Origin of the sequence: Bradyrhizobium sp. TM102 (assembly GCF_009176685.1) — a bacterium.
In the GTDB taxonomy this organism is placed as follows: Bacteria; Pseudomonadota; Alphaproteobacteria; order Rhizobiales; family Xanthobacteraceae; genus Bradyrhizobium; species Bradyrhizobium ottawaense.
Map to the genome: position 1 here is coordinate 2,618,505 of NZ_AP021855.1, position 54,678 is coordinate 2,673,182.

At 64.5% G+C, this 54,678-nt stretch carries 58 protein-coding genes (2 of these 58 running past the window's edge); 24 read left to right on the top strand and 34 right to left on the bottom strand.

Annotated features, from left to right (window positions below; all coding sequences use genetic code 11):
* The 6 genes in view from GDN70_RS12245 to GDN70_RS12270 are tightly spaced (at most 23 nt apart) and all read left to right on the top strand, a layout consistent with a single transcriptional unit that may run on beyond the window.
* Window positions 1–1,026: the 3' portion of a xanthine dehydrogenase family protein molybdopterin-binding subunit gene (locus tag GDN70_RS12245; RefSeq protein WP_152102567.1), read on the top strand. It extends 1,350 nt beyond the left edge of the window; only the last 1,026 of its 2,376 coding nucleotides appear in the window; its start codon lies beyond the left edge, outside the window; its stop codon occupies window positions 1,024–1,026.
* Window positions 1,027–1,049: 23 nt separating this feature from the next.
* Entirely contained in the window at window positions 1,050–2,291 is a 1,242-nt protein-coding gene (locus tag GDN70_RS12250) for an ABC transporter substrate-binding protein (RefSeq protein WP_152102568.1), read from the top strand.
* An 11-nt stretch (window positions 2,292–2,302) separates the two neighbouring features.
* The gene (locus GDN70_RS12255) at window positions 2,303–3,178 is read left to right on the top strand and encodes a branched-chain amino acid ABC transporter permease (RefSeq protein ID WP_028142726.1); all 876 of its coding nucleotides are present in this window, start codon (window positions 2,303–2,305) and stop codon (window positions 3,176–3,178) included.
* Window positions 3,175–4,173, top strand: a complete 999-nt coding sequence (locus GDN70_RS12260; RefSeq protein ID WP_038949238.1) for a branched-chain amino acid ABC transporter permease — start codon at window positions 3,175–3,177, stop codon at window positions 4,171–4,173. Before GDN70_RS12255 ends, GDN70_RS12260 begins: the two co-directional genes overlap by 4 nt.
* Entirely contained in the window at window positions 4,170–4,925 is a 756-nt protein-coding gene (locus tag GDN70_RS12265; RefSeq protein WP_152102569.1) for an ABC transporter ATP-binding protein, read from the top strand. The genes GDN70_RS12260 and GDN70_RS12265 overlap by 4 nt, the downstream gene beginning before the upstream one ends.
* Window positions 4,918–5,637: an ABC transporter ATP-binding protein gene (locus GDN70_RS12270; protein WP_049801795.1), complete on the top strand. Its 720-nt coding sequence runs from the start codon at window positions 4,918–4,920 to the stop codon at window positions 5,635–5,637. Before GDN70_RS12265 ends, GDN70_RS12270 begins: the two co-directional genes overlap by 8 nt.
* Window positions 5,638–5,648: 11 nt before the next feature.
* Here GDN70_RS12270 and GDN70_RS12275 read toward each other — a convergent pair whose 3' ends face one another.
* The 3 genes from GDN70_RS12275 to GDN70_RS12290 form a co-directional block, all read right to left on the bottom strand.
* Window positions 5,649–7,652: a bifunctional diguanylate cyclase/phosphodiesterase gene (locus GDN70_RS12275; RefSeq protein ID WP_152102570.1), complete on the bottom strand. Its 2,004-nt coding sequence runs from the start codon at window positions 7,650–7,652 to the stop codon at window positions 5,649–5,651.
* A 721-nt stretch (window positions 7,653–8,373) separates the two neighbouring features.
* The gene (locus GDN70_RS12285) at window positions 8,374–8,646 is read right to left on the bottom strand and encodes a TonB-dependent receptor plug domain-containing protein (RefSeq protein ID WP_038949233.1); all 273 of its coding nucleotides are present in this window, start codon (window positions 8,644–8,646) and stop codon (window positions 8,374–8,376) included.
* A 64-nt stretch (window positions 8,647–8,710) separates the two neighbouring features.
* Window positions 8,711–9,943, bottom strand: coding sequence for a hypothetical protein (locus tag GDN70_RS12290; protein WP_152103686.1), 1,233 nt, complete (start codon window positions 9,941–9,943; stop codon window positions 8,711–8,713).
* 168 nt (window positions 9,944–10,111) lie between these two features.
* On the opposite strand from GDN70_RS12290, the gene GDN70_RS12295 reads away from it, so the two are divergent.
* Window positions 10,112–10,576 carry a hypothetical protein gene (locus tag GDN70_RS12295; protein WP_152102571.1) on the top strand — a complete coding sequence of 155 codons (465 nt, stop codon included), beginning with the start codon at window positions 10,112–10,114 and terminating at the stop codon, window positions 10,574–10,576.
* 62 nt (window positions 10,577–10,638) lie between these two features.
* On the opposite strand, the gene GDN70_RS12300 is transcribed toward GDN70_RS12295, so the two are convergent.
* Entirely contained in the window at window positions 10,639–10,926 is a 288-nt protein-coding gene (locus GDN70_RS12300; protein WP_038949230.1) for a hypothetical protein, read from the bottom strand.
* A 162-nt stretch (window positions 10,927–11,088) separates the two neighbouring features.
* Here GDN70_RS12300 and GDN70_RS12305 point away from each other — a divergent pair, with 162 nt between their 5' ends.
* Window positions 11,089–11,898 carry a substrate-binding domain-containing protein gene (locus tag GDN70_RS12305; protein WP_038949228.1) on the top strand — a complete coding sequence of 270 codons (810 nt, stop codon included), beginning with the start codon at window positions 11,089–11,091 and terminating at the stop codon, window positions 11,896–11,898.
* On the opposite strand, the gene GDN70_RS12310 is transcribed toward GDN70_RS12305, so the two are convergent.
* The 3 genes from GDN70_RS12310 to pstS all read right to left on the bottom strand — a co-directional run bounded on the left by GDN70_RS12310 (window position 11,872) and on the right by pstS (window position 14,230).
* Entirely contained in the window at window positions 11,872–12,570 is a 699-nt protein-coding gene (locus GDN70_RS12310) for an ABC transporter permease (RefSeq protein ID WP_028142716.1), read from the bottom strand. The genes GDN70_RS12305 and GDN70_RS12310 overlap by 27 nt on opposite strands.
* The gene (arsC, locus tag GDN70_RS12315) at window positions 12,567–12,938 is read right to left on the bottom strand and encodes an arsenate reductase (glutaredoxin) (RefSeq protein WP_049801793.1); all 372 of its coding nucleotides are present in this window, start codon (window positions 12,936–12,938) and stop codon (window positions 12,567–12,569) included. The genes GDN70_RS12310 and arsC overlap by 4 nt, the downstream gene beginning before the upstream one ends.
* Window positions 12,939–13,174: 236 nt before the next feature.
* The gene (gene pstS, locus GDN70_RS12320; protein ID WP_038973414.1) at window positions 13,175–14,230 is read right to left on the bottom strand and encodes a phosphate ABC transporter substrate-binding protein PstS; all 1,056 of its coding nucleotides are present in this window, start codon (window positions 14,228–14,230) and stop codon (window positions 13,175–13,177) included.
* A 356-nt stretch (window positions 14,231–14,586) separates the two neighbouring features.
* Between pstS and GDN70_RS12325 the strand changes: the two genes are divergently transcribed.
* The 4 genes from GDN70_RS12325 to GDN70_RS12340 all read left to right on the top strand — a co-directional run bounded on the left by GDN70_RS12325 (window position 14,587) and on the right by GDN70_RS12340 (window position 18,904).
* A complete protein-coding gene (locus GDN70_RS12325; protein WP_028142715.1) occupies window positions 14,587–15,438 on the top strand; it encodes a 3-hydroxybutyryl-CoA dehydrogenase in 852 nt (283 codons plus the stop codon).
* Window positions 15,439–15,675: 237 nt separating this feature from the next.
* A complete protein-coding gene (locus GDN70_RS12330) occupies window positions 15,676–16,140 on the top strand; it encodes a group III truncated hemoglobin (RefSeq protein WP_038973413.1) in 465 nt (154 codons plus the stop codon).
* A gap of 265 nt (window positions 16,141–16,405) precedes the next feature.
* The gene (locus GDN70_RS12335) at window positions 16,406–17,059 is read left to right on the top strand and encodes a ubiquinol-cytochrome c reductase iron-sulfur subunit (RefSeq protein WP_152102572.1); all 654 of its coding nucleotides are present in this window, start codon (window positions 16,406–16,408) and stop codon (window positions 17,057–17,059) included.
* 117 nt (window positions 17,060–17,176) lie between these two features.
* Window positions 17,177–18,904 carry a methanol/ethanol family PQQ-dependent dehydrogenase gene (locus GDN70_RS12340; protein ID WP_028142712.1) on the top strand — a complete coding sequence of 576 codons (1,728 nt, stop codon included), beginning with the start codon at window positions 17,177–17,179 and terminating at the stop codon, window positions 18,902–18,904.
* 232 nt (window positions 18,905–19,136) lie between these two features.
* On the opposite strand, the gene GDN70_RS12345 is transcribed toward GDN70_RS12340, so the two are convergent.
* From GDN70_RS12345 to xoxF5, 7 genes are all read right to left on the bottom strand, one after another.
* Window positions 19,137–19,397, bottom strand: a complete 261-nt coding sequence (locus tag GDN70_RS12345) for a hypothetical protein (RefSeq protein ID WP_028142711.1) — start codon at window positions 19,395–19,397, stop codon at window positions 19,137–19,139.
* Between the two features lie 72 nt (window positions 19,398–19,469).
* Window positions 19,470–21,782 (bottom strand): molybdopterin cofactor-binding domain-containing protein, encoded by a 2,313-nt coding sequence (locus GDN70_RS12350; protein WP_038973407.1) that lies wholly within the window; start codon window positions 21,780–21,782, stop codon window positions 19,470–19,472.
* Window position 21,783: 1 nt separating this feature from the next.
* On the bottom strand, window positions 21,784–22,236 hold the full coding sequence (locus tag GDN70_RS12355; protein WP_028142709.1) for a (2Fe-2S)-binding protein: 453 nt from the start codon (window positions 22,234–22,236) through the stop codon (window positions 21,784–21,786).
* 658 nt (window positions 22,237–22,894) lie between these two features.
* Entirely contained in the window at window positions 22,895–23,458 is a 564-nt protein-coding gene (gfa, locus tag GDN70_RS12365; protein WP_018320737.1) for an S-(hydroxymethyl)glutathione synthase, read from the bottom strand.
* Between the two features lie 32 nt (window positions 23,459–23,490).
* On the bottom strand, window positions 23,491–24,600 hold the full coding sequence (locus tag GDN70_RS12370; RefSeq protein WP_018320736.1) for an S-(hydroxymethyl)glutathione dehydrogenase/class III alcohol dehydrogenase: 1,110 nt from the start codon (window positions 24,598–24,600) through the stop codon (window positions 23,491–23,493).
* A 60-nt stretch (window positions 24,601–24,660) separates the two neighbouring features.
* Window positions 24,661–25,149, bottom strand: coding sequence for a c-type cytochrome, methanol metabolism-related (locus GDN70_RS12375; protein ID WP_028142708.1), 489 nt, complete (start codon window positions 25,147–25,149; stop codon window positions 24,661–24,663).
* Between the two features lie 111 nt (window positions 25,150–25,260).
* Entirely contained in the window at window positions 25,261–27,063 is a 1,803-nt protein-coding gene (xoxF5, locus tag GDN70_RS12380) for a lanthanide-dependent methanol dehydrogenase XoxF5 (protein WP_028142707.1), read from the bottom strand.
* A 511-nt stretch (window positions 27,064–27,574) separates the two neighbouring features.
* Between xoxF5 and GDN70_RS12385 the strand changes: the two genes are divergently transcribed.
* The gene (locus tag GDN70_RS12385; RefSeq protein ID WP_152102573.1) at window positions 27,575–28,543 is read left to right on the top strand and encodes a helix-turn-helix domain-containing protein; all 969 of its coding nucleotides are present in this window, start codon (window positions 27,575–27,577) and stop codon (window positions 28,541–28,543) included.
* 88 nt (window positions 28,544–28,631) lie between these two features.
* On the opposite strand, the gene GDN70_RS12390 is transcribed toward GDN70_RS12385, so the two are convergent.
* The 5 genes from GDN70_RS12390 to GDN70_RS12415 all read right to left on the bottom strand — a co-directional run bounded on the left by GDN70_RS12390 (window position 28,632) and on the right by GDN70_RS12415 (window position 33,392).
* Window positions 28,632–29,057 carry a hypothetical protein gene (locus GDN70_RS12390; protein WP_028142706.1) on the bottom strand — a complete coding sequence of 142 codons (426 nt, stop codon included), beginning with the start codon at window positions 29,055–29,057 and terminating at the stop codon, window positions 28,632–28,634.
* A gap of 120 nt (window positions 29,058–29,177) precedes the next feature.
* Window positions 29,178–30,167 carry a tripartite tricarboxylate transporter substrate binding protein gene (locus GDN70_RS12395; protein ID WP_038973405.1) on the bottom strand — a complete coding sequence of 330 codons (990 nt, stop codon included), beginning with the start codon at window positions 30,165–30,167 and terminating at the stop codon, window positions 29,178–29,180.
* Window positions 30,168–30,433: 266 nt separating this feature from the next.
* The gene (locus GDN70_RS12405) at window positions 30,434–31,363 is read right to left on the bottom strand and encodes an ABC transporter substrate-binding protein (RefSeq protein WP_038973404.1); all 930 of its coding nucleotides are present in this window, start codon (window positions 31,361–31,363) and stop codon (window positions 30,434–30,436) included.
* Window positions 31,360–31,716, bottom strand: a complete 357-nt coding sequence (locus tag GDN70_RS12410; protein WP_028142703.1) for a cytochrome c — start codon at window positions 31,714–31,716, stop codon at window positions 31,360–31,362. Before GDN70_RS12410 ends, GDN70_RS12405 begins: the two co-directional genes overlap by 4 nt.
* A gap of 11 nt (window positions 31,717–31,727) precedes the next feature.
* Window positions 31,728–33,392 (bottom strand): methanol/ethanol family PQQ-dependent dehydrogenase, encoded by a 1,665-nt coding sequence (locus GDN70_RS12415; RefSeq protein WP_018320727.1) that lies wholly within the window; start codon window positions 33,390–33,392, stop codon window positions 31,728–31,730.
* Window positions 33,393–33,732: 340 nt separating this feature from the next.
* On the opposite strand from GDN70_RS12415, the gene GDN70_RS12420 reads away from it, so the two are divergent.
* From GDN70_RS12420 to GDN70_RS12440, 5 genes are all read left to right on the top strand, one after another.
* Entirely contained in the window at window positions 33,733–34,125 is a 393-nt protein-coding gene (locus GDN70_RS12420) for an EF-hand domain-containing protein (RefSeq protein WP_028142702.1), read from the top strand.
* A gap of 138 nt (window positions 34,126–34,263) precedes the next feature.
* On the top strand, window positions 34,264–34,599 hold the full coding sequence (locus GDN70_RS12425; protein WP_028142701.1) for a hypothetical protein: 336 nt from the start codon (window positions 34,264–34,266) through the stop codon (window positions 34,597–34,599).
* Between the two features lie 228 nt (window positions 34,600–34,827).
* Window positions 34,828–34,908, top strand: coding sequence for a pyrroloquinoline quinone precursor peptide PqqA (gene pqqA, locus GDN70_RS12430; protein ID WP_012029362.1), 81 nt, complete (start codon window positions 34,828–34,830; stop codon window positions 34,906–34,908).
* A 271-nt stretch (window positions 34,909–35,179) separates the two neighbouring features.
* Entirely contained in the window at window positions 35,180–36,022 is an 843-nt protein-coding gene (locus tag GDN70_RS12435; protein ID WP_244429146.1) for a hypothetical protein, read from the top strand.
* 153 nt (window positions 36,023–36,175) lie between these two features.
* Window positions 36,176–36,385, top strand: a complete 210-nt coding sequence (locus GDN70_RS12440; protein WP_018320724.1) for a hypothetical protein — start codon at window positions 36,176–36,178, stop codon at window positions 36,383–36,385.
* A 9-nt stretch (window positions 36,386–36,394) separates the two neighbouring features.
* Here GDN70_RS12440 and GDN70_RS12445 read toward each other — a convergent pair whose 3' ends face one another.
* The 5 genes from GDN70_RS12445 to GDN70_RS12465 are packed head-to-tail and all read right to left on the bottom strand — an operon-like array spanning window position 36,395 to window position 40,061.
* The gene (locus GDN70_RS12445; protein WP_028142699.1) at window positions 36,395–36,742 is read right to left on the bottom strand and encodes a hypothetical protein; all 348 of its coding nucleotides are present in this window, start codon (window positions 36,740–36,742) and stop codon (window positions 36,395–36,397) included.
* 26 nt (window positions 36,743–36,768) lie between these two features.
* Window positions 36,769–37,572 carry a pentapeptide repeat-containing protein gene (locus tag GDN70_RS12450; RefSeq protein ID WP_173015788.1) on the bottom strand — a complete coding sequence of 268 codons (804 nt, stop codon included), beginning with the start codon at window positions 37,570–37,572 and terminating at the stop codon, window positions 36,769–36,771.
* A 48-nt stretch (window positions 37,573–37,620) separates the two neighbouring features.
* On the bottom strand, window positions 37,621–38,349 hold the full coding sequence (locus tag GDN70_RS12455) for an ABC transporter ATP-binding protein (protein WP_152102575.1): 729 nt from the start codon (window positions 38,347–38,349) through the stop codon (window positions 37,621–37,623).
* Window positions 38,339–39,076 (bottom strand): ABC transporter permease, encoded by a 738-nt coding sequence (locus GDN70_RS12460; protein WP_028142696.1) that lies wholly within the window; start codon window positions 39,074–39,076, stop codon window positions 38,339–38,341. The genes GDN70_RS12455 and GDN70_RS12460 overlap by 11 nt, the downstream gene beginning before the upstream one ends.
* 1 nt (window position 39,077) lies before the next feature.
* Window positions 39,078–40,061: an ABC transporter substrate-binding protein gene (locus tag GDN70_RS12465; RefSeq protein ID WP_152102576.1), complete on the bottom strand. Its 984-nt coding sequence runs from the start codon at window positions 40,059–40,061 to the stop codon at window positions 39,078–39,080.
* 120 nt (window positions 40,062–40,181) lie between these two features.
* Here GDN70_RS12465 and GDN70_RS12470 point away from each other — a divergent pair, with 120 nt between their 5' ends.
* Entirely contained in the window at window positions 40,182–40,541 is a 360-nt protein-coding gene (locus GDN70_RS12470; protein WP_152102577.1) for a hypothetical protein, read from the top strand.
* Between the two features lie 183 nt (window positions 40,542–40,724).
* Here the strand turns inward: GDN70_RS12470 and GDN70_RS12475 are convergent, their stop codons facing one another.
* Complete coding sequence (locus tag GDN70_RS12475; protein WP_173015789.1) at window positions 40,725–41,543, bottom strand: quinoprotein dehydrogenase-associated SoxYZ-like carrier; 819 nt, start codon at window positions 41,541–41,543, stop codon at window positions 40,725–40,727.
* Between the two features lie 83 nt (window positions 41,544–41,626).
* Window positions 41,627–42,553, bottom strand: a complete 927-nt coding sequence (locus GDN70_RS12480) for a quinoprotein relay system zinc metallohydrolase 2 (protein ID WP_152102579.1) — start codon at window positions 42,551–42,553, stop codon at window positions 41,627–41,629.
* Between the two features lie 126 nt (window positions 42,554–42,679).
* Here GDN70_RS12480 and GDN70_RS12485 point away from each other — a divergent pair, with 126 nt between their 5' ends.
* Together GDN70_RS12485 and GDN70_RS12490 are read left to right on the top strand one after the other, a co-directional pair.
* The gene (locus tag GDN70_RS12485; protein ID WP_173015790.1) at window positions 42,680–43,561 is read left to right on the top strand and encodes a substrate-binding domain-containing protein; all 882 of its coding nucleotides are present in this window, start codon (window positions 42,680–42,682) and stop codon (window positions 43,559–43,561) included.
* Window positions 43,558–44,115 (top strand): PQQ-dependent catabolism-associated CXXCW motif protein, encoded by a 558-nt coding sequence (locus tag GDN70_RS12490; RefSeq protein ID WP_152102581.1) that lies wholly within the window; start codon window positions 43,558–43,560, stop codon window positions 44,113–44,115. Before GDN70_RS12485 ends, GDN70_RS12490 begins: the two co-directional genes overlap by 4 nt.
* A 122-nt stretch (window positions 44,116–44,237) precedes the next feature.
* On the opposite strand, the gene GDN70_RS12495 is transcribed toward GDN70_RS12490, so the two are convergent.
* The 6 genes from GDN70_RS12495 to GDN70_RS12520 form a co-directional block, all read right to left on the bottom strand.
* On the bottom strand, window positions 44,238–44,537 hold the full coding sequence (locus tag GDN70_RS12495) for a copper-binding protein (protein ID WP_028142690.1): 300 nt from the start codon (window positions 44,535–44,537) through the stop codon (window positions 44,238–44,240).
* A 130-nt stretch (window positions 44,538–44,667) separates the two neighbouring features.
* On the bottom strand, window positions 44,668–45,276 hold the full coding sequence (locus GDN70_RS12500; protein ID WP_028142689.1) for a hypothetical protein: 609 nt from the start codon (window positions 45,274–45,276) through the stop codon (window positions 44,668–44,670).
* On the bottom strand, window positions 45,273–46,121 hold the full coding sequence (locus GDN70_RS12505; RefSeq protein WP_028142688.1) for an ABC transporter permease: 849 nt from the start codon (window positions 46,119–46,121) through the stop codon (window positions 45,273–45,275). The genes GDN70_RS12500 and GDN70_RS12505 overlap by 4 nt, the downstream gene beginning before the upstream one ends.
* Window positions 46,118–46,924: an ABC transporter ATP-binding protein gene (locus GDN70_RS12510; protein WP_152102582.1), complete on the bottom strand. Its 807-nt coding sequence runs from the start codon at window positions 46,922–46,924 to the stop codon at window positions 46,118–46,120. Before GDN70_RS12510 ends, GDN70_RS12505 begins: the two co-directional genes overlap by 4 nt.
* Window positions 46,921–47,889: a YVTN family beta-propeller repeat protein gene (locus GDN70_RS12515; RefSeq protein WP_161966386.1), complete on the bottom strand. Its 969-nt coding sequence runs from the start codon at window positions 47,887–47,889 to the stop codon at window positions 46,921–46,923. The genes GDN70_RS12510 and GDN70_RS12515 overlap by 4 nt, the downstream gene beginning before the upstream one ends.
* Window positions 47,890–47,897: 8 nt before the next feature.
* On the bottom strand, window positions 47,898–49,079 hold the full coding sequence (locus GDN70_RS12520) for an ABC transporter substrate-binding protein (RefSeq protein WP_095427026.1): 1,182 nt from the start codon (window positions 49,077–49,079) through the stop codon (window positions 47,898–47,900).
* 60 nt (window positions 49,080–49,139) lie between these two features.
* On the opposite strand from GDN70_RS12520, the gene GDN70_RS12525 reads away from it, so the two are divergent.
* Window positions 49,140–49,712 (top strand): DUF3280 domain-containing protein, encoded by a 573-nt coding sequence (locus GDN70_RS12525; protein ID WP_028142684.1) that lies wholly within the window; start codon window positions 49,140–49,142, stop codon window positions 49,710–49,712.
* Between the two features lie 171 nt (window positions 49,713–49,883).
* Here the strand turns inward: GDN70_RS12525 and fghA are convergent, their stop codons facing one another.
* On the bottom strand, window positions 49,884–50,729 hold the full coding sequence (gene fghA, locus GDN70_RS12535; RefSeq protein WP_028142683.1) for an S-formylglutathione hydrolase: 846 nt from the start codon (window positions 50,727–50,729) through the stop codon (window positions 49,884–49,886).
* A 74-nt stretch (window positions 50,730–50,803) separates the two neighbouring features.
* Window positions 50,804–51,424 (bottom strand): response regulator transcription factor, encoded by a 621-nt coding sequence (locus GDN70_RS12540; RefSeq protein ID WP_018320706.1) that lies wholly within the window; start codon window positions 51,422–51,424, stop codon window positions 50,804–50,806.
* 142 nt (window positions 51,425–51,566) lie between these two features.
* On the opposite strand from GDN70_RS12540, the gene GDN70_RS12545 reads away from it, so the two are divergent.
* On the top strand, window positions 51,567–52,925 hold the full coding sequence (locus GDN70_RS12545; RefSeq protein ID WP_173015791.1) for a histidine kinase: 1,359 nt from the start codon (window positions 51,567–51,569) through the stop codon (window positions 52,923–52,925).
* A gap of 166 nt (window positions 52,926–53,091) precedes the next feature.
* Window positions 53,092–54,678: the 5' portion of a TonB-dependent receptor gene (locus tag GDN70_RS12550; RefSeq protein WP_173015792.1), read on the top strand. It continues 885 nt past the right edge of the window; the window shows 1,587 of its 2,472 coding nt (coding positions 1–1,587); the start codon lies at window positions 53,092–53,094; its stop codon lies off the right edge, out of view.

Consider the following 54,678-nt stretch of genomic DNA (forward strand, 5'->3'; position numbering starts at 1 on the left):
GATTTGCGCAAGCGCGGCGTCTATCGCGGCATCGGCATCGCCGCCTTCGTCGAGATCACGAACCCCAGCCCTGCGTTCTATGGCGTCGGCGGCGCGCGCATCTCCTCGCAGGACGGCGCCACTCTCAGCCTGACGCCGTCGGGCGAGGTCCGCTGCCTGATCTCGGTCACCGAGCAGGGGCAGGGCACCGAGGCGATCATCAGCCAGATCGTGGCCGACCAGCTCGGCCTTGCCCAGGAGCACGTCAAGGTCATCACCGGGGATACCGAGGTGACGCCGCATGGCGGGGCGACCTGGGCCTGCCGCGGCGCCGGCATCGGCGGCGAGACCGCGCTGCAGGCGACGCGCGCGCTCAAGCGCAACATCCTGGAGATCGCCGCGCTGATCCTCCAGGAGCAACCGTCGGCGCTCGACATCGTCGATGGCGAAATCGTCGACGCAGGCACGCGGAACCCGCGGATTCCGATCTCCGAGATCGCACGCATTGCCTATTTCCGCTCCGACACACTGCCGCCGGGCACGCAGGCGCAGCTCACCGTGAGCCATCATTTCGCGCCGCAGGGCTATCCCTTTGCCTTCACCAACGGCATCCAGGGCTGCTCGCTGGAGGTCGATGTCGAGACCGGTTTCATCAAGCTCCTGAAGCATTTTATCGTCGAGGATTGCGGACGCGTCATCAATCCGATGCTGGTCGACGAACAGCTCCGCGGCGGCATCGTGCAGGGGCTGGGTGCTGCGCTGTTCGAGGAATGCCGCTACAGCGACACCGGTCAGCTCATGAACGGCTCGCTCGCCGATTACCTCGTGCCGATGTCGATGGAGATGCCCGATATCGTCATCGCCCATGTCGAGACGCCGACCGCCGATACCGAGCTCGGCGCCAAGGGGGTCGGCGAGGCCGGCACGGCGGCGGCGTCGGCTTGCGTGCTCAATGCGGTCAACGATGCGCTCGCGCCGTTTGGTGCCACGATCAATTCGATCCCGATCACGCCTGCCAAAGTCCTGAAAGCCCTGAAGCGTTTCTAGAAAAAAGACAATTGGAGGAAATCATGCCCAAATCCGGTTCGACGTCGAAGATAACTCGCCGTACGGCACTCGCCGGCCTCTCGGCCGGCGCGGCGCTGCTTGCCATGCCCCGGCTCGGCCGCGCCGCGGACGAGACGATCCGCATCGGCTTTCCGACGCCGCTGACCGGCCCGTTCGCGGCGGAAGCGCGCGATCAAGTCAAATGCGCCGAGCTGGCGGTGAAGCTCGTCAATGACAAGGGCGGCATCGGCGGCCGCAAGGTCGAGCTGCTGGTGCGCGACGACAAGCTCAACGCCGGTGAGGCCGCGACGCGTACGCTCGAACTGATCGAGAAGGACAAGGTTCATGCCGTAGTCGGCGCGCTCTCCAGCGCCGTGCAGCTCGCGGTCAACGAGGTTACCCGCGCCCGCGGCGTGATCTACGTCTCGATCAGCCAGTCGGACACCATCAACGAAGCCAAGGATTTCAGCAAATACACCTTCCATGAAGCGCTGAACCCGCACATGACGACAGCCGCGGTGGCGCGGCAGACGCTGAAGAAGGGTATGAAAGTCGCCCATCTCGTCGCCGATTATGCGTATGGCCATGAGATGCTGCGCGGCTTCAAGCGCGCGCAGGCGGCGATCGGTGCGGACAATGTCGGCGAGATCCTGCATCCGTTCGGTGCTGCCGACTATTCGACCTTCATGCCGCGCCTGATGTCGATGCGGCCGGACGTGCTCTGCATCTCCAATTTCGGCCGCGACCAGGCCAATGCGATCAAGCAGGCCGTGGATTTCGGCGTCAAGCAGCAGATGAAGATCGTCGTCCCCGTCATCCTGCACAACCAGCGGCTCGCGGTCGGTCCTGACGTGTTCGAGGGTGTGGTCGGCGGCGCCAATTATTATTGGGGCCTGGAGGCGCAGAGCAAGTCGGCCGCCAGCTTCAACGCGGCGTTCAAGGCCGCCAATGGCGGCGCGATCCCGACCGATTACGGTGCTTACGGCTATTCCGGCGTCGGATCGCTGCTGGCAGCGATGCAGGCCGCCGGCGGCACCGACACCGATAAGGTGGTCGATGCGCTCGAGAAGCTGCAATATGATCTGACCAAGGGGCCGCAGCATTACCGCAAATGCGACCATCAGTCGGTTCAGTCGGTGCTGGTGCTGGAGTCCAAGAAGAAGTCCGCCATGGCGGGCGACAACGATCTGTTCGCCATTCTCGCCAACGACACCGGCTCGGACGACATGCTGCGCAGCTGCAGCGAGCTCGGCCACGCCACCTGAAGCCTGTGACGATGGACCTGTCGCTGATCATCATGCAGCTTCTCTCCGGGATCGCCCTTGGGGCGGTCCTGGTGATCACTGCGCTTGGACTGACGATCGTGTTCGGCATGCTCGGGGTGGTCAATTTCGCCCATGGCGCGCTGTTCATGATCGGGGCCTATGCCGGGCTGTATCTGGCCTCGCTCACCGGAAGCTTCTGGTGGGGGCTGCTGCTCGCGCCCATCCTGATCGGCGCTTTCGGCATGCTGATCGAGTTCGTGCTGATCCGCAGGCTGTATGGACGCTCGATCGACGATCCGCTGCTGCTCACCTTCGGCCTCAGCTACGTCCTGGTCGAGGGCGTGCGCATCGTGTTCGGCAGCGACGGCATTCCGTTTCCGACCCCGCCGCAGCTGATCGGCGTGCTCGATCTCGGCATCGGCTTCTTCCCCCGCTACCGCCTGTTCGTCATCGCGCTGGTGGCGGTGGTGCTGCTGGCGCTCTGGCTGACGCTGGAGAAGACCCGTGTCGGCCTGATCGTGCGCGCAGGTGCGCGCGATCCCACCATCATGCAGGTGCTCGGTGTCGACATCGGCCGGGTGTGGCTTGCGATCTTCGGGCTCGGCGTCGGTCTCGCCGCGCTGGGTGGCGTGCTCGCCGGGCCCATGCGCAGCGTCAATCCGGAGATGGGCTCGCTGGTACTGGCCGAAGCCTTTGTCGTCACGGTGATTGGCGGTCTCGGCTCGATCGTCGGCGCGGTCGTGGCCGGCCTCATGGTCGGCATTTCCATCAGCCTGGTGGCGCTGTTCGCGCCTGAAATGGCGACCATCGTCATGTTCGCGCTGATGGCGGTGGTGCTGCTGATCCGCCCGCAAGGCCTGTTCGGCGTGAGAGGGAGGACGGCGTGACGCACCCTTCGAGCGGCGAGGCTCTCGCCAAGCCTGCGCCGAGCGGGCTCGGCCGGCTTCTCGACCACCGCGTGCTGCTCTCCATCGCCGTGCTGGCGATATTGCCTTGGCTGCTGCCGTCCAAGGCGCTGGCCGTCAACGTCCTGATCTACGGTGTCGTGGTGATGGGCTACAATCTGCTGTTCGGCTACACCGGGCTGTTGTCGTTCGGGCAGGCCGCGTTCTTCGGGGCGGGTGCATACTTTACCGGCATTGCGATCGGCCGCTATGGCGTGCCGTGGTTTGCCGCGGTCGCGCTCGCCGTGGGTCTCAGCACCTGCCTGGCGGCCCTGATCGGCATTGTCTCGACGCGCACCCGCGGCATCTATTTCTCCATGGTGACGCTCGCTTTGGCGCAGCTCGTCTACTACGTCGCGCTCCAGGCGTCCTCCTTCACCGGCGGCGAGAACGGCCTGCGCGGCTTCACCGTCGACCGCATCAGCCTGTTCGGCCTCCAGGTCAATTTCCTCGACCCCATCAACAAATATTACGTGCTGATGGCCTTCGCGGCGCTGGCGATGTGGTTCCAGTCGCGCATCCTGAACTCGCCGTTCGGGGCCGTCATCGAGGCGATCCGCGAGAACGAGCAGCGCGCGCGGGCCTGCGGCTACGACGTAGAGCGCAGCAAGCTGGTCGTGTTCATGCTGTCGGGCGCGATCTCCTCGCTCGGCGGTTGCATGCTGGCGCTGCATCTGTCGATCGTGCCGCTCGACATCCTGCACTACCAGACCTCGGGCATGATCGTGATGATGGTGCTGCTCGGCGGCGCCCGCAGCTTTTTCGGACCCTTCGTCGGCGCGGCGAGCTTCCTGATCCTGGAGGATGTCATCTCGCTCTGGACGCCGCATTGGCAGATCTTCGTCGGCGCGATCTTCGTGCTGTTCGTGCTGTTCCTGCCCAAGGGCATCTGGGGCACGCTGCTGGATGCCCTTCGCATCGGAAAGGCGCGGCGATGAGCGGCGAACTGCTTCGCGCCGAGGGAATCGGCAAGCGCTTCGGCGGCTTTGTCGCGCTCGAGGATATTACCTTGTCCTTTGCGGCGGGGCAGCTCACCTCGATCATCGGGCCGAACGGTGCCGGCAAGAGCACGTTCTTCAACATCCTCTCAGGTGCACTGACGCCGACCTCCGGCAAGCTGCATTTCCGGGGGCGTGAGCTGAACGGCCTGCCGCAGCACCGCTTCGTGCACCAGGGCATTTCACGGTCCTACCAGATCACCAACATCTTTCCGGACCTGTCGGTGCACGAGAACGTCCGCGTCGCGGCCCAGGCGCTGGCCGTGAGCTATGACATCTGGCGGAATCGCGCGCGGCTGACCGAATTGCATGCGCGTGCCGATGCGGCACTCGACGCGGTGGGGCTTCTCGGCAGGCGAAGCGAATTTGCAAAGTTCCTCTCGCACGGCCAGCAGCGCGCGCTGGAGATCGCGATCGCGCTGGTCTCCGAGCCCGAGTTGCTGCTGCTCGACGAGCCGACCGCCGGCATGGGTCCCGAAGAGACCAAGGACATGGTCGCGCTGCTGGAACGGCTCGCCGACAAGCGCACGGTACTGCTGGTGGAGCACAAGATGAAGATGGTGCTGGGCCTGTCCAAGCGCGTCGTGGTGCTGCACCACGGCCGCCTGCTCGCGGACGGCGCGCCGGACGAGATCAGGAGCAATCCGGAAGTCCGCCGGGTCTATCTCGGACAGAGTGAAGGTTATGGCTGAGACAGCGCTGCTCGAAATCGAAGATCTCCACGCCTGGTATGGCGCGAGCCACATCCTCCACGGCATTTCGCTGCACGTGAAGGAGGGCGAGGTGGTTGCCCTCGTCGGTCGCAACGGCGCCGGCAAGACCACGACCTTGCGAACCATGATGGGCCTGATGCCGAAGGCGACCGGCCGCGTGCGCTTTGCTGGCATGGAGCTCCTGCCGTTGCGCGCCCATCAGCGCTTCCACCTTGGCCTCGCTTACGTGCCCGAGGAGCGGCGCATCGTTCCCGGGCTGTCGGTGCGCGAGAACCTCCGGCTCGGTCTCGTCGCGGCCGGCAGCGGCATCGAGGAGCGGGCCGCGATCGACGAAATCGCCGCGACCTTTCCGCGCCTGAAGGAGCGCCTCGAGCAGGAGGGCGTGACGCTCTCCGGTGGAGAGCAGCAGATGCTGGCGATCGCGCGCGCACTGATCGGCAAGCCCAAGATGATCCTGCTCGATGAACCCTCGGAGGGCATCATGCCCGTCCTCGTCGAGGAGATGGGCGTGCTGTTCCGCCGCCTGCGTGACGAGGGCAAGACGCTGCTGTTGGTCGAGCAGAACGTCGAATGGGCGCTGCGGCTGGCCGACCGCGCCGTGATCATCGACCAGGGCGAGGTCGTGCACGAGAGCAGCGCTGCGGCGCTGCTCGCGGACAAGGACATCCAGGAACGCTACTGCGCGGTCTGACGTTTAGCCCGCTAGGCCACGACCTTGGCGCCGTCGAGGCGCTGGCGTTCGTTCGCGAGATAGTCGCCGATCGCATCGGCTGACATGGGTCTTGCGAAATAATAGCCCTGGATGAAGTCGCAGCCGAGCCGGCGCAGGGTGTCGAGCTGGGCGCGGGTCTCGACGCCCTCGACGACGCAGGCGATCTCCATGTCGTCGCAGAGGCCCGTCAAAGACTTGATGATCTTGTGACTGATCGGGTTCTCGTTGATGTCGGCGACGAAGCTGCGGTCGACCTTGATCTTGTCGAGCGGCAGCCGGTGCACGTGGCTCAACGAGGAATAGCCGGTGCCGAAATCGTCCAGCGAGATGCCGCAGCCCATCGCCTTCAGCGTCGAGATGGACTGCTGCGCGCGCACGAAATCGAAGGTGACGGCGGTCTCGGTGATCTCGAAGTCGATCCGACGCGGCGACAGGCCGCTCTTCTCGATGATGGAGATCAGCGGCAGGATGCCTTCGGCGGCACAGACGTCGTGAGCGGACAGGTTGAACGACAGGCGGATGTCGTCGGGCCAGGTCTTGGCCGTCGCGAGCGCCCGCGCCAGCAGCGTCTGCGTCAGTGGGCGGATCAGGCCGATGCGCTCGGCCGCCGGAATGAAGTCGGCGGGGGAAACCCACCCGAGACGGGGGCTGTGCCAGCGCGCCAGCGTCTCGAAACCCGCAGCGTGCTCGCTCATGGCATCGACGATCGGCTGGAACACCAGCTCCATCTCGGCGCCAAAATCGGAGGTGCGCAGCAAATTCTCGATCACGCCGCGGCTGCGGATCTCGGCCTCGAGCTCGCCCGAGAAGATCACGGTGCGTCCGCGCAGTTGGCGCTTGGCATGATAGAGCGAATAGTCGGCGCATTCATAGAGAGCTTCCGACGTCGTCGCGGAGTCCGGAAACAGCGCAAAACCGATCGAGCAGGACAGGCCGGTGTGGGCGGTGTCGAGCTGGTATGGCAGCTTGACCTGCCCGCCGATACGTTCGCCGAGCCGTGCCAGATCGGCATCGTCGGGATCGCCACAGACGACGAGGCCAAACTCGTCGCCGCCGAGTCGGGCGAATTCCACGCGTTGCGGGCCGAAGCCCTCGCAGACCTCGCGGATGCGGCGACCCGCCTCGATCAGGACGCGGTCGCCGACGCTGTGGCCGTAATTGTCGTTGATCGGCTTGAAGCCGTCGAGGTCGATGATGCCGACCGCGACGCGAACGTTTCTGCGCTCGGCGTCGGCAAAGGCGCTCGTCAGTTCGGCGAAGAAGCGGCGGCGGTTCGGCAGCTCGGTGAGGGAATCGAGATTGGCGAGGCGGAAGTTCTCGTCCGAGAGTGCCTGGGTCGCCGCCTGCTGTGCCAGCAGCGACTTGCGGCTGGCGACGAGATCGGCGAAGTCCCGGTAGTAGATGGTCAGCACCGTCACCATCGCGCCGGTGACCAGCAAATTGTTGACGGCCATCGCCTCCAGCGTCGGCTCGCCCGTGGCGAAGTAGAACACGACGTAGGGCACGTCGACGACGAGAGTCACGATCAGCGCGGCCGAACGCAGATGCATCAGCGAGAAGATGCAGCCGATCACGGTCACCGCCATGTAGAAGGCCACCTGGCTCTTGGCAAAGGGATCGCCATAGGGATAGAGGGCGAACGACCAGACGGTGAAGCCCGCCGCGATCGGTGCCGCGATCCAGTTGGTGAGACGCAGATTGCCCAGGATGTCGGCGTCGCTGCGGACGACGTGGCGCTGCCGCAGCCACCAGAAGGTCCGATAGCCCGCCACCGCGATCAATACGCCGGGCACGATCATGCTGAGTGAGGCCGGCGCCAGCGGCACATAGGTATATGCGACCGCGATCGTGTTGGTGATCAGGATGAAGTAGAGCAGCGGGATCTGCTTGGAGAAGGCGTCGAACTGCGCGCGCGTCAGCTCGGGATTGTCGGCCGGCACGCGAAACAGCCGCATTGCGGCGGCGAAGTAAGACTTCAAATCGGCAACAGGCATTGAAATACGAGCCCCGGATCCTGAAAACGCCGGCGATCTTGCATAGCGTGGGTAAAGGGCCCGTTAGATCGGGTCCTGCGCGATAGACCAGCGCAGGTTGCGCGCTACCGCTGCATTTCCGGACGCGTGCAATGGTGAGGCTGTGTTAACGATACGGGGCTGCGGCAGCAGGCGTATCGCGGTGAAGTCCTGCAAAAGCCGCCGTTACGCTCTGCTAACCATGCGCTTCGGCGCAACGTCTTGCCGCACCTCTCCCCGGTGCGGCAGGGCAATCTCGTATGGCATTTTCCGCAGCTGAGCGCGCGCCTCGTCCTTCGAGACGACCGCTTCGCGGTCTCCTCACGATGAGGCTAAGCAGCATCGGTGCTCGTTGAAAACTGCTGCCGCGCACTCCGCCGTCGTCCTGAGAGCCCGCCAACGGCGGGCGTCTCGAAGGATGGACACGGAGAGACCCTCCCAAATGCGATTGCGCTGCCCAGCGGGGGAGCCAAGGTCCTGGCGGAGAAGGGCTACCACTATCAGTACCTGTTCGTGCGCAACGCCAAGCACGTCGATCGGTCGACGATCGCACAGACGCTGCCGTCGGCGCTCGAGTGGATCTGGAAGGGCTATCCATCCCCTGAGCGAGGAGCAGCCCAAAGCGCGATGAGATTAGGTCTTTGGTTTATTGTTTGAGCATGATCTTTTTGGAAAACCGCTGCGCACTTTTCCGGATCATGCTCTAGCGTCCGATCGTGACCCCTGCGGTCGAGCGCATCGCATCCCGGAGGCTCCGCGCGTTCATGTCGTCGAGGACTTCTCGCGTCAGCACGGTGGTCTGCCCGGGCGTGTTGAGGATGGTCTCGCCACGCGATGAGGAGAGCCGGTCGGCCTTGTAGGGCGCGGCTGGATCGGTGGCGGGCGTGTGGTGAGGCCGTTTGCCCGACGCCGCAAAGGCTCCTTGCGAGACGCAGAGGGCGGCGATCACGATCAGTCGCAACAGCTTCGCAGGCATGTGATCTCCCATGTCCGGGAAACCTCAGCCTAGCACGGCGTGACGACGCTTGCAGCGGAAAGGATCAGGCCAGAGCGGCCTGGCGTTCCCGCACCGGTTCGCGAACCCGGTCGAGCTTCCCTGGCTCGGCGAGCCGGGTGAAGCTGCGATGGCTCGCCTGCGCGGGGGCCTCGACGATGACGCCTTCGCAGACGATCTGTCCGCCGAGCATCTTGAATTCCAGCTTGTCGTAGCGCGGCATCGTCTCGCCGGGCGCTGGCGGCAGCAGCCCAACGCTGCCCTGGATGTTCAGCGTGGCTTCGCCGGTGCCGTGAAGGCGGGGATTCCACATCCTGATTCCGGTTTCCGCCCAGCGCTGCCGGATCAGCGCGGTGCGATCGGCAGGTTCCGTGGCCTTCGCGCGAAGTTTCGGCGCACTGCGAATCTCTTCACGTGGAGCCGCGAGCGCCGGAGCCGGCCCATCATGCGTGACCACGAGGGCGTCGGCGGAAGAGTCCTCCGCGGCGACAGGGGCAGGATCGCTTGCAGCGACCGGCTCGGTTGCCACCGCAGTGCCGGAGGCGGAATCGCTGTCGATCTTGTCTTCAGCGACAGGCTCCGCCGGGACGTCGCGATCGGCAAGCGTGACATGGGTATCGTCTAGAACAGGCTCGACATCCACGACGGCAACGGTGGAGGGATCGTCGGCAACGACGAGCGCGGGGGCGTCAACCGAAGCGACATCAACCGAAACGACCTGGAGATTGGACGAGGTCTCCTCGGCGACATCAGGCTCAACGTCGGCCGCGAGCTCGGGAGGTGGATCGCTGCTGATGACGGGCTCGGCCGCTTTGGCCGGCTCGTCCTGGACGTCGATGGCCCCGATCGCTTCAATGGCGTCGGACGCGGGCTTCGTCGAAAGCTCCACAGGCGGATTATTGGCGATGACGGGTTCAGGAACATCGACTGGTTTGGGACCGTCGACCGTCTCGCCGGCTGCCTCGTTCGAGACCAAAACCTCTGAGACCAAGACCGGCTCGAATTCTGTCGGCGCCTGCTGCAGGGAATCGTCGCTGCCGGCGACATCGGCTGCTGCTTCCGCGATGACAGGGTGGGCGCTGCCGTTCTCGGCGACCGCGGCGTCGCTGCGCAGCGGATCAGTGCCGATGCCGGTATCGAGAGCCGGAAGAGCTTCAGCGTTGTCGGCAACGATGACAGGCTGTTCGGCGACCACCGCCGCACCGTCGATGCTGCCGCCATGCGGCAAGGGCCGAAGCCGGGTGAACGCCCATTTCACCGCGGGGATGCGGCGCAACAACGATATCAGTCTCGAAAGCACTGGGAGTTGTCCAAGAGGTACTCGGCGTGAGGCAATCGCTGATTCGCCAGCAATGTGAAAAACTGCCCCGGCCGTCACACCCCTGTCAATGTAGACAGGACCAATTGCAGAACATCCACGCATCCCGCGCGCGGGCGGCTGCATGATGTGTCAGGCATCATCGAGAAAGTGCGGTTGTCATCACGCCGCCGTGCACCGGCTGCCAATGTGATCGCTCCCACAGAGCTGCGGCGCCGATCACGGATACGCTTCCTTCGAAAGCGAAGGAGAGAAGACGTGATCCGCAAGATATATCCGGCTGCGGTCCTCGCCGCATTGATCTGCGCACCTGCCTTGGCAAATGATCTCACGCCAAAGATCGCCGCTCATTTGATCCCGCCGAATGCGGAAATCCACATTTCCTGGACCAGCCCCGCATCCGACCCGCAGGGCCGCTCGATCGAGGTGGCCTGCGGCGAGGTGTCGGTCCGCAATCCCAGAGGCTTCGACACCATGACGTTCGCCTATGTCATCGGCGACGACAAGCTTTGGCTGGCCAGGGAAATCGGATGGATGAAGGAACCGGAGGCACAGGGGATCCGCAGCGTGATGAGATATTGCCCCGGCCGTTGATCGACGCCGGTCGGCCTGCGGGAGGGGACGATGATCCCCTCCGGGATTTTTCGATCTTTCGGCTACTTGCCGCCGCCCGCGCTGCCGCCGCCCGCGCTGCCTCCGGCCTGGCTGCCCATGTTATTCGTGTTGGTGCCGCCGGCCGATGGTTGCTGCGCGCCCTTGCTGTCGCTGGCCTCGTTCTGCATGTTCGACGACTTGCCGGTCGTCATTCCCTTGGTCGCGGGACCACGCGAGGAGGGGCCGACGTCGCCCTGACCGGAGGCGCCTGGAGCGGGTTGTGTCTGCGCGAAGGCGCCACCGGACGCGAGCGCCATGATGCATGCCGATGCCAAGATGATCTTTTTCACGGGATTCTCCTTGACGTTACATCCCCATACAATCCGCCCGCGCCAACGGCGTTCCTGCGGATTTGAAGCCACCGCTTCAACTCTCTGCGGCCGAATGTCGGGGTTCCCGTCGCCATCGCCAGAGGTTATTCAGGATCGTCATTGTTTGTTGGGGGACGACGCATGAGGAAGATTGTCACCATCGGAGCGGCCCTGCTCTGGTCCACCATCGCGTTCGCGCAGGAGCGCACCATCACCGTGGCCTCGACCACCTCGACGGAACAGTCGGGCCTGTTCGGCCATCTGCTGCCGCTGTTCGAGAAGGCCGAGGGCATCAGCGTGAAGGTCGTTGCCGTCGGCACCGGCCAGGCGCTGGATATCGGGCGGCGCGGCGATGCCGACGTGGTGTTCGTCCACGACCGGGCTGCCGAGGACAAGTTCATGTCCGAAGGGCAGGGCGTGAAACGCTTCGACGTCATGTACAACGACTTCGTCGTCGTCGGGCCCAAGAGCGATCCCGCAAAGATCGCCGGAGGCAAGGATGTCACCGATGCGCTGCGCAAGATCGCGGCAGCGAAGGCACCGTTCATCTCGCGCGGCGACAAGTCCGGCACGCACGCGGCCGAGCTCCGGCTGTGGAAGGAGGCGGGCGTCGACATCAGTGCCGGCAAGGACAGCTGGTATCGTGAGATCGGCCAGGGCATGGGCCCGGCGCTGAACATGGCGTCGTCGTCGAACGCTTATGTTCTGTCGGACCGCGGCACCTGGCTGTCCTTCAAGAATCGCGGCGAGCTCGCCATCCTGACCGAGGGCGACAAGCGGCTGTTCAACCAGTACGGCGTCATGCTGGTCGATCCGGCAAGGCATGCGAACGTGAAGGCGAAGGATGGGCAAGCCTTCATCGACTGGCTGGTCTCGCCGAAGGGGCAGGAGGCGATCGCCGGCTACAAGGTGGGCGGCGAGCAGCTATTTTTCCCCAACGCGTCCCACTAGCAGGAAGGCGACGGTCGACACCGCGACGCTGAGCGCGAGCAGGATCAGTCCGAGTCCGAGTGCCAGCGGCAGGTCGCCCTTGCTGGTCTCCAGCGCGATCGCGGTCGTCATCGTGCGCGTGAAGCCGCGGATGTTGCCGCCGACGATGATGATGGCGCCGACCTCGGCGATGGCGCGCCCGAAGGCGGCGAGAAAGGCCGTCAGCAGCGAGGTCCGGCCGAGCGCGAACAGCAGCGCCATGCAGCGGAAGACCGACAGCCCGTCGATCCGTGCGAGGTCGCCATATTCCGCCCACAGCAGGCTCGCAGGCCGGTGCACCAGCGCCACCACGATCGGGGTGGCGAGCAGCGTCTGCGCGATCACCATGGCGGCCGGCGTGAACAACAGTCCGGCCACCCCGAGCGGGCCGGACCGCGAGAGCAGAAGATAGAGCGCGAGCCCGACCACGACCGGCGGAAGGCCGAGCAGCGCATTGGTCAGCACGATGATCACCTGCCGCCCGCGGAAACGCGTGATCGCGAGCAAGGCCCCGATCGGCGCGCCGATCAGCAGGGCAAGGATGCTCGCGGTCAGGCTGACGCGCACCGACAATGCGACGATGCCGAGCAGCTCGGCGTCGGCTTCGCCGATCAGCGAGAGCGCCGCGCCAATGGATCGTGCGAAGTCGTTCATCCGGCCTGACGCTGTTGCGCCGGCAGCAGATCGAGCACCAGTTCGGAGGGACGGCAGAGCCTGACGCCCTTCGGCGTCACGACAATCGGCCTGTTGATCAGGATCGGATGCGCCATCATCGTATCGAGCAGCTGATCGTCGGTCAGCGCGGGGTTGGCGAGCCCGAGCTCCGCATAGGGGGCAGCCTTCTCGCGGACTGCCTCGCGCACCGAAATTCCCATGCGTGCGATGAGCTGCTGCAGCAGGGCTCGCGATGGCGGTGTCTTCAGATACTCGACCACATGCGGCTCGATGCCGGCGTTCCGGATCGTCGCCAGCGTCGTGCGCGACGTGCCGCATTCGGGATTGTGGTAGATGATCACGTCCATTCGAAAGTCCCCGGGGCTCTGCAGCGGTTCGGCCGCTCTCATGGACCCCCGCGTATTCTCACCGTGGCGAGCCGGCAACAGGCCTCCTGCCGACTAGATCACGATTCACTGCGGAATTTCCAGAAGGATCGGCGTGGCTGGCCCGAACCGGAAGCGGCGAACCGCTCCCGACCCTGTCGGAAGCGGTTCATCGAGCGGGGTATCCGGGATCGGCTCGGCCGCCCGCGGTTGCAGCCTCAGCGTTTGACGGTGGCCGACGCCGAAATCCTGGGGGCAGCGTCGATGCTCTGCTGCCAATAGCGTTCGATCTGGTCGATCAAGGCAGGCGGCAGCGGGACGTAGTTGAGCGTCTGGGCCTCGGACTTTCCGTTTTCCAGCGACCAGCGGACGAAATCGATGGCGGCTGCCGATCGTTCCGGTGATTTTGGCGCCTTCGGCATCAGCACGAAGGTCGTCGCTGTGATCGGGTAGGCGTCGTCACCGGGCGCGTTGGTGAGCACGAGATGGAAATCCTTTTCCGCCTTCCAGTCCGCGCTTGATGCGGCCGCCTGGAAAGATGCGGCGTCGGGCACGACGTAATTGCCGGCGCTGTTCTGCACGATTCCGAAGGAAATCCGGTCGAGACGTTGCAGCGCGTAAGTGTATTCGAGATAGCCGATCGCGCCGGGAATGAGACCGACGAGCGAGGCGACACCATCATTGCCCCGGCCGCCGAGGCCAAGCGGCCACTCGACGGAGGTGCCTTCGCCCACGCTGGCTTTCCACTGCGGGCTGACCTTCGCGAGGTAGTTCGACCAGTTGAACGTCGTGCCGGAGCCGTCGATGCGATGGACCACCGTGATCGCAGCGTTCGGCAATCTGACGTCGGGGTTGATCTCGGCGATCGCGGGATCGTTCCAGGATTTGAGCCTGCCGAGATAGATGTCGGCGAGCACTTGCCCGGTAAAGCGGATCTGGCCGGGCTTGACGCCGTCGATATTGACCACGGGGACGACGCCTCCGATCACGATCGGGAATTGCATCAGGCCGAGCCTGTCCAACTCCCTGGGGTCGAGCGGCATGTCGCTGGCGCCGAAATCGACGGCTTCTTTCTTGATCAGGCCGAGGCCGATGCCGGAGCCGACGGCTTGATAGCTGACGACGTTTCCGGTCTTGGCCTTGTACGCGTCGGTCCATCTCGCCATCACGGGGGAAACGAAGGTTGAGCCGGCGCCTTTGGTTTCGGCTGCCATGCCTTGTGTGGCGACGAGCAGAGCGGTGAGGATGATTGATAGCCCGATGTGGTTCTTCATTTGCGCGACGCTAACAGGTGGGGCACGAAGCCGATGTGTTCGATCTGACAATTGCGTCGCGAGGCATTCGCGGCGGCCATTGCGCGCCGACTACACCACGCCGTCAGCTCCGCCGCGTCGTCCGATTGAGGGAGATCGCTGGCCCGGCCGGGCAGGGACGCAATTTGAGGCAAATTGCGCGCCAGGCGGCCAAATCGTGCCCTTTCGCGACCGGCAGCGGCTTTATTCCCGCCATGGATGCTTTAAGGAAGGGGCAGGATCAGGGTCGCAGGCGCCCGCCGGCGGTGCTAGAGCCTGATGCAGGAACATGGGCCGGCCGGGATTGGCTCGCCCGCAAGGATGAAGGATACGAGGCAATGATCCAGACGGTTGGCATCATCGGGGCAGGCACCATGGGGAATGGTATCGCGCAGGTCTGCGCGGCGGCCGGGCTCTCGGTCGTGATGGTCGACATTTCCGATGCGGCGGTGAACCGCGGGCTGTCGACCGTCGGCGGCAGCCTCGAGCGTCTGGTCAAGAAGGAGAAGATGTCGGCGGCCGATCGCGAGGCGGCGCTCAAGCGCATCACCGGCACCACCGACCGGGCGAAGCTTGCCAATTGCGATCTCGTCATCGAGGCCGCAACCGAGAACGAGGAGCTCAAGGTCAAGATCCTGAAGGATCTCTGCGCGACGTTGTCGCCGCGCACGCTGCTTGCGACCAACACCTCGTCGATCTCGATCACGAAGCTCGCTGCGGCGACCGATCGTCCCGACCGCTTCATCGGCATGCACTTCTTCAACCCGGTGCCGGTGATGGCGCTGCTGGAGCTGATCCGCGGCCTGCAGACCTCCGACGACACCCACGCCAAGGCCCTCGATTTCGCCAAGCGCGTCGGCAAGGTGGCGATCACCGCCAAGAACAGCCCGGGCTTTGCCGTCAATCGCATCCTGTGCCCGATGATCAACGAGGCGATCTTCGCGCTCCAGGAGGGAATCGCGACGGCGGAAGAGATCGACGCCGGCATGAAGCTCGGTTGCAACCATCCGATCGGGCCGCTGGCTCTAGCCGATCTGGTCGGGCTCGACACCATGCTTTCGGTGATGGAGGTCTTTTACAAGGGCTTCAACGATCCTAAATACAGGCCGGCGCCGCTGCTCAAAGAGATGGTCGATGCAGGCCATCTCGGCCGCAAGACCGGGCAGGGCTTCTACATCTATAGCGCCTGATCCTCGCAATTTGCGCTGCGACAAAGACGGACGTCGCGAATTGCGCCAGCATGGATGCGGGCGTTCCCTTCTCCCCTTGTGGGAGAAGGTGGCGCGAAGCGCCGGATGAGGGGTTGTTGCCGTAGACTCACTCGCTGAGGAGCACGCGGAGGCAGACCCCTCACCCGTCTCGCCGCTGTGCGGCGAGCCACCCTCTCCCACAGGGGGAGAGGGAAAGACGAAACGGACGAAGCAAAGATGTCGGATCGACTGAAGGCCGAGCGCGAGGCGGCGGCCGCGCGGCGGAACCTGTTGACCCAGGATGCGATCGAGCGCACCGGGATTACCGAAGAGATGATCGGGGAACTCGTCACCCGCTTCTATGGGCGCGTGCGCGAAGATGCACGGCTGGGGCCGGTGTTCGGGATCGTGCAGAATTGGGACGAGCATCTCGCCAAGCTCAGGGATTTCTGGTCCTCGGTCGTGCTGATGAGCGGCCGCTATCACGGCTCGCCGATGCGGGCGCATTTGCCGCTGAGCCTGGTGGGCGATCATTTCGACCGCTGGCTCGATCTGTTCGAGCAGACCGCGCGCGAGGTCTGCCCGCCGCCGGCGGCTGCACTCTTCATCGACAAGGCGCGCCGCATCGCCGACAGTTTTGAGATGGCATCGGCCACCGTCGCCGGTTCGATCGCCGCGCCGCGCCACGTGCTCAGGTCCTGACGACGACCCGGCTGCCTGCAAAACATGCAGGGGACGTCGCGCTGCGTTGGCGCAGCGCGACGAATAGCGCGCCGCACCAATACCAACATCATCGGTCTGATCTGCAAAATCATCATGCCGCTCGCGCGGCGCGACGTTGAAATTGTGAAAACGCGCTTGAATGCGTTCATCGTCGCTCAATCAACGCGAGCAAAGCCATATTGATGCACTGCGGCGCCAATTCTTCGCCTTGTTTTCGGCAGAGTTCCAGCGCCTGCTTGTGGACATGTCCCGCGCATCCCTGAACGCCAATTCCACATCGTCCGAAAACTCCGGGGAGCCCGAAGCCGACGCTTGCGCCGACCAAACGCGGCGCACGGTCCTGCTCGGTGCGCTCGCCACCACCGCTTGCCTCGGTTGTTCCGGGCACGCGCGCGCAGATGAGGATCCGCCCGGCTCCGACGAACGGCCCCAGAAAGGCGATGTGCTCGTCTTCTCCGAAGGCGACAAGGAGGGAAAGCTGATCACCGCGGCCGACCTGCCGGCTGGCGGACCGCCGGTGCATGCCTGGCCGAAGGATCCCAAGACATCGGTGGTGCGCAGCGCCTCCCGGCTCAACGAGATCCTGATCATCAAGCTCGATCCCGCCGAGCTCGACGAGAAGACGGCCGCGCGTGCCGTCGACGGCATCATCGCCTATTCGGCGATCTGCTCGCATGCCGGTTGTCCCGTGACCGCCTGGGTGAAGAGCGATGTCGGCGACAAGGAGGTGTTCAAGTGCATGTGTCACAACTCCGAATACGATCCTCGTGCGGGCGCACAGGTCGTGTTCGGCCCGGCGCCGCGACGGCTCGCGGCGCTGCCGGTGGCGCTCGCTGACGGCTCGCTCAGCGTCGCCGGAAATTTCATCGGAAAGGTAGGTGGCGCGCAGCCAGGATGATGAACGGTGCGGGCCCGCGCCCGCGTCACGAGAGGCCGTATCCGCCGTTGGGCGGACGGCGGGACGAACGACAAGAATTCAACACAAGAATTCAAACGGATGAAAAGGGGAACGTCCATGACCAGGAAGCAATGGTACCTGTCCGGCTTCGTCGCCTTCACCTGCCTCGCTTCGACCGCCGCCGTGTCAGGTCCGATCGAGAATTACGCGCCGGTCACAGCGCAGCGGCTGGAAAATCCAGAGCCAAGCAACTGGATGCTCTATCGGCGCACCTATGACGGGCACGGCTATAGCCCGCTCGATCAGATCAACACCTCCAACGTGAAGAACCTCACGCCGGTCTGGACCTTTGCCACCGGCGTCGTCGAAGGTCACGAGGCGCCGCCGATCGTCAACAACGGCGTGATGTTCGTGGCGACCCCGATGGGGCAGGTGATCGCGCTCAACGCCAAGACCGGCGACGAATACTGGCGCTACAAGCGGCAGCTCCCCGACGATCTGTTCCAGCTGCACCCGACCAGCCGCGGCGTCGGCCTCTGGGAGGACAAGCTCTACCTCGCCACCACGGACGACCATGTCGTCGCGCTCGATGCCAAGACCGGCAAGGTGGTGTGGGACACCAAGGTGCAGGACTACAAGAAGGGCCAGTACATGACCCTGATGCCGCTGATCGTCGACGGCAAGGTCATTGTCGGCGGCTCCGGCGGCGAGTTCGGCGTGCGCGGCTATATCGCGGCCTATGATGCCAAGGACGGCAAGGAGCTGTGGCGGACCTTCACCATTCCAGGCGAAGGCGAGCCGGGCCATGACACCTGGCAGGGCGACGACTGGAAGAACGGCGGCGGCTCGGCCTGGATGACCGGCAATTACGACAAGGAGACCAAGACGATCTATTGGGGCGTCGGCAACGCCGCGCCATGGCCCGGCGAGACCCATCCCGGCGACAATCTCTACACCTCCTCGGTACTTGCGCTGGATCCGAGCACCGGCAAGATCAAGACCTATCACCAGTACCACCAGAACGATTCCTGGGACTGGGACGAGGTCGATGCGCCGATGCTGATCGACCTGCAGCGCGATGGCCGCAACATCAAGAGCCTGGTCCATCCGGGCCGCGACGCGATCTTCTGGGTGCTCGAGCGCACGCCGACCAAGATCAACTATGTCGCCGGCTGGCCGTTCGTCTCGACCGACGTCTGGAAGGGCATCGAGCCCGAAAGCGGCAAGCCGATCGTCGACCCCGCGCACAAGCCGGTGATCGGCAAGCGCGTCGAGTTCTGTCCGTCGCTGTGGGGCGGCAAGGACTGGCCGTCGGCGGCCTACAGCCAGAAGACCGGCCTCGTCTACGTGCCCGCCAACGAGAACTTCTGCGGCGGGTTCACCGGCGAGAAAGTCGCGCTCAAGCCGGGCGAGCTCTGGCTCGGCACCAAGCCGGAAGACATCGGCCTGAAGACGAAGCCGGGCGCGGATCATTTCGGCGAGCTGCAGGCCTGGGATCCCACCACGGGCAAGAAGGTGTGGCAACACAATTTCCCGAAGTCGCAGCTGTTCGGCTCGGTGACGGCGACCGCGGGTGATCTCATCTTCGTCGGCGGCACCAATGACCGCAACTTCCGAGCCTTCAACGCCAAGACCGGCGAGCTCCTGTGGGAGCAGAAGACCAACTCCGGCATCATGGGCATGCCGGTGTCCTATGAGATCGACGGCACCCAATACATCGCGATCCAGTCGGGATGGGGCGTCGACGCGCAACGCATCCAGGACGCGCTGGTGACCAACAACATCGGCATCGAAGCCAATGTGCCGCAAGGCGGCGTCATCTGGGTGTTTGCGCTGAAGAAGTAGCTCCGCGGCGGATCGAAAGAAGCGGAGCAGCAGGGGGGTGGCGAATGCGGCGGACGGCAACGTCCGCCGCATTTTTGCGTGTATGATGACGCGCCCTTGTCGCACACGATCGTCATGCCCGGGCTTGTCCCGGGCATCCACGTTCTCTGTGCCGCGGTAAAGATCGTGGATGGCCGGGACAAGCCCGGCCATGATGGTGTGGCACGTCAGTATGCAACACCTCAGAGCAGCACTACTTCCCCAAACGCTCCACCTTGTCCTTTTCCTTCTGGTTCATCTCGCGAACCTTGGGATCCGGGTTGTGTTGTCCGGTGGTCTGGGTGGTCGAGGGAGGCGGGGCGTTGGCGTTGGGCAGCGAGTTCTGGTCCGGCGTGGTGGGGCGCGTCGCGGTAGCCGGTGGCGTCGTGTTGCTCTGGGCGAATGCGCCGGAGGCGGTCACAAGAAAGGCGCCCGACAGCAACGAGACTGCGAGCGCCTTTGAGATATTTGTCATCGATCTGCTCCTGTCAGATCGATGGAAACGGCGCGAGACCGCTTGTGTTCCGTCTCGCGCCTCTGTTCCGTCTCACGCCTCCAATTGCTTGCCGATCGGAAGCGAGCGGATGCGTTTTCCGGTCGCCGCGAAGATCGCATTGATCAGCGCCGGTGCGAATGGCGGAACACCGGGCTCGCCGACGCCGCTCGGCGGCGTGTCGGGTCCGGGCGGCACGATGTAGACGTTGGTCACCACGGGAGATTCGTCCATCCTGACGACCTGGAAGTCGTCAAAGTTCTTCTGCTGCACCTTGCCATCCTTGAAGGTGATCTCGCCGTATTTGGCGAGGCTCAGCCCCATGATCGCCGCGCCTTCGATCTGCGAGGCGATGCGCTCGGGGTTGACATAGGTGCCGCAATCGATCGCCGTGTCGACCCGTGGCACCGTCAGCTTGCCCTTGTCGTCGACGGCGACCTCGACGATGGTCGCGATGTAGCTGACGAAGCTGCGGTGCACTGCGATGCCAAGGCCATGGCCCTTCGGTACCTTGCGTCCCCACTCACCCTTCTCGGCGACCAGTTCGACCACCTTGCGCAGGCGCGCGGTGTCGATCGGGTAGCTCTCCTGGGGCTCGCCGTAGTTCCAGAGGTCTTTCACCTCCGGTTTGACGATGCGCGGGCTTCCGATCAGCGCGAGCAGCGTCTCCTTCTGGTCGCGGCCGGTCGCTTGCGCGATCTCGCCGACCATTGATTGCACCGCGAAGGCGCGCGGGATGTTCGAGACCGAGCGGAACCAGCCGATGCGGGTGAACGCCGCGGCTTCCGGGTTCTCGCACGAGATGTTGGCGATCTCGAACGGCATGTCGACGAGGCCCATGCCGATCTCGAACGGGGCCTGGTGCACGGTCCCGGCAGCGAACGTCGAGGCGATGCTGGGGGCCACGCTGCGATGGCGCCAGGCAACAACCTTGCCGCTCTTGTCGAGGCCGGCCTCGATCCGCTCGACCGAGACGGTATGCAGGAAGCCGTTATGGATGTCGTCCTCGCGCGTCCACTGCACCTTCACCGGTGCGCCGAGCTCTTTCGAGAGCAGCGCGGCCTCGAGCGCAAAGTCGCATTTCGACTTGCGCCCGAATCCGCCGCCGAGCAGCGTGACGTTGACCGTGACGTTGGCCTCGGGAATGCCGAGCGTCTTGGCGACGTCCTCGCGGGTGCCGCCGGGGCTCTGCACCGGCGCCCAGATCTCCGCCTTGTCGCCCTTGACGTCGGCGATCGCCACCGGCGGCTCCATGGCGACATGGGCGAGATGCGGGACGTAGTACTCGCCGACGATCACCTTGTCGGCGCCCTTCAGGGCAGCGTCCGCATCGCCCTCCTTGCGCAGGACGAGGCCGGGCTTGCGCGAGGCCTCCTCGAGCTCCTTGCGGTAGGCGACGGAGTCGTATTTGCCATTGGCGCCGTCGTCCCAGACCAGCTTCAGCGCGTCGCGGCCCTTGATCGCCGCGCCGGTGTTGCGGGCGATCACCGCGACGCCGCCGAGCGGCTGGAATTTGGACGGCCACGGCCAGCCTTGAACCTTCAGCACCTTCTCGACGCCGGCGACCTTCAGCGCCGCATCGGGATCGAACGAGACCAGCTTGCCGCCGGTTACCGGCGGGCGGGCGATCACGGCATATTTCATGCCCGGCAGCCGCACATCGGCGCCGTAAATCGCCTTGCCGGTGGTGATGTCGTGGAGATCGACGATGCCGACCTGGCCCTTGCCGAGATACCGGAAATCCCGGGGATCCTTCAGCTTGAGGCCTTCGATGGCAGGCACCGATTCCTTGGCGGCGTCGGCGGCGAGCTCGCCGAAACCGAGCTTGCGGCCGCTGGTGCTGTGGACGACCTCGTGATTGACGGCCTTGACCTCGGTCGCCGGCACGCCCCAGCGCTTCGCCGCGGCCTGCTCCAGCATGGTGCGGGCGGAGGCGCCGATCTGGCGCATCGGGATCAGGTAATGCCGCGTGCTGCGCGAGCCGTCGGTGTCCTGGTTGCCGAACTTGACCTCGTCGCCATGGGCCTGCTGCACCTTGACCCTGGACCAGTCGGCCTCCATCTCCTCGGCCACGATCAGCGGCAGGGAGGTGCGGACGCCGGTGCCCATTTCCGAACGGTGACCCACGATGGTCACGATGCCGTCGGGCGCGACCGAAACGAACACGCGCGGATCCACCACGACGCCGTGTGGCATCTTTCCGGCGCCGGTCTCGTAGGCCAATGCCCGGCGCGACATCACGGGTGCGGCGAGCACGAAGCCGCCGGTGATGCCGAGCCCTTTCAGGATGCTGCGGCGCGAGACCTTCTCGATCTTGATGTTCTTTTCGAAGCCACGGAGCTTGCCGGGATTGTCGATGAAATTCATGTCACACCCCCGTCGATGCGAGATGGACCGCGTTCTCGATGCGCTGGTAGCAGCCGCAGCGGCAGATGTTGCCCGACATCGACTGGCGGATCTGGTCGTGCGACGGCTTTGGATTGTCCATCAGAAGCGCCGCGGCCTGCATGATCTGACCGGCCTGGCAGAAGCCGCATTGGGGCACGTTGACCTGGCGCCACGCCTTCTGCACCGGGTGATCACCGGTCGGGTGCAGGCCCTCGATTGTGGTGACCTCTCGTCCGGCGACGTCGTTGACCGACGTGATACAGGCGCGCACGGCTTGCTTGTCGACGATGACGGTGCAGGCGCCGCACAGGGCCTGGCCGCAGCCGTACTTGCTGCCGGTCAGCCCGGCTTCGTCACGCAGGAACCAGAGTAGCGGGAGATCCGGGTCGCCGTCCCAGCTCTGTTCCTGGCCGTTGATCTTCACCTTGATCATGATCGTCCCTCGCTCTTCATAAGCATGCCAAATTCAAAACTCGTCGACGCCGGTCGGCGCCGGTTCGTGCCTGGTCGCGCCACAGCCCGCCCTCGTCCCGCGCGGGCAAATCCCGGAGGGAGGCAGGAACGCCGATGGCGATGTCTGGATGTGCTCGATACCTCCCGTTTTTGTTCTTAATTGATTGAACGTTGTGCGGCATCGTGACGACGCGATCGTAGCAGAGGTCGCGCCGGCCCGGCGTTCACAGCCGGGTGTTCTCACCGGGAAAAGATTGCATCGGTGGTTTGTCAAAAGCAGGGCGCGTCATCGCGCCGCGTGGACCGGGCGTTCGCAAACAGGGGCTGCGATGAAAAAAAGCTTCGTCCGCCAGAAAGACTGCGCGGACGAAGCAAGGTGCCTCAGTCGAGGGAGGGAGAAACGCAGGGGCCGGGAACTTCAAGACGGAAGTTGGCGGCGCTGCGCAGTCATTCAGAGACCAGGACTGAGGGAGCCAATCACGCTCGCATACGCGTAGCTTGCAGGGGCGGCGGCATCGCCGCGACTGTCCCGGAGCCGGGCCCGTCCGGCTCGCTGGCACTGATCGAGGCCAGCGAGCGGATAGGGCATGGTGAACGTCCGACCGCCTTGCTCAGGCGGCCTCGTTAGGCGGCCTTGCTCAGGCCGCTTTGGCTTTGGCGACGTGGGTCGCGATCGCGTCCATCAGCGCCGGTGACAGGCAATCATACGGCTCGAGCCCGATTTCCTTCAGCCGCGAACGGATGCCCGCCATCTGCTCCGGCTTCACGCCCGCTTCGATCACCGAGGAGACGAAGGCGGCGAATTGCGGCGCCTGCGAGCCCTGCTCCTGGAACAGCTCGGGATGAATGAAGTCGAGACCGTAGAACGGGTGGCCCTTGTTCTCGATGCGGCCGTACATGTGGGTGCCGCACGCCTTGCAGGCGTAGCGCTGGATCACTGCGGAGGGATCGACGATCTGGAGCTTGTCACCGTTCTCGAGCACGGTGACGTTCTGGCGCGGCACCACGGCGACGACGGAGAACGTCGCGCCCTGCGGCTTCCAGCATTTGGTGCAGCCGCAGGCGTGATTGTGGGCGACGTCGCCCTTGATGCCGACCTTGACCTGATGGTCCTTGCATTTGCAGGCCAGCGTGCCGCCGGCAAAGCTGCCGCTGCCCTGTTTGAGGCCGTTGTCGATCGATGGATGGAGTGCAACAGTCATGGGTCGATCCTCCTTGGGGTGACGCTTTCGAGCTAGTAGACGACGACTGAACGGATGGATTTGCCCTCGTGCATGAGGTCGAAGCCCTTGTTGATCTCTTCGAGCTTGAGCACGTGGGTGATCATCGGATCGATCTGGATCTTTCCGTTCATGTACCAGTCGACGATCTTCGGCACGTCGGTGCGGCCGCGGGCGCCGCCGAAGGCCGTGCCGCGCCAGTTGCGCCCGGTGACGAGCTGGAACGGGCGGGTGGCGATCTCCTTGCCGGATTCGGCAACGCCGATGATGATCGAGGTGCCCCAGCCGCGATGGCAGGCTTCCAGTGCCTGGCGCATCACCGTGGTGTTGCCGGTGCAATCGAAAGTGTAGTCGGCGCCGCCGTCGGTGAGGCCGACGAGGTGCTGGACGATGTCGCCGGTGATCTTCTTGGGGTTGACGAACTCGGTCATGCCGAACCTGCGGCCCCAATCCTCCTTGGAGTCGTTGATGTCGACGCCGATGATCTTGTCGGCGCCGGCCATCTTGGCGCCCTGGATCACATTGAGGCCGATGCCGCCGAGGCCGAACACGACTACGTTGGAGCCCGGCGTGACCTTCGCGGTGTTGACGACGGCGCCGACGCCGGTGGTGACGCCGCAGCCGATGTAGCAGCTCTTGTCGAAGGGGGCGTCCTCGCGGATCTTGGCGACCGCGATCTCCGGCAGCACGGTGAAGTTCGAGAAGGTCGAGCAGCCCATGTAGTGGTAGACCGGCTTGCCCTTGTAGGAAAAGCGGCTGGTGCCGTCGGGCATCACGCCCTTGCCTTGCGTCGCGCGGATCGCGGTGCAGAGATTGGTCTTCTGGCTGAGGCAGCTTTTGCACTGCCGGCATTCCGGCGTGTAGAGCGGGATGACGTGGTCACCCGGCTTCACCGAGGTCACGCCAGGACCGATCTCGCGGATGATGCCTGCGCCCTCATGCCCCAGGACCGACGGGAAAATTCCCTCGCTGTCGAAGCCGTCGAGCGTATAGGCGTCGGTATGGCAGATGCCCGTTGCCTTGATCTCGACCAGGACTTCGCCGGCCTTCGGTCCTTCCAGATCGAGCTCGACGATCTCGAGCGGCTTCTTGGCTTCGAAAGCGACGGCGGCACGTGTCTTCATTGGTAGCTCCTCAAATTCTCGCAAGATGCCAAGAGGTGGTCTCGGCAGCCTCGGCAACGTTCATTTATGGCCCATGCAGGCCTCTTCCGCCTTGGTGTAGGCCTCCGGTTTCTCCTCCTTCTTGGAGGGACGCTGCCGGCCCCATGCTTCGGTGGAGCGGGCGCGCAGATAGACGTACAGATCGTCCATGTAGCAGGCGACGTTCGGATTATCGCCGAAGGCGGGCATGACGTTCTCCTGCGCGGTCGAGATGTTCTTGCGACCGGAGGCGACGACGCCGAGGAAGTCGCCATAGCTCATGGTCTTCACGGAATCCTTGAGCGCCGGCGCGTAGGTGGAGCCCATGCCGTCAGGCCCATGGCAGACGTGGCAGTCGGAGTGATAGCGGCGGTATCCGGAATAGGTGAACCAGTCCACGGTGCCGTCGGAAATCTTGTAGGTCGGAGTGCCGTCCTTATCGAGCCACTTTCCGTCGTCTTCCTTCTTCACGGCGGTCGGATCGCCCGGACCGTCCGCGACCGCAATTCCTCCGGACGCAACCAAGATCATCGCAGCAATGACAGAGCAGATTTTACGCAAGAGATTCATCCTCGAAGGAGCCCGGGGGAGACGAGCCGGCGCGTGGGGTTGATTCCACGCGCCGGAGCGATGCTGATGGGCCTAGTTCGGCAGCGCGAACACGGTCAGCGTACCGCCGAGTGCCGTGTAGTTGCTGAGAGCCGCGTAGCCACCGACCGCGCCGAGACCTGCGGTCGGATCGGTCAGGCCTGCCGCCAGACCGATGCCGGCCCAGCCGCCGACGCCGGAGAGCACTGCGACATACTGCTTGCCGCCGTTCTCATAGGTGGTGACGTTGCCGATGATGCCGGAGGGAGTCTTGAACTTGTAGAGCTCCTTGCCGGACTTGGCGTCGACCGCCTTCAGGTAGCCTTCGAGCGTGCCGTAGAACACCACGCCACCGGCGGTTGCGAGCGCACCCGACCAGACCGAGAACTGCTCCTTGTTCGACCAGACGATCTTGCCGGTCTTGCCGTCCCAGGCGATGAAGTTGCCCATGTGGGTTTCACCCGCCGGCGGATACATCGAGAGCGTCGCACCCACATAGGGCTGGCCCGCGGTGTAGCTCACCTTGAACGGCTCGTAGTCCATGCAGACGTGGTTGGTCGGAACGTAGAACAACTGCGTGTCCGGCGAGTAGGCTGCCGGCTGCTCGTCCTTGGTGCCGAGCGCGGCCGGGCAGATGCCCTTCACGTTGACGTCCTCGCCCGCCTTGTCGGTCGAAGCTGCGTCGAGCACCTTCGGACGGCCGTAGGTCGGCGAGTTCTTGTCCATGTCGACGCCGGAGGTCCAGTTCACCTTCGGATCGTACTTTTCGGCGACCAGCAGTTCGCCGTTGGTGCGGTCCATGGTGTAGGCGAGGCCGTTACGGTCGAAGTGCGTCAGCAGCTTGCGCGGCTGGCCGTTGATCGACTGGTCCGAGAGGATCATCTCGTTGACGCCGTCATAGTCCCATTCGTCGTGGGGCGTCATCTGATAGACCCACTTGGCGACGCCGGTATCCGGGTTACGCGCCCAGATCGTCATCGACCATTTGTTGTCGCCGGGACGCTGCTTCGGATTCCAGGTCGAGGGGTTGCCCGATCCGTAGTAGACGAGGTTCAGCTCGGGATCGTAGGAGATCCAGCCCCAGGTGGCACCGCCGCCGATCTTCCACTGATCGCCCTGCCAGGTCTTCAGGCTGGAATCCTTGCCGATCGGCTTGCCGAGCGCGGTGGTCTTGTCGTCGACCAGGAGCTGGTTGTCCGGTCCTTCCGAATATCCGCGCCATGCCAGCTTGCCGGTCTTGATATCGTAAGCCGACATATGGGCCTGGACGCCGAACTCGCCGCCGGAGATGCCGATCAGCACCTTGTCCTTGACGACCATGGGGGCCGACGTGCCGGTCTCGCCCTTGCTCGGATCGCCATTCTTGACGGTCCATGCAACTTGACCGGTCTTGACATCGAGCGCGACGAGGGTGGTGTCGGCCTGATGCAGGAAGATCTTGCCGTCGCCGAAGGCCAGGCCGCGATTGACCGTATCGCAGCACATCACCGGAATGACGTTCGGATCCTGCTTCGGCTCGTACTTCCAGACGATCTTGTTCTCGTTGGAAAGGTCAATGGCATAGACCTTGTTCGGGAACGGCGTGTGGACGTACATCATGTTGCCGATGATCAGCGGGCCGCCTTCATGGCCACGCAGCACGCCGGTCGAGAAGGTCCAGGCCACCTGGAGCTTGCCTACGTTCTGTGCGTTGATCTGGTTGAGCTTGGAATAGCGGGAATTGGCGTAGTCGCCGGTCGGCATCACCCAGTCTTTCGGGTTCTGCGACATCTTGACCAGCTCGTCATTGGCTGAGGCGCCCCCGACGGCGAGCGCCGCCGCGGAGCCAAGAAAGGTCGCCAGTAGCACCTTGCGCATAGTTATTCCTCCGTTGGTCTCGTTTATTGTTTCCGAAGCAATACTGATTCACCGGGCTTCTCGTCCGGCGTCTGCTCGTGCAGGGCGGTCACGATTGGGACCAGAAACGATGCTGTGCTGTTTCCTCCTCCTGATGAGAGCCACGGGTCCACGTGCAGGAGCGGCCCGTTCTTGTTGTTCCTGCCGCAATCCCTAACGACTTCGTCATCGGGAAACTTGCCCAAGAGAGAAGCCGGTTTGCTTCATAGCGCACGGACGCGAAGATTTTGATTTTGCAGTAGCGAATTCAGCGGCTTCCGCATCGCTTTTGCAGTGCCTTCAACGCTCAGGTTCCCCTTGACGGCGCTGCAACTAAGGCGGAGGATTAAGTTTCAAGGGTGGCAATGGAACGATGGCGCTCGTGCCAAAAGACCGCTCAAATTCGAGGTAAACGTCACGCAATCACGGCTGAGGGCTCCGGCAGCGCTGGTCGCGATTCGCGTCTCTCCGGATCAAACCAGTGGCTGGATTAATGTCCGACACCATTCACACGCTCTCGACGACCGGCATGACGCCGAAGCGCCAGATCCAGAGCTGGATCGACGGGCTGACGAGCCTGTGTGGGCATTTCGACGTCGATCCGCTGGAGGCGTCCTCGCTCGAGGGCCGCATCGACTACACCAGCGTCTCGCGCCTGAAGCTCTGCCAGATCGAAGTGAGTCAGCATCGCATTGCCCACACGCTGGCGCGCGCCAAGGCCAACGAGCATCCGTACATCAAGATTCACTTCCAGACTTACGGCGTGTCCTATTTCGAGCAAGAAGGCCGCCACATCGAGATCAACCCGGGCGACATCATCGCCTATGACGTCTCCTGCCCGCATTCGATCATCAGCCCGGCCTTCACCCGTCACGACGTCGTGATCGTGCCGAAGGCGCTGCTGCGCGACCGCGGATTCCCGTCGCAGCGGATGCCCGCCTGCAAGCTGTCGTCGAGGACAGGGACGGGGCGGATCGCCCACGATTTCGTTCATGCGACCTTCGACGAGGCGGCAAAGCTGTCGGCAAACAGCGCGGTCGGCGTCGCCGATTCGCTGATCGACCTGTTGCTGCTGCCGCTGCGCGAAGCCGACACGATGTTCGACCGTGTCGGGCCGGAAGCGATGTATGTGCGCGCGCAGTTCTTCATCCGCGAGCACCTGCGCGACCCGGATCTGTGCATCGACCAGATCTCGACCGAGCTCGGCTGCTCCAAGCGCTATCTGCATATGCTGTTCTCGGAGCGCGGCACCACGGTGAGCGACTACATCTGGCAGGCGCGCCTGCAGAACTGCCGCCAGGAGCTCGAGGCCCACGCCGGCAAGACCATCACCGACGTCGCGTTCTCCTGGGGCTTCTCCAGCTCATCGCATTTCAGCCGGGTGTTCCGGAAATATTTCGGCGTGGTGCCGTCCTCGATCCACAAGGCGCAGCAGGCCACCGCGAGTTCGGGCGAGCACTAAAGCGCGATGCGACTTTTCCGGATCATGCTTTAGGCGGGCGCCGAGGCAGCTCCGGCGGTTGCAGTGCCGCTCACGCAGCAATTGCCGATCAAGCAGCCGTCGAAATGTAGGGAATGCTGGCCAGCAGCGCGGCAAGCAGGACCGCGTTGCACAGCATCCCGCTCCAATGCAGCCGTCGCAGCCGACGGGGGGCCTCGGTGTCGCCGGCATCGCCGGCGCTGAGCTGATTGTCCATCCGCGCCATGAACCGACGGCGGCCGCCGATCGCCAGAGCTGCAAGCAGGCCGACGACCGTCGCGAAGACGAGCTGGCCAGCGAGCAGGAAGGCCACGGTCCCGATAATCCCGGCTGCGCCCATCACCAGGAAATGGGCATTGAACATTCCGCGCAGCAACAGTGCGACGGGCCGGACATCGAGCTTCACCAGCAGAAAGGCGGGCGAAGCCAGCGTGAAATAACCCATCGGAAAGAGCAGGATGATCATGGCGGCCACGGCGAGCGAATCCGGCGTCATGCGATCGGCCCTTCTAGCTCGTGCGGTTGCTATCCTTCGACAGCGACGCACAATCATAGCGGGAAAATGCCGTTCCGACACTAGGCTTTGGTCTACGGGCCATGCACGCCGTGCCAGGCCTCAAGCCGGCTCGAGGCCGAGAGACTTCGCGCCCTCGATCCAGATCGGCAGTTCGCGCTGATACAGGGCGTTGCTCTCCTTGAAGCCGATTGCGGGTTCGAGCACGAAGGTCGTGAGAACTTCCTTCACCTTCGGATCGTTGTTGGCGGCAACGCAGAGCTCCGCCAGGCGGTCGACGACCGCTTGCGGCGTCGCCTTCGGCACGGCCCAACCGGAGAAGCCGCTCACGGTGAAGAATTTCGAGGTCGCGCCCTGCTCCGGAAGGGTCTTGATAGCAGGGATCGCGTCGACCTTCTTCGAATGCACCGCGAACACGGTGCCGCGGTCGCTTTGCAGGACCGACTGCGCCGCCGTGTAGCTGCCCATCGCGGCATCCAGCGTGCCTTCGAGCATCCCCGTCCACATCGGGGCCTCGCCGCGGTAATGGACCGGCTCGATGGACAGGCCATACTGCTTGTTGAGTTCGTTGATCGTCATGTGCGGGGCCGAGCCCGCGCTATAGGTGCCGAAATTCACCTTGCCGCTCTTGCGTGCGAACGCGACGAAATCCTCCAGCGTCTTGACGCCGGTCTTGGGGTTCGCGACCAGCAACAGGCCGGCGCCCGGAATGACGCTGACGAGCGCCAAATCCTTGTCCATGTCGTAGCCGGGATTCTTCATCACCACCCGGTTCATGATGTAGGTGGTCGAGATCGAGCACAGCATGGTGTGGCCGTCGGGCTCGGCGCGAGCGACCTCGGCCGTGCCGATCGCACCGGAGGCGCCGGGCTTGTTCTCGACGACGACGGTCTTGCCGACCTGCTTTGAGATGAACTCACCGTAGGCGCGCGCGAGCAGGTCGGTCTGCCCGCCGGCGGGATAGCTGCAAATCATGCGAATCTGCCGCGACGGCCACGCGGCCTGCGCCGAGGCGCCGCGCATGACGAAGGGCATCGCAAGTGCGGTGGTACCGGCGGCGACGAAGTGGCGGCGATCGAATTTGGCGGTCATGATTCCCTCCTGATTTTGGCCGAACCTACTGCATCAGGCTGGCGCCGCCATGGCCGGCGAGCGAGACAGATTGGCGCATTCCGTCGGACAGAGTGGGGCATGGTGGGCGCGGCGTTGTGCCCCGGACGCAGCGCAGTGCTCCTTCAGCGGTGCGCTGCTGAGCCGGGTCCCATGCCTCGACCGCAAGCTATGCCGCATGGGTCCCGGCTCTGCGCCGCAACGCTGAGGGGCGTTGCAGCGCGTCCGGGACACAAGAGCCTTTCCAATCACCGCTGAATGATCTTCATCCAGACATCGCCCAGGATCGCAGGCTCGCGCGGTGGCAGGTAGGTGAGCCCAGCCTGCTTGCCGAATTCTGCGATCTTGCCTTCGGCCGCGAGCCCCGTCAGCGCCTTGTTGACGGCGTCGATCAGCGCGCCATCGCTGGCCAGTCCGACATAGCCGCGATTGGCGCCGATCGGATAATAGTATCCGGACGCCGTGATCGCCGTGTCCGGATGCGCGGCGCGATGGGCGTCGAAGCGGCCGAGGTCGATCAGCGTCGCGTCATGGTCGCCGCGCTGGAGTGCGCCCAGCAGATCGTCGCGGCCGGGGACGAGATGGGTGATGTTGTCGATCAGCCGTCCCTTATCGAAGGTCATCAGGATGGCGTCGCCGAGCGAGCCGCTTTCGATGACGAGACGAAGGCCTGCGAGATCGCCGATGTCGCCGATCTTGCGCCCGCTTGCCTTCGGCCCGAGCACGACCGTCATCGGCGAATAGACGTAAGGCTGGCTCGGCGCGAGCACGCCGAGTGCGACGCGGCGCCGCCGATCGTCGCGCGTGGCCCCGGCGAAGTCAGGCAACCGCGCCGTCTTCATCCCGGGGGCGACGAGCGAATCCTGCGTCAGCGCGTAGCCGCCGACGAGCGAGCAGCGGCGATCCGAGAGCAACGCGTTGGCCTCGAGCTGGGGGCTCGAATCCTCGTCCAGCTTGCTCTCGAACCACTGGATCGTGAGTTTCCGTCCGAGCCGCTCAGCCATTGCCTGCGCAAGCAGCACGTCGAAGCCGGCATCCGGCTTGCCACGGTGGTGCATCGAGAACGGCGGTCGGTCCTCGTCGAGACAGATCTTCAGGGGATCGTCGGACGCGACAGCGACCGACGCCATCGTCGAAAGAACGGCCGCAAGGCTCCATGCAGCACGCCGGCCCCTCATGGCTTCCTCCGGCTGGAGATGAAGGCCCAGAGGGAGCCGATCTCCTCGTCGTTGAGGATATCGCCCCACGGCGGCATCTTGTTGTTCTTGCCGTTCTTCACTGTGGTGATGAAGCGCGTCTTGTCGTCGGGGATGGCACGCAGGTCCGGCGTGATCGTGCCGGAGTTCATCAGATTGGGGCCATGGCAGTGCGAGCATTTCGAAGCATAGGTCGACTTGCCGTGGTCGATCTGTGCCTGCATGGGATTGCCGGTTGCGTCGTCCGCGGCGCGAACGGTCGCCGCAAGCGCGACCGTCAGCCCCGCGACGGCGGCGAGGACCGCCGCCGTCCTGTGAGATGGCTTTCTCAGCATCATGCCGTGGATTACTGCTTGACCGCAAAGACCCACAGCGAGCCGCCGGGCGGCACGTTGGCAAGCCGCTCGTCGCCGGAGAACAGCGAGTAGACGCCGCCATAGCCGCTGGTCACCGCGACATACTGCACGCCATCCTGCTGCCAGGTCACCGGCTGGCCCTCGATGCCGGACCCGGTCTGGAACTGCCAGAGCTTCTTGCCGGTGTCGGCATCGAAGGCCTCGAACTCGCCGGTTAGGGCACCCGAGAACACGACGCCGCCCGCGGTCGACAGCACGCCCGAGAAGCGTGGAATGTCGCTCGGCGCTTCCCATTTCGACTTGCCGGTCATGGGATCGATCGCCTTGAGATGACCGCGCGGCCCGTCGCCGTACTCCCAGAGGTCGGTCAGGTCCATCCCGAGATACCATTCACCCTGCTTGAAGGTGACGGGCTCCGTCTTGTACCTGCCACCGAAGGCGAGCGTGTTGGCATAGGCAAGGCCGGTCTGCGGGTTGAAGGACATCGGCTCCCAGTTTTTGCCGCCGAGGATCGACGGATAGACCGTGACCTTCTTGCCCTCGCGCGCGTCCTTAGACACGTCGGTCTCGATCGGACGTCCCGTCTTCATGTCGATGCCGGTCGCCCAGTTGACCTTCACGTAAGGATTGGCCGCGAGCAGCTTGCCGTTGGTGCGGTCGAGCACGTAGAAGAAGCCGTTGCGGTTGGCGTCCATCAGCACCTTGGTCGGCTTGCCCTCGACATTCATGTCGGCGAGGACCATCTCGGCCACGCTGTCATAGTCGAACGGGTTGTTCGGCGAGAACTGGTAGTGCCACTTGATCTTGCCGGTCTTGGGATCCATCGCCAGCACGGAGCAGGTGTAGAGATTGTCGCCGGGACGCACCGCCGAGTTGAACGGGCCGGGATTGCCGATGCCCCAATAGATCGTGTTCAGCTCGGGGTCATAAGACCCCGTGATCCAGGTCGAGCCGCCGCCGAGCTTCCAGGTATCGCCCTTCCAGGTATCGCCGCCGGGCTCTTCCGGCGAGGGGATCGAATGGGTGCGCCAGAGATGCTTGCCCGTCGCGGGATCCCAGCCGTCGATGAATCCCCTGGTGCCGAACTCGGCGCCGGAGATGCCGGTGATGACGACGCCGTCGGCAACCAGCGGCGCCACCGTCATCGAATAGCCTTCCTTGATGTCGGCCGCCTTCTGCCGCCACAGCTCCTTGCCGTTCTTGGCGTCGAGCGCGATCACGTTGGCGTCGAGCGTGGTGCGGAACACCTTGCCGTCATAGAGCGCCGCACCGCGGTTGATGATGCCGCAGCAGACGATGCGCGGCGTCTCGGCGGGATATTCGACCTTGGTCTTCCAGATCTGCTTGCCGGTCTTGGCGTCGACCGCCATGGTCGCGTTGTGCGAGGTCACGTAGATCACGCCCTGGTACACCAGCGGTTGCGATTCCTCGCTGCGATCGTCGTTGAAAGAGTAATTCCAGACCGGGACGAGGTTCTTGACGCTGTCCTTGTTGATCTGGTTCAGCGTCGAGAAGCGCTGCAGATTGTAGCCCATCCCGTAATTGAGAACGTTCGATGTATCAGTCGCGCCCTTGACCAGTTGCTCGGTGGTCTGTGCGCTTGCACAAGTCGATGCAAGCATGACGAGGCTCGCAGCCATCGCAAAGCGTTTCATCCGTTCCTCCCAATATGCGCGCCTTTTGACGCTGCGGGAGCAACACTCCGTCGGAAACCAAAACGCGTCAATACGAAAGTCGTAAGTGTCGTGTCGATATCGTTGAACAGGCGCCGGTCACCTTACGGAAACCTGACGGCCGTAGACTTCCACTTGCGTGGAGACGCTGAAAAAATTCCGCAACGCGAAGCAGCTTCGGCGTAGGTTGTCGGGGCGGAAGCCAGGTTCCCCGGGGTTGTCGCGCGCGCAAGTTGCAGTTACGGACTTGAACCTGGGACTGCTTGTGGATTTATGTCGTCGTGTCCCCGCCCGAACCGGGGCTCTTCATCTGGAGGTCTTGATGATTTCGCGTCGCTCAGTTGCACTTGCGCTCACCATTGCATTGTTGTCCGGTCCGGCGTGGTCGGCCTCCGGCAACGCGGTCAAGTTGTTCGACACCGACAATGACGGCACGCTCGATCTCGCCGAGGTGAAGAAGGCGGCCGCCGCAACGTTCGCAAAGCTCGATCCCGATCATGACGGCACGCTCGATGCGCGCGAATTGCGCGGACGGTTGACGGCGAAAGAGCTCGCCGCGGCCGATCCCGATCGTGACGGGACCCTGACGCTCGACGAATATCTGTCCGTGGTCGAGCAGCGCTTCAACGCGGCCAATCCCGACAAGGACGGAACGCTGGATGCGAAGGAGCTGAACTCGCGCGCCGGCCGCGCGCTGCTGCGATTGTTGCGGTGAGCGGTGCAATCGGAACAGTCGTGACGCGGTGGCGTTTGGGAGCATTTCCGCTCCGAAACTCGGAACATCAGGCTGCTCGGCCTGTTCTCTTCGCGACGTCCTGCTCGGCGCCGGGGCAGCGCCGCGGGAGAAGAGGAGATGCAGATGAACACGAAACGTTCCGTTCTTGCTGCCTGCGCGATCCTGGCGTTGAGCGCCGGAGTCGCGGTCGCCGGCCCGTGCAACACGGGCAGCGCCAGCACTGACAAGGATGCCGGTTCTGGTCCCGTGACGGTGGGCGCAGCGCAGTCGCCCTCGTCCAGTTCAGCGGGCGACACCAGCCAGCATCCGCCGACCAGCACGATGAACCGTGCAAGTGGCGAAACGCCGGCTTCATCCGAAGATGCGCAGCGGCAGATGCAGAGCCAGCCGACGGCGGCTCAGCGGGCCGAAGGTGCCAAGCCGGACGCCGCAATGGCCGACAAGGGCTGCTGACGGCGACGTGCCATTCGTGTCGATTCGACGTGCGGTGCGTCGCACAAGACGGTGTCTCGCAGGTCGTGCTTGACCAAGAGGGAACTGGCTTTGTCCGAGAGAGAAACGCAGCCGCGAAGAATCGACACGGACGCGCTCGGCAGGCGAATCGAGGCTTGAACTGCAACTGACGCAGCCCTAGGTTTTGCGCCGCGCGATGTCGCGCTCAATACCTTGGGGAGACCCCGAATGGCTTGGAAAGCTCCGAAGATCGTGGAAGTGCCGGTCGGCATGGAAATCAACATGTACGCCTGCGCTGCGCGCAAGTAAGACTGACGACCTGCCGCGGCTTTGACGGTGAACGCCGTCGAAGCCGTGGCAGTGTCGGATCCCGAGCCTGGCATCATTGTGCTTCTTGCCACCGACGCGATGATACGCCTGCGATGAAACGCCTGCGCAGGCTGCAATCATCTTCTTTCAAAATCTAGACCACGCTCTTGCTGCAGTGTGTTACGCTGATGGCCGGTCAGCGCTGCTGCCGCATCAAAGCGGCGCGCGCCTTCGGGGTACGGGGATGCGCGGCGGAGCTCGCAGATTTCTGATGGTGATTGCCTGCGCGGTCGCGCTGATACCGACGCATGGGCACGCCGAGGAGGGCTTCGATACCGAGCACATCTTCGGCTTCATGATCGGCACCGATGTCGGCAATCCCGGCGAGCGCGAATTCCAGAGCCAGACGACGGGGCGCTTCGGCAAGGGCGGCGGCACCTATCGCGCTCTTGAGAAAGAGGTCGAGATCGAGATCGTGCCGCTGCCGAACTTCCGCATCGAGGTCGGCGCCGCCGCCAGCTTGCACGATATCACCGGCGTCCCCGACATCGACGACCGCCGTCAGATCAACTTCCAGGGCGCCTCGCTCGACCTGCGTTATCGCCTGCTCGACCGCGAGCGCGCGCCGTTCGGCCTCACCATCGCCGCCGAGCTCCACGGCGACCGCATCGACGAGACCAGCGGCGCGAAGGGGCGGATGTACGGCACGGAATTCACCCTCGCCATCGACCGCGAGCTCATCCCGAACTTTGCCATCGGCGCCCTCAACCTGATCTATCAACCGGAATGGGCGCGCTTCGAGGTGGCGGGGCAGTCCGAGAAGAGTTCGACGATCGGTGCGGCGTTCGCCGGCCTGGTGCGCGTGCGGCCCAACATGCTGCTCGGCGGGGAGCTGCGCTACTTCCGGCAATATGAAGGCATCGGCCTCGGCGAGTTTTCAGGCCAGGCCCTGTTCGTCGGCCCGACCGCCTATTTCCAGCTCTCCGAGCGCTCGCGGCTGACCTTGAGCTGGAGCATGCAGGCCTGGGGCCGGCCGGCCGGAGCGGGCGGCAATCTCGACCTCGTCAATTTCGAGCGCCACCAGGCCCGGATGGTGTTCGGCGTCAATTTTTAGCAGAGAGCGTCGTCATGCCCGGGCTTTGCCTTGCCTGGGAGCCCGGGAAGAGCCAGTTCCCGCCCCATTTCTCGCCCGGATCTGAAACTTCCGCTTCCGTGGTACGTAACCTTTCGTGCTAATCTTGACCGCCACTTGCGAGAGGATCCCGGCATGAACCCGATTGACCTGGTGGTGACTGTGTGTGCGGTGCTCTCGCCTGCGACCTGCGAGGAACAGCATTTGATGTTCAACTATGGTGGGTCGCCGCGGCAATGCGCGATGGCCGCGCCCCCCTATATCGCGCAATGGGTCGGCGACCATCCGAAATGGCAGGCGGTGCGGTGGCGCTGCGAATATCCGCACCCGAACGACAAGGCGTGAGGCGTCTCGCTACTTGCTGCAGTCCTTCAGATCCTTGTCGGCGATCGAGAACACCGCATCCGCCCTGATCTCGATGTCGCGAACGACGCACTGCCGCGCACTGGGATAGCTGACCTTGGCGTCGTAGCGGCCCGGCTCGACGCCGGTGATGCGCAGCCGCTCGTCGTGGTCGACCTCCTTGTCCTTGTCGTTCAAGCACTGGTTCGGGCCCCAGTCGGTCTTGCCGGCGGGCGAGAGCTGGAAGCCGGAGATCGTCTCCGTCGTCAGGTTCCAGAGCCTAATGCCCTTGCCCTTGGCCTGCGCGGCGGCTTCGCCGGCAAGCGTCAACGACGCGATCAAAGCTAGAACCCAACGCATCAGCCAGTCCTCCCAAAGGCGGGCCATCATTCCCTGATCAGGCGCTCGCGGTTCTTTGCCTTGTCGAAATTTTTGGCGCGGTCAAGGCCGTTCAGTGCAATCAGCTTCGCCGAGACGAGATCGGCGCCGTCGAAATCGGTGTCGATGACGATCGCGCCCGTCAGATCGGCTCCGCCGAGTTGGGCGTTTTTCAGTGATGCGCCGCTCAGATCGGCGCTCCTGAGGACTGCGAATTCGAGGTCGACGCGCGACAAATCGGCGTTGCGCGCGTTCAGCCGTTCCAGATTGGCGGATCTCAGCACCGCGCGCATCAGCCCCATCGACTGGTTGCGCATATCGGCGCCCAGATTCGCGTCCGCGATCGAAGCGCCGACCAGGCTTGCGCCGGTGAGATCGGCAGCGATGCGCGCTCCTGACAGGTTCGCGCCGTCGAGACGCGCGCGGGCCATTTGCGAGGCGAACAGATTGGCGCCCTTCAGGCTTGCGCCGGTAAGATCCGCATCCAGCAGCCACGCCTGATCGAGGATTGCACGGTCAAGCCTGGCGTCTCGGAGTATTGTCTTGTTGAGCCGCGCGGCGCGGAAGACCGCGTTGGACAGGTCCAGCCCCGAGAGATCGAGGCCCGACAGGCGTTTGCCGGTGAAATCGGCAGGCTGCGCGGTGCTCGCTTTGGCCAGCACGGCCTCGACCTCTGGCCTGGTCATTTCGGACGAGACCATCGCGGGGGAGGTGAGGTCGACGTCGCGCATCATGTCCTGCGCGCCCGCCGTCATCGTGACGAGTGCAAGACCAAGCGTTGCCAGCGTTGAGAGGGCGACCGTCCGCGTCATCATCGACTCCGCCGCCGGCCCAGTCTAGCACGTCCGCCAGGCGACCGGCTATGAGACATCTCGCTCAGTGCGGTCGCCTTGAGTTCGTTGGGCGAGGCCGGCCTTGATCGCCGCAATCTCGGCTTCGCCGCGTCTGTCGCGCGGGATGCCGATAGGCACCTCGGCCACGATACGCGCGGGGCGCGGCGACAAGAAGAACAGGCGGTCGCCGAGGCGAACCGCGTCATCGAAACTGTGGGTGACAAGCAGCGTCATCACCGGACGGCTGGCCACCAGCGTCGCGATCTCGTCGCGCAAGCGGCCGGCGAGCGCGTCGTCGAGCGAGGCGAGGGGCTCGTCGAGCACGAGGAGATCGGGCTCGACTGCGAAAGCGCGGGCAAGCGCGACGCGCCGGGCAAGGCCGAGCGACAACTCGCCGGGAAAGTGGCTGCGATGCGCTTCCAGCTCCAGAATCCTGAACAGCTCGGACAGCTTCGCCTCGGTCACGTCGGGCGCCGCCAGCCGCACATTCTGCTCCACCGAACGCCACGGCAGCAGCCGCGGCTCCTGAAACACCATGCCGATCCGCGCCTGCGGTGGACGCGCAACGTGGCCCCTGAATTCGCTATCGAGCCCCAGGATGATGCGCAGCATCGTGCTCTTGCCGCAACCGGAGGGACCGATGAGCACGCCGACCTCGCCGGATTGAAGCGCGAATTTGAGCGGCGCCAGCACCTCGTGCGTTCCGCCCGCGGCACTCCTGAACGTCTTGCCTGTGATCTCGACCTCAAGCCGCACGGGGGCGCCACCTGTTTGCGCGGGCTTCAAACGGCTGCACCAGCAAGGTCTCGATGACGAGCACGACCGCGGCAAAGGTCAGCGAATAGGCGAGCAGCCGCGGCGTGTCGAACAGCTGGAAAGCGACGCCGATCTCGAAGCCGACGCCGTTCGGACGTCCCAAGAGCTCGGCGACCAGCACGATCTTCCACACCAGCGACAGTCCGGAACGGGCCGAGGCTGCGATGTAAGGCGCAAGCTGCGGCAGCACGACATGGCGGAACGCGCGCCAGCGCGGCATCGCGAACACGCTCGCCATCTCGTCGAGCGAGCGGTCGAGCGCGCGGGTGCCCTCGCGCAGGGTGACGACCGCGGTCGGCAGCTTGTTGATGGCGATCGCCGCGATCGCGGCGGCCTCGGTCAGGCCGGCCCAGATATAGGCCAGCACGATCACGACCAGCGCGGGCAAATTGAGTAGCAGGATCAGCCAGGGATCGCCGAGCTTATCCGCGAGCCTGACCCGTCCCATCAGGTAGCCGATGGCGCTGCCGAGCGACATCGCCAGCACGAAGGCGAGGGTCACGCGCGCCAGCGTTGCCCCGAGATGCAGGAACAGCGCGCCAGATGAGGCTTCCGCGATCATCACCTCGAGCACGGCCGGCGGGGAGGGCAGCTTCGCGCCGCCGACGAACAGCGCGGCAATCCACCAGATCGCGAGAAACAGGGCGAACGACAGAAGACGCAGCACCTCAATCTCCGGGGACCGCGTGATAGAACGTGCCCGGATCGAGCTCGGCCGCCGGGCCGACGAGGTCGCGGCCGCCGATCTCGGCCAGCACGCGGTAAAGCACGCGCGCGTCTTTCTCCTCGTCGTCGATGCTCCGGCGCGGAATACCGTCGCGATAGCGGTCGCGATAGGTCTTGAGCATGGCTGCGTCGGACGTGCCGGTGAGCGGCGCGATCTTGTCCCAGGCTGCATCCGAGGTCACCAGCAGCTGCTTGGCCTTGCGCGTCATCGCGATGAATCGCGCCACGGCGTCGCGATGGTTCGCGGCCCAATTCTCGTCGAAGACATAGCCGACGGCGGAGACCGCGCCTTTGGCACCGAGCTTCGGCAGAATGTCCTCGATGCCGGCGAGGCGGCGAAATCCCTTGGCCTCGAGCTGGGCACAGAAATTCCAGAAATTGAGGCTCGCCTCCATCTCGCCGTCGAGCGCCTTGGCGGCGATCAGGGGCGGGGCGCCGTAGGCGATGGTCGCCTCCGACTTCAGGTCGATGCCGTCCTGCTTCATGCTCGCCTGGAGCAGCAGCCAGCTCTTGTCGATCGCCCCGCCGGCGACCGCGAGCTTGCGCCCCTTCAGGTCGGCGAGCGTCTTGATCGGAGAGGATGCGGGTACCATCACTGCGCCGAGCGCGCTGGAATAGGGATAGAAGGTGAGCTTGGCACCGAGCGCGCGCTCGCGCGACACCCACAGCCAGTCTGACAGGATGATGTCGGCGCTGCCTGCGCGCATCGCGATCTTGCCGGCCTCGGTGCTCGCGAGCTCGGTGACCTCGAGCGAAAGGCCCGCCTCCTTGTCGAGGCCGCTCGCGCGGATCGCGGCCAGCTCCCAGGAGAATGTTCCGGTTTTCTGCACCGCAAGGCGGATCGAATCCGCGGCGCGGCCGGGTGCGGCCAGCGATAGCGCCAGCGTCGTCGCGAGCGCCAATGTTCGACCAAGTGCCCTTATCACGCCAAGTGCCCTTATCACGCCAAGTGCTCTCATCACCTTGTGAGCCGTTTCCTCTGATAGAGTGCTTTTCAGGACAATACGCATAGCATAGCTTTGCTCGCAACCCGCGGGAGGATACGCATGAAACTGGCCGGACAGCTACGACCGATTGTCGCCGCATTGACGGTGCTGGGGGCGACCGCGTGCGTGGCGCGGGCCGAGGAGGCCAATGATTATCCGACGTCGGCGCGCGCGGAGTACGTCTATGGCTGCATGAAGGCCAATGGCGAGAGTCGGCAGTCGATCGAGCAATGTTCCTGCTCGATCGACGTGGTCGCCTCGATCGTCACCTATGAGCGCTACGTGACCGCCGAGACCGCGCTCAGCATGTCCCAGGTCCGCGGCAATCTCGGCGTCCAGTTCCGCACCTCCGAGCAGGCGAACACGGCAGTGAACGATTTGCGGCGGGCGCAGGCGGAAGCCGAGGTGAGGTGTTTCTAGCTATAGCCGCGGAAACGGTGCAATCCCTTCTCCCCTTGTGGGAGAAGGTGGCGCGGAGCGCCGGATGAGGGGTATCTCACCGCGCGCTCATCTGAGAAGAAAGACCCCTCACCCGTCTCGCCGCTATGCGGCGAGCCACCCTCTCCCACAAGGGGAGAGGGGAATTAGCATAAGCGGTGCTAGCTACGTCCCCGGCTTCTCCACATCCCACTCGTTCCGGAACACGTGTCCATCCGTGTCCTTTGCTTCCGCGCGGAAACGCTTGGCGCCGTTGGAGACATAGGTGAAGCGAAGATTGGGATCTTCCGAGATCGAGATGCCGCCTTCCATCGACAGCACCGGGCTGTCGTCCTGCGTCAGCTTCAGCTGGTTGACGAAGAAGGCGGGAATGTAGAGCTGCGTGACCTGGTCCATCTGCAGGCCGGAATTGTTGGGATGGCCGATCATGATCTGCGCTTCGCGGATGCGGCTCGCGGGCGCTTCCTCGCGCGCGAATTGCCTGTAGCGCATCTGGCCGAGCCGGTTTTGCGCCTCCTCGGCGTTCTTTCCTGCCGGTGCCGAGCAGCCGCCGGAGGCTTTCACATAGACTTTCGAGACATAGAGCTGGCCGTCGCTGAGTTCGGCCACCGCGTGCACATCGGTGTAATTGTTGACACGCACGCGCGTCGAGATCTCGGTGACATTGGCGTCGGAGCCGAGCTCGAACTTCGCCGCCATCGGCGCCGGGTTACGGTCGATCACGAGCGTGATCGAACTGATACGGCGACTGTCTGCGGGCGACAGCTTGCTGCGCAGGGTCACCGGCACGATCGCCGCGTCCTCTGCGCGATACGGCATCTCGATGCCGATCACGCCGCTGCCGTCGTTCATCGCACGGCTATTGAAGATGTCCTGCACTAGGCCCGGCCAGGGATCGTCGGCCTCTTCAGCCTGCGCCGGCATGGCGAACGCGATGCCGAGCAGTGCAGCGATCAAGGGCAGGTGGCGTGTCCATCCGGTCATGGTCATGATCCTCCGAGTCAGCGAAGCTGATCTCGTTCCGGAGTCAGCGAAGCTGATCTCCTGCGCCTATCGTAGCGCGCCTGCTACTCCCATTCAATTTCCGAAAATGCTGCAGTTGCGTTCCGGGCGTTGTAATCGCCGAATAACTGCCAGCGCGGCCGCTCTTCCGCAGCCGCCTTGTCGGCCGCGGCTCGGATCGGCTCGCCATTCTTGTTCAGCGCGCGCACGTCGGACAGCAGCGTGGACAAGTAACGCCGCTCATCGGCCAGCGCGGCAGGCCAGTCGCTCACGGGGCCGTGACCGGGAACGACGCGTTGCGCCGGGATGGTCTCCAATTCCTTCAACGTGTCGAGCCAGCCGCGGATGCTGCCGTCCATGACCGGAATGTGGCGGAGAAAGACGAGGTCGCCCGCGAACAAGGTTTTTGTCGACTCGTCGTACACGGTGACGTCGCTGTCGCTGTGCCCGGTCCGCCAGGCGCGCAAGATGAGGCGGCGCGACCCGAGATCGAGCGTCATCGTGTCCGAAACCAAGAGGGTCGGGGCAATGATCTTCACGGGATCGATCAACGCGCTGCCCATGATGCGGCGAAAATTGTCGAGATAGTAGGGGCCGCGCGTCGCGAGCGCCTGCGGCAGCTTGCTGTGACCGACGAAGCTGGTGCCACCGGCGGCGAAGGCCGCGTTGCCGAAGACATGGTCGGGATGGCCGTGGGTGTTGATGACATAGCGAATCGGCTTGGGCGTGCGGGCCCGCACGGCGGCCAGCAGGGCCTCGCCTTCGCGGAGGCTGCCGCCGGTGTCGATGACGGCCACCGCATCATCGCCGACGATGAAGCCGACATTGGCAATGTCACCCTCGTTCTCGCGGGTCATCAGGGCAATGGCCCCGGCGTGTACGAAGATTCCCGCTGCGACTTCGCTCACAGGCAATTCGGCCGCCCCGGCCCGTGCTAGCGTTACGATCCCCAGCAGGGACAAGGCTGCGATCACTCGAGCGATGCGAGACACTTTTTCGCCTCAGTTCAAAGGGTTGCTGCATTGCACTGCAACAAAGCAAAGCCAGCGAAGTCTGGCAAAACATGGCGCGTCATGCGTTGCATGGATAGCATTCAAACAAAACGAGGAGGAAGCGCGATGACGCAGGCCGGACGACATCGTCGCTGGTTGTTTTCACTGGGGGTCCTGGTTGCGTCCTGTGCGTTCGGCGATGTCGCCATCGCGCAGACCAATGACAGCGGCGACCTCTCGTTCGAGCTGGTCGACCCGAACGTGCTGCGCGTCTGCGCCGATCCGCGCAATCTGCCGTTCTCGAACGAGAAGGGCGAGGGGTTCGAGAACAAGCTGGCCGAGCTGTTTGCCGACAAGCTCAAGAAGAAACTCGACTACGTCTTCTTCCCGCAGGCCACCGGCTTCGTGCGGATGACGCTGGGCGCGCATCGCTGCGATGTCATCATGGGTTTTCCGCAAGGCGATGACGTCGTGCAAGGCACCAATCCCTATTACCGCACGTCGTACGCGCTGGTCGCCAAGGCCGGCAGCGGGCTCGAGGAGGTCGATACGCTCGAGGACCCGAAGCTGAAGGGCAAGCATGTCGGCATCGTCGCCGGAACGCCGCCGGCGACCAACATGGCCATTGCCGGCCTGATGAGCGATGCAAAACCCTATCCGCTGATGATCGACACGCGCTACGACAATTCGGCGCAGGCGATGATCGACGACCTCGCCGCCGGCAAGATCGACGCCGGGGTGCTGTGGGGACCCATGGCCGGCTATTATGCGAAGAAGATCGGCTCGCTTCACGTCACGCCGCTGGTGAAGGAAACCACGGGGCCGAAGCTGGTCTATCGCATCGGCATGGGCGTGCGTCCCGCCGACCAGAACTGGAAGCGACAGCTCAACAAGCTGATCCAGGAGAACCAGGGCGAGATCAACAAGATCCTGGTCGACTTCGGTATACCGCTGCTCGACGAGAGCAATCGGCCGCTCAGCGCGGAGACGGCCAAGAAGTCGCAATGAGGCGGCCTCTTGCCGCTGCGCTCGTCGTTGCCGCGTTGGCGGTGCCGGCATCCGCGCAGCAGCAGGAGCCGTTCGAGCCCGAGGGTTATCGCGCCGACAATTATCGCGCACCGGTGCCGGCGACGCTTGCGGGCGCGCGCGTGCTCAACACGGTGGAAGCCGAAGCGATCTGGCGCGCCAAGAGCGGCGCGTTCGTCGACGTGCTGCCGCGCCCGCCGAAGCCGAAGAACCTTCCCGCAGGCACGGTATGGCGTGATGCGCCGCGCAAGAACATTCCGGGCAGCATCTGGCTGCCGGATACCGGCTACGGCAGTTTGCCGCCGGCCATGGACGATTATCTCCAGCGCGGCCTCGCACAGGCCTCGCGTGGCGACAAGGCCGCGCTGCTGGTGATCTATTGCCTCGCCGATTGCTGGATGTCCTGGAACGCCGCCAAGCGCGCGCTGGCGTATGGCTACTCCAACATCGCCTGGTACCCCGACGGCACCGACGGCTGGGAGCGCGCCAAGCTTCCGACAGAGGAGGTGCAGCCGGAGCCGCGGCCCGAGCAGTAGACGTCGTCATGCCCGGGCTTGTCCCGGGCATCCACGTTCTTCACGCTGCGTGGCCAAGCGTGGATGGCCGGGACAAGCCCGGCCACGACGGCGGTGCGAAAGGGGAGAGGCGAAGCAAGCGCCTACTGCTTCTGCAGCTTCGTCAGCGTGCCCGTGCCGTTGTTGTCGGTCGCAGAATAGTTCACCCTGTCGCCGGCATGAACGGCCTCCAGCATCGCGGCGTCCTTGGTTTTGTACTCCTGGAGCGCGCCGGCGCCGCCAGCGCTACCACCGACGGTGCCCTTCTGCGTCTGCTGGATCGAGATCGTGCCGTTGAGCCGATCGATCCGCATGACCATTCCGGTCATGTCGTCGGCAAGAGCGCTGGTTGCAAGCATGCTGAGGGCCGCAGCGCCCGCAAAGATGAATCTGGTGGTTCCCATCGAGGCCTCCCAACGTCTTGGAGTTCACTTCGACAAGCCATCCTAGATCGATTTGGTTCCGGCAGATAGCCGGGCAAAGGTTAACCGGGCCGATCCGGGAACCTTGTCGTGGCCTCCAGCGAGGCGGGCGCTATTCCATTTCCTGCTGGATCACGCGGCCAAGTGCGAACAGGCGCTGGTCGATCGTGGTGGGAACCTCGCAGACGAATCGCACGACCTTGTTGCGGTCCTCGAAAATGCGGGTCTTCCAGATCAGTTCGTTGCTGAGCGTTTCGACCTTGGCCTCGTCGCGCGGCGTCGCGCCCTGCAGCGCCTGAAGGGCGATCGCCTCCTCGCGAATCTTGTCGGCGGCCTCGCGCTGCTTGCGGCTGACGCGTTCGAGCCCGGCCATCACCTGGGAGCGCTGGGCATTGAGCGTGTCGAACAGGCCGGCGAACAGGAGCTTCGCCTTCGCGGTCTTGTCAGTGGCGGAGGCGGCCAGAAATTCCTTCACGGACTTTTCGGCTTCATCGAGCGGCGTTTTGCGCGCCGATAGTTTTGCGACCAGTGCGCTGACCTTGGCGTCGTCTTTCCATGTGTTCTGGACGTCGTCGAGCGCCGGGCCGGCCCAGACGGCGGCAAGCGAAATCTCCGGCACCTTGGCTTGGGTGCAGGGCCAGTCGGGATAGCGTGGATCGGCCGCGCGCGCGGCCGTGCCCGACAGCGCCAGCGCCACAACAGCCATCGCCAGAACCTTCATCCTTCGCCTCCTGCGGGCCCCCGTCGCGCCAGCCCACGCGAGGGATCATAGGCCAGAATCGCGCCGATCATGAAGACGATTGTGCAAGCCGCGACCACTGCCAGCGAGATCCAGTTGATTTGCCCGTAGAGCGCAAAACGGATCAGCTCGACCGCATGGGTGAACGGATTGGCCTCGCAGAGGTAGTACAAATAGGGGCTGCCCTCCTGCACCCGCCACAGCGGGTAGAGCGCGGACGAGGCGAAGAACATCGGGAAAATGACGAAGTTCATGACGCCTGCGAAGTTCTCGAGTTGCTTGATGCCGGAGGAGATCAGCATGCCGAGCGAGCCGAGCATCAGCCCGGACAGGATCAGCGCCGGCAGCACGGTGAGATAGCCTGACGACGGCGGGGTGATGTCCCAGAACCAGGCGATCAGCAGGAACGCATAGACCTGGAGCAGCGACACCGCCGTGCCCGCCAGCAGCTTGCAGAACAGCAGGAACCCGCGCGGCAGCGGGCTCACCAGCAGCGTGCGCATGTTGCCCATCTCGCGGTCGTAGACCATCGAGAGCGAGGATTGCATGCCGTTGAAGAGCTGGATCATCGCCATCAGCCCGGGCGCGATATAGACCTCGTAGAGGATGTAGGTCTCGTAGGGCGGGATGATGGAGATGCCGAGCACCTGACGGAAGCCGGCGGCGAAGATGAACAGCCACACCAGGGGCCGCACCAGCGCCGAGACGAAGCGTTCGCGCTGATGCAGGAAGCGCAACCCCTCGCGCCAGACGATGCCGGTAAGGCAGGTGAGGTACTCTTGGACCGAGAAGCCGCGCGGCACCTCGCGCGTGGTGATGCTGCTCATGCGCCGCCTCCCGGCATGGTTTGCGCACCGGTCAGGCGCATGAAGGCGGTGTTGACGTCCTGCGCGCCGGCCTCGGTGACGACGCGGCTCATCGGCCCCTGCGCCAGCACCTTGCCCTGGTGCAGCACCACGAGGTCGTCACTCGCCATGATCTCGTCGAACAGATGCGTGGCCCAGAGCACGCCGATGCCTTGCTCCGTCACGAGCTGGCGGACCTGGCTGATGATGTCGGCGCGCGCCTTGACATCCAGGCCGACGGTCGGCTCGTCCAGCAACAGCAGCCGCGGCCGGTGCAGCAGCGCCCGCGCGATCTCCAGCCGCCGCATCTGGCCACCCGAGAGATCGCGCACCTTGCTGCCGGCGCGGTCAGCGAGCCCGATGCGGCCGAGCAGCTCGGCGCTGCGTGCGGCGGCCTCGCTCCGGCTGATGCCGTGGAGGGCTGCGTGATAGAGCAGGTTTTGGGTCAGCGACAGGTCGAGATCGAGCGTACGTGGCTGGAACACGACGCCGAGCAGCCGAAGCGCCTCGCCGGGGCTCTTGCTGATGTCGTGGCCGAAAATGCCGACCCGGCCGCTCTGGATGCCGAACAGGCGCGTGATCAGCGAGAACAGCGTGCTCTTGCCGGCGCCGTTGAGGCCGAGCAGGGCGGTAAAGCTCGCCGGCTGCACGTTGAAGGAGACGTTGATCAACGCACGCCGCTGCCCATAGGCATGACTGACGCCGTCGATCGACAGCGCCGGCACCGCCGCCGCTTCTAGCTTCGGCGCCTCCTGTGGCCCGGGAATCGGAGCGGGGCTGGTCATGGCGCGATCGTGATGCCCCAGGGCAGTTCGCCCACCTGAATCGTCTTGATCACCTTTTGCGCGGCGACGTCGATGACGGAAACGTCGTTCGACACGCCGTTGGTGGTGAGCAGATATTTTTCGTCGGGCGTGAACGCCATGTGCCAGACCCGCTGCCCGACCAACAGGTATTTCGTCACCTTGCGCGAGGCGACATCGACCACGGCGATGCGGTTGGCGGGACCGAGGGCGACGAAGGCGGTCTTGTCGTCCTTGGTCATGCCGATGCCGACCGGCTGGATCGCCTCTTTCCGCAGGCCCGGGATCTCGAAATTGACCTTGCCGATCACCTCGTGCTTCTTCGGGTCGATCACCGAGACGGTGCCGCCGATCTCGGAGGAGACCCACACTTCGGAAGCATCGTGCTTGAACTCGGCAAAGCGCGGCCGCGCATCGACCAGCACGTTGGCGACGATCTGGCGCGACGCCGTGTCGATGAAATGCGCCATGTTGGTCGTTTCCGACGTGTTGATCAGCGTCTTGCCGTCGGGACTGATGGTCATGCCCTCGGGCTCGACGCCGACCTGGATGTCGCCGAGCCTGGCGCGCTTCTCGAGGTCGATCACGGTCACCGTGTTGTCGTTCTCGTTGGCGACGTAGAGGATCTTGCCGGCGGCATCCTGCGCGAACAATTCCGGATCGGGTCCGGAGGGCAGGCTGTCCACCACGGCTTGCGTCTTGGCGTCGATCACCTGGATGGTGTCGTCGTCGCCGACCGCGACCATCACGAATTTGCCGTCGCGCGTGAAATCGATGCCGCGCGGGCGCTGGCCGACCTTGATGGTCTTGGTCACGGTCCAACTCTCGGTGTCGATCACCGTGACCGTATTGCTCTTCTCGTTCGAGACATAGGCGATGAACGCATGCGCAGGTGCCGCCGCCAGCGCCAGTCCGGACAGAAGCCCCACACGCCACATGCGCAACATTTGCGTTCTCACTTCAGCTTGCATTTGCTCTCCGGACGATCGTAGCCGAGCGTGTCGAGCTCGGAGACCTGGTGCAGGAAACCCTCCTGCGGCGAGACCGACACCACCATGCGGCCATCGACAAGGAGGATGGGCTGGCGCAGCTGCAGATTCCAGTCGCGCAGGGTCAGCCGCGTGCCCTTGAAGGCGGCGACCGAAAAATCCGGGCCCTTGATGAAATCAGTCACCTTCTTGACGTCGCCCGAATTGGTGCGCGAGGTCGCTTCGCCGATCATGCGGGCCGCGGTCCAGGCCTGCATGTCGAGCGCGGTCATGCGCCGCGCGTTCAGCTTGACGAAGCGGTTCTGCATCTGGATCGCGCCCCACTGGTCCTGCGATGCGTCCCAGCTGCGCGGCACCAGGCCGGCCGAGCCCGCAACGGGGCGGGGATCCCAGGTGCGATAGGGCAAATACGCGCCGAACACCTCGCTCTCGTCGGCGGCGACCAGTACGTCGTAAGCGGGCGCGCCTTGCGTGAACACTGGCATCTGGCGCTGGATCAGCGTCACGCCGCTATCGGTGCGGCGCGCGCCGCCCTTGTCCTCGAACGTTTTCTCCTGAACGATCTTGGCGCCGAACCGCGTGGCGGTGCGCCGGAGTGCATCGGCGAACAGCTTATCTTCATCATGCGAGCCGACCACGAGCAGCCAGCGCGACCACTTTTTCCAAACCAGATATTGCCCGAGCGCATCCGCCAGCATCGCCCGTGTCGGCGCGGTGTGGATCACGTTGGCGCGGCAATCGACCTCGCGCAGCCGCTCGTCGATCGCCCCCGCGTTGAACAGCAGCGTGCCGCGGTCGCGCAAGGCGTCCGAGACTTTCAGCAGCGCATCGGCGGGCAGGTCGGCGATGATGAAGCCGTTCTTCTCCGCGAGCGCGGTCGCGGCCTGGACGACGTCCTCGCCTTCCTTGATGCGGCGCTCTTCCAGCGCGAACCGCTGGCCCAGGAATTTGCCGGTGGTATTGTTGTCCTCGATCGCGAGCCGCGCGCCGGCGACGCCGTCATTCTCCGCGGGCTGCTCGACCAGCGACAGTGTGGATCTGGTGCCGGCGACGCCGAGATAGCCGACGCCGATCAGGGCAGGCTCCGCCGCGAGCGCGCTCGTCGCAGCAAGACCTAAGCCAATCAGGCCGGCCAACCATCGGATCATGTTTCCTCCAAGCGTTCTCCCCCGCTTGACCGCCGGTAGAGAATTGTCTCTGCTTCAAGCATGACCAATTTGTCAGGGCATGCAACCCCGCATTTCGTCCCCGCGCGTGCGAGGCCTGGAATCACGATCATGCGAGCATTGATGATGATCGCCGCTTTGCTGTTGACGCCTTCGCTCGCGCGCGCCGATCCACCGAAGCTTGCCGTGTTCGATTTCGAGCTGATCGACACCAGCCTGCCCGGGGAGTTCTACGGCTCCAGGCCCGAAGAGGCGCGGCTCGTGCTCATCAGCGAGCAGTTGCGCAAGGAATTGACGGAGTCCGGCAGGTTCCAGGTGCTCGACATCGCGCCGGTCAGGGATGCCGCCCGTCACGCCAACTTACAGGCCTGCGGCGGCTGCGATCTCAAGCTCGCGGGCGAATTGGGCGCTGACCTCGAGATCACCGGCATGGTGCAGAAGGTCTCGAACCTGATCATCAATCTCAACATCTATTTGCGCGACGTGAAGACCGGCAACATGATCGCCGCCGCGAGCGCCGACATGCGCGGCAACACGGATGAAGCCTGGACCCGCACGATGAGCTACCTGATCCGCAACCGGCTATTGGCGCCGAATTACGGCAAGCGGGAGTAGGGGCGCTCTTTACCCTCCAGAATCGTAGGGTGGGCAAAGGCGCACTTGCGCCGTGCCCACGATCAATCAATGATTCGAGAGAAATCGTGGGCACGCTTCGCTTTGCCCACCCTACGATACTGCGCTCGCGGAGAGATACCCCTCATCGCAAGGGGAGAAGGAAGAAAGACATCACCCCTTCAGCTTCTCCGCATGCCAGTGCAGATGATCGCCCATGAAGGTCGAGATGAAATAATAGCTGTGGTCGTAGCCCGCCTGACGCCGCAGCGTCAGCGGGATGCCCGCCTTGCTGCAGGCGGCTTCGAGCAGCTCGGGCTTCAGCTGTTCTTTGAGGAAATTGTCGGCCTCGCCGACGTCGACCAGGAAGCCCGAAAACTTCGCGCCATCCTCGATCAGCGCCACCGTGTCGTGGCCGCGCCAGGCGTCCTTGTTCGGCCCGAGATAGCCGGTCAGCGCCTTGGTGCCCCAGGGCACGAGCGAGGGCGCCACGATCGGCGCGAAGGCGCTCGCGGCGCGATAGCGGTGCGGGTTGCGCAGCGCCACCGTCAGCGCGCCGTGGCCGCCCATCGAATGGCCCATGATCGATTGCCGTTTGGCGTCGACGGGAAAATTTCCCGCGATGAGCTTGGGCAATTCGTCCGTGACGTAGCTCCACATCCGATAGTTGCGCGCGAACGGCTCCTGCGTGGCGTCGACATAGAAGCCGGCCCCTAAGCCGAAATCATAGGCATTGTTGGCGTCGCCCGGCACGTCGGCGCCGCGCGGTGAGGTGTCGGGCGCGACGAAGATCAGGCCGAGCTCGGCGCAGGCTTTGCGGAATTCGCCCTTCTCGGTGACGTTGGCATGGGTGCAGGTGAGCCCGGACAGATACCAGACCACCGGCAGCTTGGCGCCGTCGGCATGCGGAGGAACATAGACCGAGAACACCATGTCGGTTCCGGTCGCCTGGCTCGCATGGCGATACACGCCCTGCACGCCGCCGTAGGATTTGTTGGTCGAAACAGTCTGAATCGTCATGCCTTCACTCCGTGGCATCTCACCACAACAATATTGCAACGCTTGTGTGACCGAATTTGTGGCAGCTGCCTGCGTCAGGCAACACCGCTGTCGATCGCCAGCCGCACCAGCTCGACCGAGGTCTTCACCCCGAGCTTCTGGCGCATGATCGACGAGGTGTTGGCGACCGTCTTGTAGGACGACTGCACCAGCCAGGCGATCTCGGACAGGCTCTTGCCGGCGCTGAGCAGCCGCAGGATCTCCATCTCGCGCGCATTCAGCTTGGACAGCGGGCTTTGCGCCAGCGTCGGCCCCGCAAAGGCGATGCTGCGCGCGATCGCGCTCGGCAGGTACGTGCCGCCGCCGCCGACGGCGCGAATCGCCTCGACGAGGTCATCAGGATCGCCGGTCTTGGAGACGTAGCCCTTGGCGCCGCATTCGATCGCGCGCGCGGCAAAGGCCGGGTCGTCGTTCATGCTGAACATGATGATGCGGGCCTCGGGCGCGCGCTCGAGGATGCGGCGCGCGAGCTCGAAGCCGGAGACGGTCGGCAAATTGATGTCGATGATGCAGAGGTCGGGGCGTTCGACGATGAAGACGCACTCGCCGTCCTCGGCGTCGGCGGCCTCCAAAATCTCGATCTCGCCCTCGTCGGCCAGCACGGCACGGCAGCCGGAGGCGACAATGGGATGATCGTCGACGATCAGAATGCGCATCGGCGTTTCCTTGTGACAGCGTCGGCCTGTTTCGCGCCCGGCCGGGATTGCTGTACGCTTCCGATTAGATATCGGGCGCTTCGCCGCTGTCAACGTCATCGGACAGCGGCGGGCGAGGCTTCGCGAGGCACGGGCGACACCAATGTGGCAAAATCTATCCTTGCGCGGGCGCATCAACCTCTTGCTGGCGCTGCTGCTGGCGCTGGGGCTCGCCGTGAATATCGGCCGCCAGGTCGCCGAGGCAGGTCCCCGCGTGCAGGCCGAGGACCAGAGCGTGATCCGGCTCGCGCGCGAATTCATCGAGATGATCGTGGCCGATCTCAACGAGGCGCCCGATCCGGATGCCAGGCTGAACCAGATCGCGCGCGACCTCAGCCGCCTGCGCCATGTCAGCATCACGCTTCGGGACACCGGCGGCAATGCGCAGACGCCGCCCCGGCTTGACACTGACGCCGACACGCGCGGGCCGCCGGCCTGGTTCGTCAGCCTGGTCCATCCCGAGCAGACCGCGGTGAGCGTGCCGGTCTCGATCCGCGGCAAGCCCGGCTCGCTCCTGATCACCTCGCATCCCGATGACGAGATCGCGGAGATCTGGGACGGCATCGTGACTCAGCTCGAGGTCGGCACGGCGATCGCGCTGGCACTGTTTTTCCTGATGATGAAAGTGGTTGGCCGGGCGCTGGCGCCACTCCAGTCGCTGGCGGAGGCAATGGGGAAGCTCGAAGGCGGACATTACGAGGCGCGCGTCGCACCGGGCGGCGCGCCGGAGCTCGCCGCAATCTGCACCAAGCTCAACCACCTTGCCGCAACCCTCGGTGAGGCGGTCGAGGACAAGCGGCGCCTCGCCGAGCGGGCGGTGTCGCTCCAGGACATCGAGCGCAAGGAGATCGCGCGCGAGCTCCACGACGAGTTCGGGCCGTATCTGTTCTCGCTGCGGGCGCATGCCGGCGCCCTGGCGAAGCAGGCGGATGGACGCGTCCCGAATGCGGAGGCGGTGCGAAAACATGGCAGCGCCATGCTGGAGCAGATCAACGCGCTGCAGCAGTTCAACCGCCGCGTGCTGGAGCGCCTCCGCCCCGTCGGCCTCGCCGAGCTCGGGCTGCGCCAGGCGCTCGAATCGCTGTCGCGGCTGTGGCGGGAATCGCATCCCGACGTCGCCATCGAGACCACGATCTCGCCCGCGCTGGGCACCACCGGCGAGACCGCCGACCTCACCATCTACCGCATCGTGCAGGAGGCGCTCACCAATGTGTTCCGCCACGCCGGCGCGACCTCGGTCAATGTCGTCATCGAGCCGGCGCAGCAGATGGCGCAGGACGGCCGCTGCTGCGCGCGGGTGCGGGTCAGCGACAATGGCCGCGGCATGGAGCCGGGCCAGAAGCTCGGCTTCGGCCTCGTCGGCATGCGTGAGCGGATTCTGGCGCTGGGCGGCACGCTCAACGTCGTCTCCGGCGATAGCGGTTTGACCGTGGAAGCGCTGGTTCCGACCGCGGCCGCCTGATCGCTCTCCCGAGGTGATCGGGAAAAATTCCCGATTTGGTCGGGAAAACGGGAGCGGATAGCGCCCGATCTTTTGTGGCTGGCGTGCGACCGGCCGCTGATTACACTTCGTCTCAACCAATCGGCGAAAATCAAAACAGCCGGTGGTCACGGATGGGAAGGCGGGGATGGGCAAGGTTCTTTCGTTCAAGCGTCGTTTGTTGATGGCCTCGGTGTCGACCGGTCTGGTGTCCGGGGTGGTTTTGGCGGGCCCCGCCGGGGCCGCGCAAGACGAGGAGACCAACGTCCAGAATCTGCCGCCGGTCGAAGTGGCGGCACCGCCGCCGTCGGTGGCGAGGCGTACCGCGCCGACGCGACCCGTCGCGCGCATCGGGGCAGCGTCGTCCGCCGCGCCGAAGACACGGCTTTATGTCTACCCGACCTCGCCGGGCATCGGCAGAGGCCTCGATGTCGACAAGGTCCCGTCGGCGATCAACGCCGTCGATGCCAGCCAGATCAAGCGCACCGGTTCGCTGAACGTCACCGACGCGCTGCGCGACAACATCGCCGGCGTCAACATCACCGAGGTCACCGGCAATCCGTTCCAGCCGGATGTCGAATTCCGTGGCTTTGTCGCTTCGCCCGTGACCGGCACGCCGCAAGGCCTTGCGGTGTATCAGAACGGCGTCCGCATCAACGAGGCCTTCTCGGACGCGGTCAATTGGGACCTGATCCCCACCGCCGCGATCAGGTCGGTGACGCTGGTGACCAACAATCCCGCCTTCGGCCTCAACGCGCTCGGCGGCGCCATCAACCTGCAAATGAAGGACGGCTTCACCTATCAGGGCGCCGAGATCGACGTCATGGGCGGCTCGTTCGGCCGCGTCCAGGGCTCGGCGCAATGGGGCAAGCAGGTCGACAAGAACTACGGCGTCTATGCCGCGCTCGAAGGCCTGCGCGACAATGGCTTCCGCAATTTCTCGCAATCAACGGTGCGGCGCTTCTACGGCGATGTCGGCTACAAGGCCGGCGACAGCGAATTCCACGCCAATATGGGCGTCGCCAAGAACGATTTCGGCGCCAGCGCCACCGTTCCGGCCGAACTGCTCGACAAATATTGGGGCGCGACCTACACCACGCCGCAGACCACGTCCAACCGCGTCGGCTATCTCAACCTGACCGGAAAGGCCGATCCGACGCCGACCTGGACGCTCGAAGGCACCGCGCATGTGCGCAGGTACGAGCAGAAGCTCGTCGACGGCAATCCGACCGATGTGCAGGAATGCGCCGTTCTGGGCCTGTTGTGCTTCGGTGACGATGCGACGCCGGCCAACGGCACCAATGGCGCGCAGCTCGTCAATCCCTATCCGCTCGGAACCATCCTCGGCGAGATCGACCGGAGCACGATCCGTTCGACCACCTTCGGCGTATCAGGGCAGGCCACCAACACCGATCAACTGTTCGGGCACGACAACCGCTTCGTGATGGGCACGACCTATGACGCCAGCGTCACGCGCTACAACGCCACCGCCGAGATCGGCTCGATCGGAGAAAACTACGTCGTCAGCGGTAGCGGCCTCTTCCTGGGGCCGACCGGTCAGCCGGAAACAATTGCCGGTCCCGTCTCGCTGCGGACCGTCAACCAATATAACGGCCTGTATGCGATGGACACGTTCAACGTCACGGATGCCTTCGCCGTCACCGGCGGCGGCCGCTTCAACGTGGCGCGCATCAGCCTGGAGGATCAGCTCGGGACTGATCTCAACGGCGATCAT

Excerpts from the sequence above, each read along its gene's own strand:
- GDN70_RS12250 (WP_152102568.1), top strand. The coding sequence starts at position 1,050 with ATGCCCAAATCCGGTTCGACGTCGAAGATAACTCGCCGTACGGCACTC.
- GDN70_RS12255 (WP_028142726.1), top strand. The coding sequence starts at position 2,303 with ATGGACCTGTCGCTGATCATCATGCAGCTTCTCTCCGGGATCGCCCTT.
- GDN70_RS12265 (WP_152102569.1), top strand. The coding sequence starts at position 4,170 with ATGAGCGGCGAACTGCTTCGCGCCGAGGGAATCGGCAAGCGCTTCGGC.
- GDN70_RS12270 (WP_049801795.1), top strand. The coding sequence starts at position 4,918 with ATGGCTGAGACAGCGCTGCTCGAAATCGAAGATCTCCACGCCTGGTAT.
- GDN70_RS12275 (WP_152102570.1), bottom strand. The coding sequence starts at position 7,652 with ATGCCTGTTGCCGATTTGAAGTCTTACTTCGCCGCCGCAATGCGGCTG.
- GDN70_RS12285 (WP_038949233.1), bottom strand. The coding sequence starts at position 8,646 with ATGCCTGCGAAGCTGTTGCGACTGATCGTGATCGCCGCCCTCTGCGTC.
- GDN70_RS12305 (WP_038949228.1), top strand. The coding sequence starts at position 11,089 with ATGAGGAAGATTGTCACCATCGGAGCGGCCCTGCTCTGGTCCACCATC.
- GDN70_RS12310 (WP_028142716.1), bottom strand. The coding sequence starts at position 12,570 with ATGAACGACTTCGCACGATCCATTGGCGCGGCGCTCTCGCTGATCGGC.
- arsC (WP_049801793.1), bottom strand. The coding sequence starts at position 12,938 with ATGGACGTGATCATCTACCACAATCCCGAATGCGGCACGTCGCGCACG.
- pstS (WP_038973414.1), bottom strand. The coding sequence starts at position 14,230 with ATGAAGAACCACATCGGGCTATCAATCATCCTCACCGCTCTGCTCGTC.
- GDN70_RS12325 (WP_028142715.1), top strand. The coding sequence starts at position 14,587 with ATGATCCAGACGGTTGGCATCATCGGGGCAGGCACCATGGGGAATGGT.
- GDN70_RS12330 (WP_038973413.1), top strand. The coding sequence starts at position 15,676 with ATGTCGGATCGACTGAAGGCCGAGCGCGAGGCGGCGGCCGCGCGGCGG.
- GDN70_RS12335 (WP_152102572.1), top strand. The coding sequence starts at position 16,406 with ATGTCCCGCGCATCCCTGAACGCCAATTCCACATCGTCCGAAAACTCC.
- GDN70_RS12340 (WP_028142712.1), top strand. The coding sequence starts at position 17,177 with ATGACCAGGAAGCAATGGTACCTGTCCGGCTTCGTCGCCTTCACCTGC.
- GDN70_RS12345 (WP_028142711.1), bottom strand. The coding sequence starts at position 19,397 with ATGACAAATATCTCAAAGGCGCTCGCAGTCTCGTTGCTGTCGGGCGCC.
- GDN70_RS12350 (WP_038973407.1), bottom strand. The coding sequence starts at position 21,782 with ATGAATTTCATCGACAATCCCGGCAAGCTCCGTGGCTTCGAAAAGAAC.
- GDN70_RS12355 (WP_028142709.1), bottom strand. The coding sequence starts at position 22,236 with ATGATCAAGGTGAAGATCAACGGCCAGGAACAGAGCTGGGACGGCGAC.
- gfa (WP_018320737.1), bottom strand. The coding sequence starts at position 23,458 with ATGACTGTTGCACTCCATCCATCGATCGACAACGGCCTCAAACAGGGC.
- GDN70_RS12370 (WP_018320736.1), bottom strand. The coding sequence starts at position 24,600 with ATGAAGACACGTGCCGCCGTCGCTTTCGAAGCCAAGAAGCCGCTCGAG.
- GDN70_RS12375 (WP_028142708.1), bottom strand. The coding sequence starts at position 25,149 with ATGATCTTGGTTGCGTCCGGAGGAATTGCGGTCGCGGACGGTCCGGGC.
- xoxF5 (WP_028142707.1), bottom strand. The coding sequence starts at position 27,063 with ATGCGCAAGGTGCTACTGGCGACCTTTCTTGGCTCCGCGGCGGCGCTC.
- GDN70_RS12385 (WP_152102573.1), top strand. The coding sequence starts at position 27,575 with ATGTCCGACACCATTCACACGCTCTCGACGACCGGCATGACGCCGAAG.
- GDN70_RS12390 (WP_028142706.1), bottom strand. The coding sequence starts at position 29,057 with ATGACGCCGGATTCGCTCGCCGTGGCCGCCATGATCATCCTGCTCTTT.
- GDN70_RS12395 (WP_038973405.1), bottom strand. The coding sequence starts at position 30,167 with ATGACCGCCAAATTCGATCGCCGCCACTTCGTCGCCGCCGGTACCACC.
- GDN70_RS12405 (WP_038973404.1), bottom strand. The coding sequence starts at position 31,363 with ATGAGGGGCCGGCGTGCTGCATGGAGCCTTGCGGCCGTTCTTTCGACG.
- GDN70_RS12410 (WP_028142703.1), bottom strand. The coding sequence starts at position 31,716 with ATGCTGAGAAAGCCATCTCACAGGACGGCGGCGGTCCTCGCCGCCGTC.
- GDN70_RS12415 (WP_018320727.1), bottom strand. The coding sequence starts at position 33,392 with ATGAAACGCTTTGCGATGGCTGCGAGCCTCGTCATGCTTGCATCGACT.
- GDN70_RS12420 (WP_028142702.1), top strand. The coding sequence starts at position 33,733 with ATGATTTCGCGTCGCTCAGTTGCACTTGCGCTCACCATTGCATTGTTG.
- GDN70_RS12425 (WP_028142701.1), top strand. The coding sequence starts at position 34,264 with ATGCAGATGAACACGAAACGTTCCGTTCTTGCTGCCTGCGCGATCCTG.
- pqqA (WP_012029362.1), top strand. The coding sequence starts at position 34,828 with ATGGCTTGGAAAGCTCCGAAGATCGTGGAAGTGCCGGTCGGCATGGAA.
- GDN70_RS12435 (WP_244429146.1), top strand. The coding sequence starts at position 35,180 with ATGGTGATTGCCTGCGCGGTCGCGCTGATACCGACGCATGGGCACGCC.
- GDN70_RS12440 (WP_018320724.1), top strand. The coding sequence starts at position 36,176 with ATGAACCCGATTGACCTGGTGGTGACTGTGTGTGCGGTGCTCTCGCCT.
- GDN70_RS12445 (WP_028142699.1), bottom strand. The coding sequence starts at position 36,742 with ATGCGTTGGGTTCTAGCTTTGATCGCGTCGTTGACGCTTGCCGGCGAA.
- GDN70_RS12450 (WP_173015788.1), bottom strand. The coding sequence starts at position 37,572 with ATGACGCGGACGGTCGCCCTCTCAACGCTGGCAACGCTTGGTCTTGCA.
- GDN70_RS12470 (WP_152102577.1), top strand. The coding sequence starts at position 40,182 with ATGAAACTGGCCGGACAGCTACGACCGATTGTCGCCGCATTGACGGTG.
- GDN70_RS12475 (WP_173015789.1), bottom strand. The coding sequence starts at position 41,543 with ATGACCGGATGGACACGCCACCTGCCCTTGATCGCTGCACTGCTCGGC.
- GDN70_RS12485 (WP_173015790.1), top strand. The coding sequence starts at position 42,680 with ATGACGCAGGCCGGACGACATCGTCGCTGGTTGTTTTCACTGGGGGTC.
- GDN70_RS12490 (WP_152102581.1), top strand. The coding sequence starts at position 43,558 with ATGAGGCGGCCTCTTGCCGCTGCGCTCGTCGTTGCCGCGTTGGCGGTG.
- GDN70_RS12495 (WP_028142690.1), bottom strand. The coding sequence starts at position 44,537 with ATGGGAACCACCAGATTCATCTTTGCGGGCGCTGCGGCCCTCAGCATG.
- GDN70_RS12500 (WP_028142689.1), bottom strand. The coding sequence starts at position 45,276 with ATGAAGGTTCTGGCGATGGCTGTTGTGGCGCTGGCGCTGTCGGGCACG.
- GDN70_RS12505 (WP_028142688.1), bottom strand. The coding sequence starts at position 46,121 with ATGAGCAGCATCACCACGCGCGAGGTGCCGCGCGGCTTCTCGGTCCAA.
- GDN70_RS12510 (WP_152102582.1), bottom strand. The coding sequence starts at position 46,924 with ATGACCAGCCCCGCTCCGATTCCCGGGCCACAGGAGGCGCCGAAGCTA.
- GDN70_RS12515 (WP_161966386.1), bottom strand. The coding sequence starts at position 47,889 with ATGTTGCGCATGTGGCGTGTGGGGCTTCTGTCCGGACTGGCGCTGGCG.
- GDN70_RS12520 (WP_095427026.1), bottom strand. The coding sequence starts at position 49,079 with ATGATCCGATGGTTGGCCGGCCTGATTGGCTTAGGTCTTGCTGCGACG.
- GDN70_RS12525 (WP_028142684.1), top strand. The coding sequence starts at position 49,140 with ATGACCAATTTGTCAGGGCATGCAACCCCGCATTTCGTCCCCGCGCGT.
- fghA (WP_028142683.1), bottom strand. The coding sequence starts at position 50,729 with ATGACGATTCAGACTGTTTCGACCAACAAATCCTACGGCGGCGTGCAG.
- GDN70_RS12540 (WP_018320706.1), bottom strand. The coding sequence starts at position 51,424 with ATGCGCATTCTGATCGTCGACGATCATCCCATTGTCGCCTCCGGCTGC.
- GDN70_RS12545 (WP_173015791.1), top strand. The coding sequence starts at position 51,567 with ATGTGGCAAAATCTATCCTTGCGCGGGCGCATCAACCTCTTGCTGGCG.